Origin of the sequence: Deinococcus aquaedulcis, assembly GCF_019693445.1 — a bacterium.
GTDB classification, from domain to species: domain Bacteria; phylum Deinococcota; class Deinococci; order Deinococcales; family Deinococcaceae; genus Deinococcus; species Deinococcus aquaedulcis.
The window spans coordinates 55,087-111,707 of sequence record NZ_JAHRBL010000003.1; the positions used below are offsets into that span (position 1 = coordinate 55,087).

Genomic DNA, 56,621 nt, shown 5'->3' on the forward strand with positions numbered 1-56,621 from the left:
AGCACGCACGCCGGGCCCCGCAGCGTGAGGCCCGGCGCAGACAGGCGCGGCGGCGGGTGGCTACCCTGATTGTGTCTGGTTCGACAGTGTGCTGGTCCTGCCCCTCCCCTTTTGCCTTTTTTCCTCGGAGGTTCCTGCCATGATCCGCCCCATGCTGGCCACAGATGTGCCCGATGTCCTCGCGCTGCTCAACTGGATGGACGACGCCCCCGAGCGCGAGGTCTTCTCGCCCGAAGCGCGCAGCGAAGGCGAACTGAAAGTGGAGTGCGAGGACTGTACCTGTCTGGTGGACGCGGGCGAGGAAGGCGTGCTGGCCTACTGCGCCCTGTCGCCCTTCCGGGACGGGCTGGTGATGGAAGGGCCCATCAGCGACGGCGCGCAGCTGGGCCCGCTGCTGCGCCACGCCCTGGAGCGGGCCGATGGCCTGCCGGTCTACGCCTTTGCCGCGCGCGACAACCTCCCGGTGCGGGAGGCCCTGGAGGCCGCCGGCTTTGCCCCCATGCACACCACCGACTTTTACAGCGCGCCGCTGTCGCGCCTGACCCCGCACGCCTGCGCGCCGGCCGGGCACCGCATTGTGCACCACCTGCCGCTGGCCACTTACCGCGAGCTGTTCCGCGCCAGCGAGGACACCTGGGCCGAGCGCCTGAACTGGACCCCGGAACAGGTGGATGAGCATTTCGCGCGCCCCGATGTGCGGCTGGTGGCCCTGCTGCGCGGCGAGCAGGCCGTGGGCTTTGCCGAACTGGAATTCAACGCCGAGGACGCCCGCGCCGACGTGACCTACGTGGCCGTTCACCCCGCCGAGCGCGGCCAGGGCTACGGCCTGACCCTGTTGGCCCTGGCCGCCGCCGAGGCCGACACGCGCCCGGAACTGCGCACCCTGCGCGTGCGCGCCCACGACCACATGAAGCCTGCCCGCGCCCTGTACGCCCGCGCGGGCCTGACCCATTGCCGCAGCGTGGTGACCTACATGAAAGAGGGCGACGAGGACGTGTAAGAGGGGCTGGGCGGGAACTGGGAAGCGCGTTGGGTGCGCCCCCGCCCAAACCCGGGCTTGCCCACAGATGCGCGCCCGGCGGGGCCGTAAGCTGCCCCCGTGGCCAAGAAGGATCGGCGTTCCCCACAGCCCGCGTTCGTGACCCTGCGCGACATGCCGGGCACCCGGGTGATGTTCTGGGTGGTGGACAGCTGCCCCTACTGCGGCGAGCGGCACCTGCATGTGGCGGGCAATCTCCGCACCGCCGACCCCGGCGAGACGCTGGGCGAGGTTCCGGCCCCCTGCCAGCCTGAGCGGCCTTATGTGCTCTCCCTGCCCCCCCGCCCCAAGCGCAAGGGCGGCAAGGAGGAGCGTCGCCGCGAACGGCGGGAGAATAAGCGCGACGACTGGGACGAGGACAACTGGTAGGACCACCCACGCGACAGGCCCCTGGCCACGCCCCGCGCTGCACTCATAGCGGGAACCACATGACCTGAAGGGTTCACCTTCAGGTCATGTGGAGCGAGTACCCGCGACAGACAGCGGTTGAAGTGGCGTTGAGGGGGGTGCGTTCCTCCCCTAGACGGAACGGAAGACCGCTGTCAGTGCTCGTGCCCGCCGGCACCTGGTGCATCTGGAGCCGGCAGCGGCTGGGCGCCCCGTTCTTTCAGCAGCGTGGTCATCAGGCGGATCTCGGCGGCCTGGGCATTTTGAATCTGGGTGGCCAGGGCCCGCACTTCCGGGCGCACGCGGGCCCCCAGCACCGGCGTGACCATCGCCAGCGCCCCCTGGTGGTGCCGGGTCATCAATTGCAGAAACTGCACCTCGCTCTGCCGGGGCGGCAGGGTGCTGATGCGCGCCACCTCGGCGGGGGTGGCCATGCCCATCATGCGCGCGTGTTCGGCGCTCATGCCCTCGCCGCCCCAGGGCCGGCCCCAGAGGGTCAGCCAGCCGCGCATCTGCCCAATCTGCTCCTGCTGCGAAAGCAGCATGTCCAGGGCAATGGTGCGCAGGTCCTCGTCGCGGCTGCGCTCACGGATGCGAATGGCCATGTCCACCGCCTGGGTGTGGTGCTGGGTCATCTCGCGCACAAAGCGGACATCTGGGCTCTGCTCGCCCGGGGGCAAGAGGCGCGGGGCCAGGAGCAGGGCAGCGGCCAGCACACCAGCCAGCAGCAGCACAGGCAGCAGAATTCGGCGCAGCATCAGGGGCGAGTATAGGCGCCGCCCCCCGGTAGACTTGCCCCCAGATGAGGTTCCGGTGGCAGGACATGGCAGGTGGCGGCGCGCTGGGGGCAGCGCTGGGAATTCTGGCGGCCTTTTTTGGCGACGTGCGCGCGCCCGTTGGCCTGCTCCTGGCCCTGGTGCTGGCCGGGGCCCTGGCCGGGGCGTGGCCCCCTGCGTGGCGGGCGCTGCGCCTGGGTGCGGGCGCGCTGGCCCTGGGCCTGTGGCTGTGCCTGCTGACCCCGGTGCTGCGCGCGCCGCTGGCCACCCTGACCCTGGCCCAGCCGCCCCAGCCAGCCGACGCCATCGTGGTGCTGGGGGGCGGGGTGCAGTGCGGCACCCGTACCCTGGAGCCCAGCAGCCTCAGCCGCCTGGTGCGGGGACTGGAACTGTGGCGGGCAGGCTACGCCCCATTGGTCACGGTGTCCGAACAGTCCGCGCTGCTCGGGCCCCGGGGGTGTCCGAAAATCAGCACGCTGGCCCAGGCGCACCTCCGCGCGCTGGTGCCTTCGCCGGGCCCGGAGGTGCTCACCCTGACCAACGTGACCACCACCCGCGACGAGGCAGCCCGCGTGCGCGACCTCGCCCGGGCGCGCGGCTGGACCCGGGTGCTGCTGGTGACCAGCCCCAGCCACTCGCGCCGCGCCGCCGCGCTGTTCCGGGCCCAGGGCGTGAACGTGCTCAGCGTGCCCGCCCCCGAGGTCCGCTTTGACGAAACGCTGCCCATGCCGGCTGACCGCCTGTGGGCCGCGCGCATCCTGGCCTACGAGGGCCTGTCGCGCGTAAAGGCGGCCCTGGGCGGCACGCCGGAGCGGTAATCAGAGGATTCGGCGCCGGCCCGGGTCAAACGTCCACTGCACAACTTCAAACTCGCGCCATGAGTGATCACTCCCGAAGAAGCTGATCTGCTGTCCGTCCTGAAACTGCAGTGAGAGGCTGGGTGTGGTCTGCCTGACGCCATACAACCAGCCCGCCAGTGTTTGCCCCCGGAGCCCCGTTTCTTCTCCCAGATCGCGCAGGGGCGCAAACAGACCCTCTTCAGGCACTTGCCAGGCCAGGGACGCTGTCTCTGATGACGGCCAGTCCAGCATGGGCCATCAGCGAAGATGCGCCACCACTGGCCTTCCAGGCGCAGCCACACGATATGGGGCGAACAGACCGAATCTGTAGAGCGGAACTCTTCGGCCATCAACGCCTGAACCACCGCCCCGTTGAGCGGCGGCGGCTCTCCGACCAAATCGAAGGTGTGCCGCATGGCCCTCCCATCTTCCCTCTTCTTCCCCACCCCACAAATCCCCGCCCTCCTTTCCCCTACACTCGCTGCTTGATGAGTGAGCGGATGATCACGGTGGTGGGCGCAGGCCTGGCGGGCTCGGAGGCGGCGCTGGCCGCCGCGCGGCTGGGCGTGCGGGTGCGCCTGTATGAAATGCGCCCGGTCAAGATGACCCCCGCGCACCGCAGCGGCAATTTCGCCGAACTGGTGTGCAGCAACTCGCTGGGTGGCGAGGGCGAACTGCAGAGCAAGGGCCTGCTGCAGGCCGAACTGCGCAGCGTGGGCGGCGCGATTGTGGGGGCCGCCGACGCCTCCAAGTTGCCGGCTGGCAACGCGCTGGCCGTGGAGCGCGATGAATTCAGCGCCCGCGTGACCCAGGCGGTGCGCGAACACCCGCTGATTGAGGTGCTGGGCGAGGAAGTCACCGCTGTACCCCAGGGCATCGCCGTGATCGCCTCCGGGCCCCTGACCTCGGACGCGCTGGCCGCCGACCTCGCCCAGCTGACCGGCAGCGAGCGCCTCAGCTTCTATGACGCCGCTGCCCCGGTGATCGCCTTCGAGAGCATCAACATGGACGTGGCGTGGCGCGCGGGCCGCTACGACCAGAGCGCCGATTACATCAACTGCCCCTTTACCAAGGAGGAGTATCTGGCGTTTTTCGGGGCGCTGGAGCAGGCCCGCGCCCACACGCCCCACGACTGGGAGAAGCTGGAATTTTTCGAGGGCTGCATGCCCATTGAAGAAATTGCGCGCCGGGGCGTGGACACGCCGCGCTTTGGCCCCATGAGCCCCAAGGGCCTGGACAACCCCCGCACTGGACGCTGGCCCTACGCCGTGGCCCAGCTGCGCCAGGAAGACCGCGAGGGCCGCATGTGGTCCCTGGTGGGCTTTCAGACGGGCCTGAAGTGGGGCGACCAGAAGGCGGTGGTGCAGCTCATTCCGGGCCTGGAAAATGCCGAGATCGTGCGCTATGGCGTGATGCACCGCAACACGTACCTGAACGCGCCGACCGTCCTGGAATCCAGCCTGGCGCTGCGGGCCGACAGACAGAAGTTCGTGGCGGGCGTGCTGGCGGGCACCGAGGGCTATCTGGAAAGTGCGGCCACCGGCTGGCTGGCGGGCACGAACGCGGCCCGGTTGGCCCTGGGCCTGCCGCCCCTGACCCCCCCGGCCGAATCCATGCTGGGCGGCCTGACCCGCTACCTCGCCAGCGCGAACCCCAAGGGCTTCCAGCCCATGAACGTGAACTGGGCCCTGGTGCCCGAATTGCCCGCCGAGGTGAACCCCAAGACCGGCAAACCCCGCAAGCTGGGCAAGCGCGAAAAGCGCCCGGTGATGTTCCGCCGTGGCCTGAACGCGTTTATGGCCTGGGCGCAGGAGGAAGCGGGGTTGAGCGTGACGGTGCCTGCCGTCCTGGCTGAGCCACCAGCAGAACCTGAAGTCGCTAACGTCTGAGCGAGAGGCCCCTCACCCCTTGCTGCGCAAGGCCCTCTCCCGTTGGGAGAGGGTCAAAACATCGCCCCATCTTTTGTCTTTTGAAAAGTAGAACCTTCTGGGGCACACCAAGCCTTCCTGCCCCCATACCGCCCGGGTCCAGACGAAGCCGTCGTGCCCGAAGGGCGCGGGCGTGGGGCGATGGGCGGAGAAAGGCGACGGCGTACACAGCGGGGCGAAGTCGGGCCGCCCTGCACCGTCAGTCAACGTTTGCCAGCGCAGCGCTGCTCCCCCTGCCCCTCTGGGGTAGGGGGCTGGGGGGTGGGGCCAGCCACAGCAAAGAAAACCCGCCCCCCCTACCGCAACCGCTGCACCTGCACCGTATACCGCCCCCCCACATCCTCCCGCCAGGCCACCGTCACCCGCCCCTGCCGGTCCACCGCCACCGCTGGCGACCGCGCGTCCCGCTTCAGGCTCCGGTTCAGCACCGGCCACGCCACCCACGCCTGCCCATTCCAGCGCGCCGCGTGAATCTGCCCCAGCCCGTCGCTGATGCGCTCTTCCACCCAGGCCAGCACCGCGTGCCCCGCCGGATCGGTGGCCAGTGCGGGCGCCGAAGCGTACAGGCGACTGAGCGCCCCGCCCATGGGTACCCAGCGCGCGCCGTCCCAGCGCGTGGCCAGCAGGGTGTCCTGGCCCTGCACCTGCTGCAGCCACGCCACCGTGGGCCGGTCCTGGCCGTCCAGCACCATGCGGGTAGAGGCCACGTAGGCGGGCTGGGCGTTCAGGGCGCCGCCCAGGGGCTGCCAGCGTGCGCCATCCCAGCGCGCGGCCAGCACGCGGCTTTCGGTGACCTCGCCCTGCAGCCACGCCACGACCGGCTGCCCGCCGCGCGTCAGGGCCAGGGCCGGGGTCCGGGAAAACGCGCGGATGTCGTTGAACGCTGGCCCCCGCACCCAGCTTTTCTGGACCGGGTCCCAGCGCCGTACCGTCAACTGGCTGCCGTCGGGCTTGCGCAGGTATTCACCCCAGGCCAGCACAATTTCACCCTGCCACGCCGCCACGGCGCGGGTGCGCGCCGCGTAAGGCAGGTCGTCGCCCAGGTAGCGCCCGGCCCAGTCGGTCCAGCCCTGACCTTCACGCCACGCCCGCAGCTCCACGATGTCGTTGTCGCCGTAGTTTTCATTCCATACGGCGGCGGGGCGGCCCTGCTCGTCCAGCACGAGGTTCAGGTTGGAAGCCGGGCGGGGCTGGCGGTAGTTCAGCACGTCGCCCAGGGGCTGCCACGCGCCGCCCTGGCTGCGCCACACCCGCACCACGCGCCCAGTAAAGGTGCCGCGCCCGGAAGAAAAACGGCCGCTGTCCACCACCGCGCCCAGGTGCAGGGTGCCGTCGGGGGCGGCAGCCAGCGCCACCTCGCGCACCGGGGCGCTCAGGGGCGGCGGGGTCAGGACCGGGCCCACGCGCAGGGGGTCGGCACCCCCGGCTAGGGCGGCGGTGGTCAGGGGCAGGGCCAGGGTCAGCAGGGCGGCGCGGCGCAGCATCGAAACCTCCGGTGAGTGGGGGGGCGGCTGAGGGGTGTCCTGCCGATTCTTGCCCATGTGGGCGCGCTTCTCAAGCGCCGCGCCCCGCCCCTGCTCTATGGTGGGGGCGTGAACGACGGGGTGCTGGTATACGGACTGGGGCGCAGTGGCCGGGGGGCGGCGCGCTTTCTGGCCCGCGAGGGCAGAAAGGCCGAGTGGATCGACGCGCGCCCAGCGGCCGAGGATCTGGCGCTGATGGCGGAACTGGACTGGGCACCGGGGGACGCGTCGCGCCCCTACCGCACGGTGGTGGCCGCGCCCGGCGTGCCCATTGACCACCCGGACCTGACCCGGCTGCGTGCGGCCGGCGCCGAGGTGATTGGCGAGGTGGTGCTGGCGGCCCGCGCCCGCCCAGAGCTGCCGATGGTGGGCATTACCGGCACCGCCGGCAAGGGCAGCACCACGGTGCTGGTGGCACAGTTGCTGCGCGCCTCGGGGCTGCGGGCGCTGGAGGGCGGCAACATTGACCCCCCGCTGCTGGACGTGGTGGATAGCGCCGAGGTGGCGGTGGTGGAACTCTCCAGCTTTCAGCTGGAGCGCGTGCCGGGCCTGCGCCTGCCGGTGGCAGTGATCACCAACCTGGGCGTGGACCACTTGGACCGCCACGGCACCCTGGAGGCCTACCACGGCGCCAAGCGCAACATCACGGCCGGGCAGGAAGCGGGCGACGTGCTGGTGCTGCCTGCCGGGCTGACCGTGCCCACCCGGGCGCAGGTGCGCGCCTTTGAGCCTGCGCGGCTGGTGCTGGCGGGTGGCCAGCCCGTGCTGGACCCGGCCGACCTGCCTGCCGGGGTTCACCCCGCCAATGCCGCCGCCGCCCTGCTGGCCACCGAGGCGCTGCTGGCGCGCCTGGGGCGCGCCGCCGATCCAGCGGTCCTGGGGGACGCCCTGCGCCATGCCCAGCCGGTGGCGGGCCGCTTTGAAACGGTGGCGCAGGTGGGAGACGTGACCTTTATCGAAGATTCCATTGCCACCCGCACGCTGGCGGTGCAGGCGGCCCTGGACCGCGCCCGGCCCCCGGTGGCGTGGCTGGTGGGCGGCCGGGATAAGGGCGCCGAACTGGCCCCCCTGCGCGAGGCCGCCCAGGGCCGGGTGACCCAGGTGATCGCCTTTGGCGAGGACGGCGAGACCATGGCGCGCGCCCTGGGACTGCCCTACCGTGTGGTGGGCGGCGAGGACGGCGAGGCCATCATGCGCGCCGCCGTGCAGGCCGGCCTGGACGCCCTGCCGGGGGGCGGCACCGTGCTGCTGGCCCCGGTGGGCACCAGTTTTGACCAGTTCCGCGACTACAAGGCCCGGGGCGAGAGTTTCCGCCGGGCTGCCCAGGCGCTGGCCCAGGCCCGTGCGGAGGCCCAGGCGTGAGCGTGCAGCTGCTGATTGCCCAGGTGCTGCTGATCAGCATGGGCCTGATCGGCGTGGCGGCGGTGGACCCGGCCAAGATCTTTGACCACGGCCCCAAGGCACTGCTGGCGCTGGGGCTGACGCTGCTGGCCGCGCGCCTGCGGCCCCGGGCGTTTTTGCAACTGGGCCCCTGGGTGTGGGGCGCGACCCTGGTGCTGCTGGTGTTGGTGCACTTTATCGGGGTGGGCACCGCCGAGAGTTCCGGCACCCGGCGCTGGCTGGACTTCGGCGTGATCCGCTTTCAGCCTTCCGAGATGGCCAAGCTGGGGCTGGTGATGATGCTGGCGTCCTTTTTCGCGCGCCGGGGCGTGCAGAACAAGCTGATCAGCGCCACGGGCATGATCGTGCTGACCACGGGGCTGGTGTTCTGGGAGCCGGACCTGGGCAGCAGCGTGCTGATGTTCTCGCTGGGCATCATCCTGATGTACGCGGCGGGCGTGCGGATCAGCAACATCAGCGGCTTCATGCTGGCTCTGGGGCTGCTGGCCATTCCGGTGGCGGGCATCTACGTGGAGCGCAACCCCTACATCATGGAGCGCCTGACCGGTTTCCAGAGCCGAGAGGACGTGGCCAAGCAGGGCCTGGACCAGATTGGGCTGGCCCACCGCGACCTGCGTATGGGCGGCGTCATCGGCCAGGGCCCGGATGGCCCCCGCTACGAGTACTTCGGCGAGCACACCGACATGATCGTGGCCTCGATAGGTTTCAGTTCGGGGCTGCTGGGCGTGGCCATGCTGCTGTTTGCCTACTGGCTGATCGTGGCCACCGCGCTGGACGTGGCGCACCTTGCCAGCCGGGTACGGCCCATGACCCCGGAAATCCACGGCGCCAGCGTGCTGGCCATTGGCGCCATGTTCATGATCGTGGGGCAGGCCTTCGTGAACCTGTGTGTGGCGGCCGGCATCTTCCCTGTAACTGGCGTGCCGCTGCCCCTCGTGAGTTACGGCTTTTCCAGCATGCTCACCATGAGCATCGCGCTGGGGGTCATTCACTCTGCCATGCGCGAGGTGCGCCGCGCCCTGCCCGAACCCAGCGAAACCGACCCCCCGGTGGCCCTGAGTGCCGACTGACCCGGCACCGCCCGGCGCGGCCGCCACGGTGCCGGGGCGCTTCAGCCTGCCGCCCATTCCGGCCCTGCTGCTCGCCATGCTGAGCATTCAGGGCGGCGCCGCCTTTGCCAAGACCTTGTTTCCCACCCTGGGCGCGGCCGGCACCACCACCCTGCGCGTGACCCTGGCGGCAGCCCTGCTGCTGGCTGTGTTCCGCCCCAACCTGCGCCGCCTGACCCGGGCCGACTGGGCCGCCATTGCCCCCTACGGCGCCGCCCTGGGCCTGATGAACCTGGCCTTTTACGAGTCGCTGCGCTTTTTGCCGCTGGGACTGGCGGTCACGCTGGAATTCCTGGGGCCGCTGCTGCTGGCCCTGGCCCTGTCGCGCCGCGCCGCCGATGTGGGCTGGGTGGCCCTGGCAGGTGTGGGCATTGCCCTGATTGCCCCCATTGGCGGTCAGGGCGCGCACCAGGTTTCACCCCTGGGCATCGTGCTGGCGCTGACGGCCGGGGCGCTGTGGGCCGCCTACATCCTGGCGGGCGGGGCGGTGGGGCGCCGGGTGCCGGGCAGCACGGGCGTGGTGGCGGGCATGGTGGTGGCCGCCCTGGTCACCCTGCCTTTTGGCGCGGTGCAGGCGGGCCCGGCCCTGCTGTCGCCCGCCGTGTTGCTCTCGGGGCTTGCGGTGGCGGCGCTGTCGAGCGCGCTGCCGTACACGCTGGAAATGCGCGCGCTGCGGGCGATTCCGGCGCGGGTGTTCGGGGTGATGATGAGCCTGGAGCCGGCGCTGGCGGCGCTGAGTGGGCTGCTGTTTTTGCATGAGCGGTTGACGGGGGTGCAGTGGGTGGCGATGGGGTGTGTGATTGCGGCGAGTGCGGGGATTCAGTTGAAGGGGAAGAAGGGGGAGTAGGGCGAGGTCGTTTTCTAGCTTTGCCCCACCCCCCCAGCCCCCCTACCCCGGAGGGGCAGGGGGGAGCGGCGCTGCGCTGGCAAACGTTGACGAACGATTTGGGGTGGCTCGGCTTCGCCCCGCGTTGTACGCCGTCGCCATCCTCTTCTCATCGCCTCACGCCCGCGCGCTGCGCGCACGACGGCTTCCGTTGCTCACCCCGCAGGGGTGAAGGGCAGGAACGCTTAAGACACGAGGTTCTACTTTGAAAACCAGCTTCGGCAATTGGCCGTTATGTTTTTCAAAAGTAGAACTCTCTGGGCCCCACCAAGCCTTTTTGCCCCTCTACCGCCCAGGTCCAGACGAGGCCGTCGTGCCCGAAGGGCGCGGGCCATTGCGGTGGGACAGAGGATGGCGTCGAAGCCGGACACGTCAACGAACGGAGCGAAGCCGCCAACTTCAGTAAAAACTCTCGCCTAGCGCAGCGCCGCTCCCCCCTGCCCCTCCGGGGTAGGGGGGCTGGGGGGGTGGGGCAAAGCTAGAAAACGTCATCGCCCTCCCTCCCCAAACACCCACAACCAAAAGCGCCCCCACCACCCGGCAGGAGCGCCCCAACCCAGTGCGGCCTTACCAGCCCGCTTTGGTCGTCGTCGTATCCTCTCCACTCCCCGTCATCAGCAACCCCAGCTGCGTCTCCGTGGCATTGGCCGCGTCCACCTCACCCACAATCTTGCCCTCAAACATCACCAGAATGCGGTCGGCAAGGTTCATCACCTCGCCCAGGTCAGCGCTGACCAGCAGCACGGCCAGCCCCTGGTCACGGGCTTCCACGATGCGGGCGTGAATGAACTCAATAGCGCCAATGTCCACGCCGCGCGTGGGCTGGCTGGCCACCAGAATCTTGGGGCCCTTGCGCATCTCGCGCGCCACGATGATCTTCTGCGCGTTGCCCCCGGAGTACCGACCGGCGGGCAGTGAGGCGCTGCGCGGGCGCACGTCGTACTGCTCGCTCAGCTTCTTGGCGTTCTCCTCGATTACGTCGCGGCGCAGGAACCCGAAGCGGCCCGCAAAGGGCGGGCGGTCATGCTCGCCCAGGATGAAGTTCTCGGCGGTGGTCATCTCCAGCACCAGCCCGCGCTCGTTGCGGTCTTCGGGGACGTGCGACAGGCCCGAGGCCTCCACTTCACGCACACCCCGGGCCGACCGACCCAGATAAGAGATCTGGCCCTCGTAGGGCTTCAGGCCAGTGATCGCCTCAATCAGTTCGCTCTGGCCGTTGCCTTCCACGCCGGCAATGCCCACGACCTCGCCCGCGCGCACCTGGAAGCTCACGCCGTCCACCGCGTTGTGGTGCTCGCCCTTCACGACCACGTTCTGCACGTCCAGCGCCACAGCGCCGGGCTGGGCGGCCTGCTTCTGCACCTTCAGCGACACGTCGCGGCCCACCATCATGCGGGCCAGCAGTTCGGTGGTGGCGCCCTGGGCCGGAATGGTGCCGATCATCTTGCCGTCGCGGATCACGCTGATGGTGTCGCTGATGTGCAGCACCTCGTGCAGCTTGTGGCTGATGAAAATCACCGCGTTGCCGCTGGCGGCGTACTGGTTTTTCAGAAAGGCGAACAGTTCGTCGGTTTCGCTGGGGGTCAGCACGGCGGTGGGCTCGTCCAGAATCAGGATGCGCGCGCCCCGGTACAGGGTTTTAAGGATCTCGACCTTCTGCTGCTGGCCCACGGGCAGCTCGCCCACGATGGCGTCGGGGTTCAGGTCAAAGCCAAACTGCTTGATCAGCTCGGCCACGCGCCGCCGGGCGGCCGGGTAGTCAATGGCGCCGCCGCTGGTGGGCTCGGCGCCCAGGATCACGTTCTCGGTGACCGAGAGCGTCTCGACCAGCATGAAGTGCTGAAACACCATGCCGATGCCGCGCTTGATGGCCTCGCTGGGGTTTTTCAGGTCCACGGCCTCGCCGTCCACCACAATCTGGCCGCTGGTGGGGGGCTGAATACCGTACACGATCTTCATCAGGGTGGATTTGCCGGCGCCGTTCTCGCCGCACAGGGCGTGCACGCTGCCCCACTGCACGGTCATGGAGATGTTGTCGTTGGCCAGCACCAGCGGAAAGCGCTTGGTGATGCCGCGCAGTTCCAGCGCGTTGGGAGAATTGTGCTGAACGGCCCGGAGCACGTCAGGCTGGGAAAGGGTCATACCCCGCAGTTTACCGCGCCCTGCCCTGAAGCGGCGCCGCCCACGGCCCGGCGGCACTGGGGGGGCCGGGTGGGCTCCCGGCCCGCCGCCGTCCAGCCCAGCCCCCTTGCCCCGCCGCTGGAATCAGGCACAATGTAAGTTCATGGACAGTTTTTGGTTGATGGTCACGAACCTGGGTCGTGACGAGGTCTTTATCGTGGCGCTGGCCCTGTACACCTGGCTGGTGCGGCCGTCCGGGGGGCGGGACCTGGGTATCGCCTTTGCCCTGAGCTACCTGACCAACACGGCGCTGAAGTACGGCCTGGACCTGCCGCGCCCCTTTGCCAGTGATCCCACGGTGGCCTCCGAAGCCGCCAAGGCCACGGCGGGAGGACCGGGCCTGCCCAGCGGGCACGCGCAGATGAGCGCCACGCTGTACCTGGGGATGGCGGCGCAGATCGGGCGTCCCTGGTTCTGGTACGTGGCCGCCGCGCTGGTGGCCCTGATCAGCTTCTCGCGCCTGGCCCTGAACGTGCACTACCCCAGCGACACCATCGTGGGGCTGCTGCTGGGCGCCTGTTTTGCGGCGCTGGGGGCACGCGGCCACTTTCCAGACCTCGCGCTGGGCCGCTGGCTGCCCCCGGCGCTGGTGCTGCTGGCCGCTGCCCTGCTGCCAGCCGGTACCCCCCGCGAGGTGGGCGCCGGGCTGGGCCTGCTGGCGGGCTTCTGGGCGGTGCGCCCCACCTTCACCCCCCCGCGCGACGTGGCCGGGCGCCTGATCGTGGCGGTGGTGGGCCTGGTGCTGGTGTTCGCCGTGTACTTCGGCCTGGGCGCCCTGCCCGAGAGCATCAAGGACCTGCCGCTGGGGCGCGCGCTGCGCTACGCCCTGCTGGTGGCCACTGCCGCCTGGGTGGTGCCCACGTTGCTGCGCCGCTGGCTGCCCACCGGGGCGGCGCCGGCCCTGGCCGGGGCGCAGGCCGTACACTAGGACCCTCTCCCCGTACGCGCCCCCCCCTCGCCGGCAACACCCCTCATCTGCAGCGCCTTTTTCGGAGGTTGGTTATGGGCATGGTTTCCCCGTCGGTTCGCCTGTTCGCCGCTGGTCTTCCCGCCCTTTTGCTGGCCTCGGCCGTGCTGACCCAGCCTGTGCGGGCCCAGACGGCGACCCCAGCCAGTCCGCTGCAGGCGGGGCCCGCCAGTGCTGCCCGGGGCGCCACCCTGGCCGGCTCGTGCACCGGGTGCCACCGCGCGGGTGGCCGCGCCCCGGACCTGACCGGCCGCCCCGCCGCGCAGACCCAGGCGGCGCTGGTGGCCTACCGCAGCGGGGCCCGGCAGCACCCCGTGATGCAGGGGGTGGCCGCGCGCCTGTCCGACCAGGACATCGTGGATCTGGCGGCGCACTTTGCGCAGGCGGGGGGCCAGCCGGCCGCGCCCACGCCCAGCACACCCGCCCCGAGCACACCCACGCCTCCGCCCACCACAACCACGCCGGCTGCCCCAGCGACCCCGCTGGCGCTGGGCAAGGCGCTGTACCTGGAGGGCGCCCCGGCCCGCAACATCCTGGCCTGCGCGGTGTGCCACGGCGAGGACGGCCAGGGCGCCGAGGCCTTGGGCATTCCCAGCATCGTGGGGCTCGGCGAAGCGGCCACCCTGGCGGCCCTGAAGACCTACCGCGCCATGCCCCCGGTGGGCATCGCCTATCCCGACGCCATGCGCATTGCCCTGAAGCCCATGACGGACGCCGATCTGGCGGCGGTATCGGCATATGTGGGCACGCTGAAATAAGGCTATGAGCTATGGGCCATGAGCTTTGGGGGGTTGTCCCCATGGCTCATGGCCCATAGCTCTTGGCCTCTTACCTCACCCGCACCGCTTTGGTGGCGGGCTGCTTGCGAATCCAGGCCACGAAGCGGGCCACATCCTCGTGGGCGCGCAGGGCGTCCAGATCGGCGTAGTCGCGGGCCAGTTCGGCGTTGGTGAAGGTGCGGTGCAGGAACTTGTGGCAGGGCGCACACAGCAGGGCGGTGGGCAGTTCCGTCGCCTTCAGGCCCTGTCGGCGACCCTGCGAGCGGGGCAACAGGTGGTGCTCGGTCAGCTGCGGGACCTCGCGTTCGCACAGGGCGCAGCGCTGCGGCGCGCGGGGCGGCGGGGGCCAGGCGGAATCGGCGCGGCGGCGGGCCATCAGGGGCCAGGATAGGCAGCCATAGCCTGGGCAACCGTGCGGGGCCTCGCAGAGCCGGGGTGGGCGGCTGGGGCCAGAGAAGTCCAGACCAAAAAAGCCCCGCCCGCAGGCCAGGAGGCATCTGCGGGCGGGGCTTCTTCGGCACGCCTTGTCTTCAGTACGGCTGGGCGGGCTCGCTCTGCTGCTCGGCGTCCTGCACGGCCTGCGCCTGCTTGTCCTGGGGCTGCGCCTGGGCCAGTCCCTCGGCCACGCGGCGGCCATAGTCGGCGTCGCATTGGGTGAACAATTCAACCATGCGCCGCTGAATACGCGCGTCCACCGGCGCCAGGGTATCCACGAGGTTACGGATCAGCTCGTCGCGCTCCCAGGGCTCGAAAGCGCGGTAGCGCTCGCCTGCCTGCCCAAAATCGTTGGTGCGGTCCAGTGGCTGTCCGGTCACATGGCCTTCCACATACGGCGCGTGCGGCTGCCCGGCACGCGGGGCCTCACGCAGGCCGTTCAGCATGGAGGGCTCGTAGTTCACATGCGGGTTCTGGCCGGGCGCGGTGTCCACGCGGTAGGCCATCTGGCCGTCGCGCTGGTTGGTTGCCACATGCTTCTTGGGCGCGTTGATGGGCAGTTGCAGGTAGTTGGTGCCCACGCGGTAGCGCTGGGTGTCCGAATAGGCAAAGGTGCGGCCCTGCAGCATCTTGTCATCGCTGAAATCCAGGCCGTCCACCAGCACGCCCGTGCCGAAGGCGGCCTGCTCCACCTCGGCAAAGTAGTTTTCGGGGTTGCGGTTCAGGGTCATCTTGCCCACGGGCAGGAAGGGGAACTGGTCCTCGGGCCAGAGCTTGGTGTCGTCCAGGGGGTCAAAATCCAGTTCGGGGTGCTCGCCGTCACTCATGATCTGCACGCACAGTTCCCACTGGGGAAATTGCCCGGCGGCAATGTGGTCGTACAGGTCCTGGGTGGCGTGGTTGAAGTTCTTGCCCTGCACCGCCTCGGCCTCAGCCTGGGTGAGGTTGCGAATGCCCTGCAGCGGCTCCCAGTGGTACTTGACCAGCACGCCCTCGCCGGCCGCGTTCACCCACTTGTAGGTGTTCACCCCTGAGCCCTGCATCTGGCGGTAGTTCGCCGGAATGCCCCAGGGCGAGAACAGGAAGGTGATCATGTGCATCGCTTCGGGCGTCTGGCTGATGAAGTCGAAGATGCGCTGCCCGTCTTGCCGGTTCGTCACCGGGTCGGGCTTGAAGGCGTGCACCAGATCGGGGAACTTCATGGCGTCGCGGATAAAGAACACCTTGAGGTTGTTGCCCACCAGGTCCCAGTTGCCGTCCTCGGTGTAGAACTTCACCGCAAAGCCCCGGGGGTCGCGCAGGGTCTCGGGCGAGTGGCCGCCGTGGATCACGCTGGAAAAGCGTACAAAGACCGGGGTCTGTTTACCCTTTTCCTGAAACAGCTTGGCGCGGGTGTACTTGCTGATGGGCTCGCCCCCCACGGTACCGTAGGCCTCGAACACGCCGTGGGCACCGGCCCCCCGGGCATGCACCACGCGCTCGGGCACCCGCTCGCGGTCAAAGTGGCTGATCTTCTCCAGAAAGTGGTAATTCTCCAGCGTGACCGGCCCGCGCGGCCCCACGGTGCGCAGGTTCCGGTTGTCGGTGACCGGGTGGCCCTGGCGCGTGGTGAGCGTCTGGGCCGTCTCGCCGTCGCTGTGACGGGGGTCGGCGGGGTGGCCGGCGCCCTGGGCCCCCGTGCCTGAGAGGTCGCGCGTGGCTTCGGAGCTGGGCCCAGTCTGGCTGGGCTGGTTCTGGGGGGTCTGGTCGTCCATACGCCGGTTATACCCAAGTTGGCCGGGCAAACATTGGCCTGCAGTTCAGTGTGTGGGGACAGCGGGGCGCTTTGTAGGACGGCGTACAGCGGTGGGAGGTTGGGGGCCTAGAGTGGACTGTTTGGCAAGAGAAAGGGGTCTGGGTCTTGTGCGCTACCGGGCCAAGGGGCATCGCTGAAAAGCCTCTCTCCTGTTCCAGCACAGCAAAAGGCTGGGCGACCGGTCCTCCCGCTCGCCCAGCCTCTGTCTCCCCTCCTTACAACCGCGTCAGATCAGGGTATTTCTGAATGGCCTCGTCCTCGCTGAGGAATTCGCCGGGAGCGTCGGGGCTCCAGATCACCTCGGCGCGGATCAGGTCGCCAGGGGTCACGCTGCTGATCGCGCTCAGGGCGGCGCGGGCCTCCTGGGCGGTGGTCACACCCGCCGGGGGCAGGGCCGCCAGGGCGTGGGCCGCTACGGCAATGGTCACGGCGAGGTACTGGTCGCCTGCCTCGTGCTGAAAGGTGTAGTCGCTGCGCCCCTGGTACCCGCTGCGGGGGTCGTTGTTCTGATAATTACTGGTGGTCTGCTCGGTAAAGGCAGCGCGGGCCTGGGTGGCCCAGGCGCCCACCTGACTGTCGGCCGTGGCCGCCGAGCCCTGGGCGCGCTGCACGTGGCCGTACACCCAGCGTTCGGGGTGGCGCAGCAGCACCAGCGCGGCCTCCTGCAGCATGCGGGTCAGGCCCTCGTTGGTGTCGGGGTCGCCGGTCTGGGCCACGCGGCCCAGGGCACGCTTGACCTCGTCGCCCTCGGCCAGCAGCAACTGCACGCTCACGGCCTGCGCGGTGCCGCTCACCGCGCCCAGGCCGCGTGCGCCGCCGCCCCCCAGCCCCCGGCGCATGGCGCCCACCACCATGAACACCACGCCGCCCAGAATCAGCAGGCCGATCAAGCCAAAGCCGCCGCCCCCGCCATACCCAAAGCCGCCGCCGTAGCCGCCGCCGCCAATGATGATGGGCCCGCTGTAGCCGCCCCCGTAACCGCCGCCATACCCGCCACCGTAGCCACCGCTGTACCCGCCCCCATACCCCCCACCGCGCGAGGGACTGCTGTAGCCGCCGCCACCGCCGTACCCGCCGCCCGAACTGCCGGAGCTGCGCCCCCCGAACCCGCCGCCAGACTGTGCGTGGGCCAACCCCAGCAGTGGGGGCAACAACAGGATCAGCAGCAGAAAGCGCCGCAGCGTGGCAAGAAGGGCAAGCTGTGCGGTCATACCGCAGTCTACCGGCCGCCTGTGGGGGCGCCTGCACCGTTTCTTATGGGGTTTTTGGCGGTTTTGTTCACAAAGGGCCGCGCCGGCGCGCCCTGGGCCGCCCCCGGCAAAGGCGGCGTACACTGACCAGCGTGAGTGCCCGCGCCCCCATTACCCTGAGCCCCGACGCCTGGGACGCCTTTCTGGCGGGCCTATACGAGCGAGGCGACCGCCTGGACCTGCGCCAGCCGGGCCAGCCCTACGCCCCGGATGAGGTGGTGGACGCCTGGGTGCTCAGCGGCCACGCCGAAGCCCTGCGCAGCGCCGAGGTGGACGGCGACCTGTGGGGCACCCTGGAGGACATTGAAGAAGAAGCGGGGTCTGAGGACGAGGCCTGGGCCAAGATCGTGGCCTTTTACCTGGAACGCGGCTGTGTGCTGGTGCAGGTGCAGGGTCTGGATGAACCCGAGGACTGGATTCTGAGCGAGGACCTGGCCCGCCGCCTGGGCCTGCCGGTGGGCTGAGCCCGGCCCCAGGTCCCTACAGCGGCTCCGGCGTGAACCGCCTGTAAATCGCGGCTCATCTCGCACAGATGAGGGGGGCGTAGGCTCTTTCTCATGAAAGAGCATCACTTTCCTCTGAAACGTCTGCTGCTGCTGGGTGCCCTGGTGGGCGCCGGTGCCTACTACTTCAGCCGCGAGCAAAACCGCCGCGCCCTGGACGCCAAGCTGGCCGAACTGGGCCTCAAAGACGCCGCGCACGACGTGGGCCAGAGCGTAACCAAGGGCTGGGAAAAGACCAAGGAAGCCGCCAAGGACGCGGGCGCCGTGCTGGCCGAGAAAGCCGGCGAGGTCAAGGATGCCGCCGCCTCGGGCGGGGTACAGGCCGCCGCCGAAAAGGCCAAGGACGTGGCCAGCGACGTGAAGACGGCCGTGGGGGGCGCCGCCACGCAGGCCGGGGCCGCCGCCCAGGGCGTGGCCCAGACCGCCAGCGACAAGGCCCAGGACCTGAAAGCCGACGCCAAGGCGGGCGCCGCGCAGGCGGCCAGCGATCTGAAAGCGGGCGCGCAGCAGGCCGCCGAGGGGGCCAAGACCGCCGCGCAGACCGCAGCCCAGACAGCCGCGCAGGGTGCGGGCCAGAGCACCCAGGGTCAGAACGCCCAGAAACCCGCTGGCCAGCCGGCCAGCACCCCGGCCCAGGGCAGCACCCCCGGCGCGGCAGGCACCCAGGGCGCCCAGCCCCAGGCGAACCAGGGCCAGCAGGGCACTACGGGCACGGGGCCCAAGCCCGGCAGCAACGGCAAAGCCTGATTCTTCACGCCTCTCTCCCCGCCCCTCCTGCAACGGAGGGGCGCTTTGCTTGCCCTGGCGCGCCCACACCGTAAGGCGTGTTCCTGCCTGCCCCGGGCACGGGCCGCTACACTCGCCCCATGACGCGCCGGGAGGAGCAGGGCCAGACCCAGACACTGGAGCGCACGCACACCGAGAAGCCCCGGCTGTTTCGGGTGCTGCTGCTGAACGACGACTACACGCCCATGGACTTCGTGGTGATGGTGCTGCGGCGCTACTTTCGCAAGGGCGAGCAGGACGCCGAACTGATCATGCTGGCGGTGCACCGCAAGGGTCAGGGGGTGGCCGGCGTGTACCCGCGCGATGTGGCCGAGACCAAGGTGGCGCAGGTCATGGCCCACGCCCGGCAGGAAGGCCACCCGCTGCGGGTGGTGGCGGAGCCGGAATGAAGCACCCAGAGCACGCCCGGAGGCGCACATGATTGGAGACCACCTGCAAGTCACGATTGCCCGCGCCGCCGACTACGCGCGTGAAGCGGGGCACGAATACGTCACCCAGGAACACCTGCTGCTGGCCCTGACCCACGACCCCGAAGCCAGAGACGCCCTGCTGGCCCTGGGCGTGGATGTGCCGCGCCTGCGCGACGCCCTGCACGGCGCCCTGGCCGAGCTGGAGACACTGCCAGACGCCGAGCCCGATTTCACCCTGGGCGTGCACCGGGTGGTGGAAGGCGCGGTGCTGCAGCTGCATGCCAGCGGCAAGGGCCGCGAGCAGGCCGACGGCGCCCGGGTGCTGGCCGAACTGCTGGAAGAGGACGACAGCGCCGCGCGCGCCGCCCTGGAAGCGCAGGGGATCACGCGGCTGGACGTGCTGAACTACCTGTCGCACGGGGTGGCCAAGGTGCCCGGCCGCGAGCGCGAACGCCGCGTGGCGGGCGTGGATGGCCCCGGGGACGCGGCCCCCGCCCCGGACGCCGAGCCCGACCCGCTGGCTGCCTACGCCAGCGACCTGACTGCCCAGGCGCGCGCGGGCGCCTTTGACCCGGTGATTGGCCGCGCGGCCGAACTGGAGCGCATGGTGCACATCCTGGCGCGGCGCACCAAGAACAACCCCGTACTGGTGGGCGAACCCGGCGTGGGCAAAACTGCCCTGGCCGAGGGGCTGGCGCAGCGGGTGGCGGGCGGACAGGCCCCAGGCTTTCTGCGCGGCGCGGCCGTGTACGCCCTGGACCTGGGCGCGCTGCTGGCGGGCACGCGCTACCGGGGCGATTTCGAGCAGCGGCTCAAGGGGGTGCTGGCCGCGCTGGACGGCCAGAACGCCGTGCTGTTCATTGACGAACTGCACACCCTGGTGGGCGCCGGCGCCACCGAGGGCGGCAGCGTGGACGCCGCCAACCTCCTCAAACCGGCGCTGGCCCGGGGGCGGCTGCGGGTGCTGGGGGCCACCACCCCCGCCGAGGTGCGCCACCTGGAAAAAGACCGCGCGCTGTGGCGCCGCTTTCAGACCGTAGAGGTGCCCGAACCCACCGAGGAGGACGCCCTGGCCATCGTGCAGGGCCTGTCTGGCCGCTACGCGGCGCACCACGGCGTGACCTACACCCCGGCGGCGCTGGAGGCGGCCGTGCGCCTGTCGGTGCGGCACCTGCGCGACCGCTTCCTGCCCGACAAGGCCATTGACGTGCTGGATGAGGCGGGCGCGGCCCGGTCCAGCAGCGGCCAGGGGGGGCGCCTGGACGTGCCCGACATCGAGGCGACGGTGGCCCGCATGGCCCGGGTGCCGCTGGGCGCGGTCAAGGCCGAGGAAGTCACCTCACTGGCCACCCTGGAAGCGGACCTGAAGGCGCGGGTGTACGGCCAGGACGCGGCGGTGGCGGCGGTGGCGAGTGCCGTGAAGCTGGCGCGCGCCGGGCTGCGCGCCTCTGACAAACCCCAGGGCATGTTCCTGTTTGCCGGGCCCACGGGGGTGGGCAAGACCGAACTGGCCCGCGCGCTGGCCGAGCGCCTCGGCATTCATCTGGCGCGCTTTGACATGAGCGAGTACCAGGAAGCGCACACGGTGGCCCGCCTGATCGGCGCCCCGCCCGGCTACGTGGGCTTTGACCAGGGCGGACTGCTCACCGACGCCGTGGCCAAGCACCCGCACGCGGTGGTGCTGCTTGACGAGATCGAGAAGGCACACCCCGACGTTTACAACCTCTTCCTGCAGCTGATGGACCACGGCACCCTGACGGACCACACCGGCAAGAAGGTGGATGGCCGGGGCTTGATCCTGATTTTTACCACCAACGCAGGCGCCGCCGACGCCGCGCGCCCGGCCCTGGGCTTTTCCCGCGCAGGCCGCAGCGGCGAGGAAGCCGAGGCCGTGAAGCGCACCTTTACCCCCGAATTCCGCAACCGGCTGGACGCCACGCTGCACTTTGCGCCGCTGTCTCCGGCCGTCATGGATCACGTGGTGGACAAGTTCCTGCGCGAACTGCAGGCGCAACTGCAGGAACGGGGCGTTACGCTGACGGTCACCCCAGCGGCCCGCGCCCGGTTGGCCGCCCTGGGCTACGACCCGGCACTGGGGGCCCGGCCCCTGGCCCGTGTGATTGACACCCACCTGAAGCAGCCCCTGGCCGACGCCTTGCTGTTCGGCCACCTGAAGGGTGGCGGCGCCGCCACAGCCGATGTGCAAGGCGGGCAATTGGTTGTGTCCTAAGAAAAGGTCTGAGAAGTGCTGTGCAAACCAGAAGGGAGCCTGAGGTGGGCCAGGTCTTGACCTGTACCCGCTGCTTCAGAGTGCGCGCCGAAGGAATGCCTGTCGTTTCTGGGCGATAAAACGCTGGCTGGCCTCATTAGGAGGCCGGCCGCTTTTACCAGCTCGCCCTGGTCTTTACCGGGCGAATCCGCAAATGACTGTGGGGATCGCTATGAAGTGGGCGGGAAGGAGGTAAAGGTTTACTGCGTTTTTCCTCATGCCGTCCCCCAAATGAGCCGGGAAGATGTCTGGCATGAAACCCACCTTGCTGGTTCTGATCACCGCTGCTCTGCTCGCGTCCTGCGCGCCCAAGGAAGAAGGCACGACCACGACCACCGAAACGACCACCACAGAAACCACCACTGATACCAGCACGGACACCGCCACCACGGATACGGCGACCACCGACGCCGCTGACGATGCGGCCGACCCCGGCGCCGACAGCACCATGACCAACAACGACGACGCCAACACCAGCGAAGAGGTGGATATGGCGGTGGGCGACGGCCTGGAAGGCACCGTGACCGACTTTGATGGCACCGCCCAGAGCTTTACCCTGAACGAGAACGACGCCAACTACGCCGTGAAGGTTTCGCCCGAAACCGTTTACGAAGGTGGCGCCACCACCGCCGAGGAATTCTTCGGCAGCGACCGCGCCGACGCCAATGTGGCTGTTGAAGGCGAGATTGACGAGAGCACCAACACCCTGAACGCCACCAAGATCACCCTGAACTGATCCTGTGTTCCTGCAACCGGCCTCCTGATCTGGGGGCCGGTGTTCCGTTGTGGTTAGGGCCGTGGGGGAAACTTGCGCGGCCTCATTGGGTGGAAGACCTTTCGCATCAGGGAATGGGTTGGCAGCCAACCTGTAAGCCACCCGCTCTGCTCAGCGCCCTGTCTTGATCTGGCCGCTCCGCTCATGCTTCGAGACGTTGTCCTGCTCGGCCAGAACCTGCTGACGGGGCTTGCTCCTGAAGTTGGCCGCACGGGTAAAAGCCGACTCTGCGAGGCCAAGCCATATCCAACAGCACAGGACCGGGGCACCACACGCCCCGGTCTCTGTCAGCACTTGGTTTAAGCGGGCGCTGTTTCTCCCTGCAGCGCCTCCACGAAGGTCGCGCCGGTGCCGGCCCGCACCTCGTCCAGGGTGGCGCCGGGCATCAGTTCGGTGAGGGTCAGGACACCACCCCGGAATTCAAAGACCGCCTTGTCGGTGATCACCATGTCCACCGCGCCGCGTGCAGTCAGGGGCAGGGTGCACTCGGGGACGATCTTGGGCGTGCCGTCGGGGTCCGTGTGGCTCATGGTGATGATCAGGCGCTGGGCGCCGCTGGCGAGGTCCATCGCCCCGCCCACGCCCAGCAGCGGCTTACCGGGCACCGCCCAGTTCGCCAGGTTGCCGTGAGCGTCCACCTGCAGGCCGCCCATCACGGCCACGTCCACATGCTTGCCCCGGATCATGGCAAAGGAGTCGGCGCTGTCAAAGTAGCTGGCGCCGGGCAGGGCGGTCACCGGAATCTTGCCCGCATTCACCGGGTAGTTCAGCGCGCCGCCGTCCTCGGGGGCGGGGCCCACGCCCAGCATGCCGTTTTCGGTGTGCAGGTTCACGCCGTGTTCCGGGGTGATCAGGTCCGCCACCAGCGTGGGGATGCCGATGCCCAGGTTCACCACGTCGCCGCGCTTCAGTTCCTGCAGGGCGCGGCGGGCCATGTTCATGCGGGCCTCGTCCACCTTCTTGGCGCTGCCCTTCACACTGGCGCTGGAGCCCAGGTGTTCGGGCAGCAGCGGCGCCTGCACCAGATAGTCCACGTACAGCCCCGGCGTGTGCACCTGCTCGGGCGCAATGGTCCCCACGGGCACGATTTCCTCGACCTCGGCAATCACGAGGTCGGCGGCGGTGGCCATCGCCTTGTTAAAGTTCTGCTCGGTCAGGCGGTACTGCAGGTTGCCTGCCGTATCAGCCCGCCACGCGCGCACAAAAGCCACGTCGCCGCGCAGGGCGGGCACAAAGATCATCTCTTGGCCGTTCAGGGTCCGCACGTCGGCGTCCCCGGCGATCAGGGTGCCGGCGGCCGTGGGGGTGTAAAAGCCGCCCAGCCCGGCGCCCCCGGCCCGCAGCGCCTCGGCCAGCGTGCCCTGGGGCAGCAATTGCACCTCCAGCCAGCCTTCCTGATTGGCCTTGACTGCTTCGGGGTTGGAGGTGAAGTAGGAGCCCACCGCCCTGGCAATCTGGCGGTTGCGCAGCAGGCGCCCACCGCTCAGGCCCGGTTCAGAGACGTTGTTCGCCACGTAGGTCAGGCCCTGCACGTCAGTATCGGCCAGCGCGTGCACCAGGTGGACCGGGTTGCCGGTCATGCCGAAGCCGCCCACCAGCAGGGTCTGGCCACTGCGCACCTTAGCGGCGGCTTCCTGCGGGGTAATCACAGGGACCGTCTTCATGCCTCCACCCGTTCAATGATCGCGGCCTCGCCCTGGCCCACGCCCACGCACAAGGTGGCTAGGCCGTAACGCCCCTCACGCCGGGCCAGTTCGTGGGTCAGGGCCACGATCAGGCGGGCGCCGCTCATGCCCAGCGGGTGCCCCAGGGCGATGGCGCCGCCGTTCACGTTCACCTTCTCTTCGGGCAGGTCCAGTTCGCGGATACAGGCCAGCGCCTGCACGGCAAAGGCCTCGTTCAGCTCGATCAGGTCCAGGTCGGCCACGCTCAGGCCGGTGCGCGCCAGCACCTTGCGGGTGGCGGGAATGGGGCCCAGACCCATCACGCGCGCTTCCACACCGGCCGAGGCGCCGCCCACCCAGCGGGCCAGCGGGGTCAGGCCCAGTTCGCGCGCCTTGGCGGCCGACATCAGCACCAGGGCCGCCGCGCCGTCGTTCAGGCCGCTGGCGTTGCCGGCCGTCACACTGCCCCCCTTGCGAAAGGCCGGTTTCAGGCCCTGCAGGGTGGCTTCATCGGTGGCCAGGGCGAACGCGTCGCCCTCTTTCTTCATGCGCGGGTGCTCGTCGGTGTCCACGACGGTGACGCCCTTGCGGCCCTTGACCTCCACGGGCACGATCTGGCTTTTAAAGTGGCCCGCGTTGATGGCGTCCACCACCTTGCGCTGGCTGTTCAGGGCGAAAGCGTCCTGCGCCTCGCGGGTGATCTCGCCGCCCGCGTAGGCGCCGTCACGGCTGCGCTCGGCGATGTTTTCCGCCGTCTCCCCCATAGCCTCTAGCGGAAACAGGGCTTCCAGAGCGGGGTTCGGGAAGCGCCAGCCCAGCGTGGTGTCGTAGGCGGTCACGTTGCCGTTGGCAAAGGCCTGCGGGCCCTTGGGCATCACCAGCGGGGCGCGGGTCATGCTCTCCACGCCGCCCACCACGTACACGTCGCCCTCGCCAGCCCGGATGGCGCGCGCCGCCGTGTTCACGGCCGAGAGGCCGCTGGCGCACAGGCGGTTGACCGTCAGGCCCGCCACGGTGTCCGGCAGGCCCGCCAGCAGGGCGGCCATGCGGGCCACGTTGCGGTTGTCCTCGCCGGCCTGGTTGGCGCAGCCGAAAATCACCTCTTCAATCTGGTCAGCGGGCACGCCCGCGCGGGCCACAGCCTCGCGGATCACCAGGGCGGCCAGGTCATCGGGGCGCACGGACGACAGGGCGCCGCGAATGGCGCCGATGGGGGTGCGAACAGCCGACACGATCACCACGTCGCGCTCGTGCAGGGCCTGAAGGGACTGGGGGGCAGCTTGGGGGGCAGTCATGGGTACACTCCGGTCTGGATAAGGCAGCGAAAGGGGCCTCTGCGCGGCGCCAGGGCGGCAGGCAAAGGCAAACTGGGGATGCAACAGACGCATTCAAGCGCGCCTGCGCGCACTTTGGAAGGGGCAGCGGCCTGTCAAACGGAACGCTGCCCCGAGCATTCGTGAAGTGCCGGGGCGGCGAAGACTGCTGGAAGAAAGGTGAAGGTGAGGAGCTGTGGCCGGGGGCCCTGCTACAGCGCAGCAACATGCGCGGCCCCCGCATTGAGCAAGGGGCCGCAGGGCAAAGATGAGTTGAGGGGCGGCGGCGATGGGGTGGCCCTCCCCGGCCGGTCAGGACGCCCGGCTGCGGCGCAGGCGACCCAGCAGGGCGAACACCTGCCGCTGCTCTTCGGCCTGAATGGCGCGGCGCAGGGCCTCGGGGGACAGGGGCCGCGCGGCGGCTTCGGGGGACCCAGCGAGGGTCGAGCGGGCGCTGGCTGGGCCCGCGTGGTGCGCGGCTGGGGGCTGGGCAGCTGGGGTCTGCGGCGCCGGCTGGGGCGTATGAGGCCGTGCGTCGCCGTTCAGGTAAGGCGTGCCCCACGCCCCCCACGTCGACTGATCCGCGTCCCTGGCCTTCCTGGTCATACCTACAGGGTAGGGAGCGACTTCGCACAATTCTCTGACGAATTGAGCGTTTGGTGAAGCGCGCATGTGGACAGCCCCTGGGCGGGCGCCCGTGCGCAGCCGGTATGCTCGCGGGCGCCAGAGGCACGGCTGTATTCGCCTGCCTGAAGGGAGAGCCGCACGATGAGCATCACAACCACCCCCGCCTGGAAGGCCCTGCAGGAACACCACGACGAACTGAAAACCGCCCACCTGCGCGAGCTGTTTGAAGCCGACCCTGCGCGCGGCGAGACCTTCTGCGCCGAGGGCGCGGGCCTTTATCTGGATTACAGCAAGAACCGCGTCACCGCTGAGACCCTGGAACTGCTGTGCGACCTCGCGCGGGCGGCGGGAGTGGAAGAGCGGCGAGACGCCATGCTGGCCGGCCAGAAGATCAACGTGACGGAGGACCGCGCCGTGCTGCACACCGCGCTGCGCCAGCCCCAGGGCGCGGCGGTGACGGTGGACGGCCACAACGTGGTGCCCGAGGTCCACGAGGTGCTGGGCCGCATGAGCGCCTTTGCCGAAGAGGTGCGCGCGGGCCGCTGGCTGGGCCACACGGGCAAGCCGCTGAAGAACATCGTCAACATTGGCATTGGGGGCAGCGACCTGGGCCCGGTAATGGCCTACGAGGCGCTGAAGTTCTACGCCCAGCGCGACCTGACGGTGCGCTTCGTGTCGAACGTGGACGGCACCGATTTGGTGGAAAAGACGCGCGACCTGGCGGCCGAGGAAACGCTGTTCATCGTGAGTTCCAAGACCTTTACCACCCAGGAAACGATGGCCAACGCCCGCTCGGCCCGCGCGTGGCTGCTCGCAGCGCTGGGGGATGAGGCGGCGGTGGCGCGGCATTTCGTTGCGGTCAGCACCAATGCCAGGGAGGTGGCGGCCTTTGGCATTGACACCGCCAACATGTTCGGCTTCTGGGACTGGGTGGGCGGGCGCTACTCGCTGGACAGCGCCATTGGCCTGAGCCTGATGATCGCGGTGGGCCCCGCGCCCTTCCGTGAACTGCTGGCAGGCTTTCATGACATGGACGAACACTTCCGCACGGCGCCGCTGGAGCAAAACCTGCCCACGCTGCTGGCGCTGTTGGGGGTCTGGTACAACAACTTCTTCGGCGCCCAGACGCACGCGGTGCTGCCCTATGACCAGTACCTCGCCTACTTTCCGGCGTACCTGCAGCAGCTGGACATGGAAAGCAACGGCAAATCGGTCACCTTAGGCGGTCAGGTCGTGGACTACCAGACGGGGCCGGTGGTCTGGGGCCAGCCGGGCACGAACGGCCAGCACGCCTTTTATCAGCTGATTCACCAGGGTACGAAGCTGATTCCCTGCGATTTCATCGCCTTCTGCCAGACCCTGAACCCGCTGCCCCAGCCCGGCGGAGCGCCGCACCACGACCTCCTGATGGCGAACGTGTTTGCCCAGACCGAGGCCCTGGCCTTTGGCAAGACGCACGCCCAGGTGCTGGCCGAGGGGGTAACGCCGGACCTGGCGCCCCACCGCGTGTTCGAGGGCAACCGCCCCACGAACACCCTCCTGGCCGACCGCCTGACCCCGCACACGCTCGGCGCGCTGATCGCGCTGTACGAACACAAGGTCTTTGTGCAGGGCGCGGTCTGGGGCATCAATTCCTTTGACCAGTGGGGCGTGGAACTGGGCAAGGTGCTGGCCAGCCGCATCGTGCCCGAACTGGGCGAGGCCGAGCCGGAACTGGGGCACGACAGTTCCACCAACGCCCTGATCCGCCGATACCGCGCCCGCCGGTAAAGGGGGCGGGGCGAGGGCTGCCCCCTGTTGGGGGGTTAACAGAATGCGGGCCCTGGCTGGCCCCTGTTCAGGGTGGCCTGTCCGGGAACGGCCTGAGGCTGGTTTCACCCTCCTGTCCCGGCGGTTCTTCCTCTTCCCGCTGCCCCCAGCCCAGTCTGCCTGGGCTGGGGCGGCACATTGTGGCGGGCCGTCATCTGCTAAAGAGGGAATGCAGGCCCGCCCAACCCCCCCTTTGAATCTGGCCTCCTTTTCCCCACTGCCCCCATGCGCCTGACCCTGATCACTGACCCCGCTGCCGACGAAGCCCTGGAAGCCACCCGGGTGCTGACGCGGCAGTATGCCAACGCGCTGCTGGTGCTGGCCCGGAGCCGCCCCGGCGAGCGGGCGACGGTGCTGGGGCGCAGCCTGGACCAGGGCGCGGCGCTGCCGCAGTGCACCCGGCGCGCGGTGGCCGCCGAGGTGGAACGCGCCCGGCACTGGGCGCGCGGCGGCCTGAAAACCGACGGCTTCTGGCTGGACGCCCGCAGCATGCGGGTGCACGCTGCCGGCGCGCAGGTGAGCGTATGGACGCTGCGGGGCCGCCTGACCCTGGGCGCGCGGCTGGGGAACTACCAGCGGCACCTGCTGAATACTGGGGTGGTGCGCGGCGGGCGGATCACGCGGGCCCGCTCCGGGGCGTGGTACGTGCAGGTGCAGCTGGCCGCACGTTCTGGCGCCGCAGAGGGCGCCCCCACCTCTGTGGACGCGCTGGAACGCCAGGGCCTGTTCAGCGAGGTGGCCCGGCGCCTGCGCGGCGGGCGCCTGAGTGCCCGGCAGCAGGGGCAACTGGCCCTGGCCCTGCTGGACACCGGCCAGACCGACGAAGCCGAGCTGCTGCTGCTCACCGCCCTGGGGGGCGAGCGCCCCGACGCCCGCATTCACCTGGGCCTGAGCCTGCTGGCGGGCAGCCGCCGCGACCCGCAGGCGCGGCTCTCGCACGCCGGGCGCGGCCTGCACGAGGGGCCTGACGATTTCACGTCGTGGTGGCTGCGCTGCTCGCAGGCGCGGGCGCTGGTGGAACTGGGGCGCGCGCCCGATGCCCGGCCCATCATGGAGGGCGTGCTGCGCGAGCTGCCCGCCTCGGAGCTGCGCTCGCGCGCGCGGGCGCTGTACTTTGCCCAGGGCGTCTGCGCGGCCCTGGACGACTTTGCGGGCCAGGACCGCTACGGGCGCGAGGCCCTGCGCCTCTTTGACCTGCTGGGCCTGGGCGGCGAGGGGCTGTCGCTGCGGCTGGACCTCGCCTACCGCCTGTATTTCCAGGGCCGCGCCGACGAGAGCTTTGCCATGATTGGCGAGGTGCTGGACATGACGGCCCGCCTGGAAGACCCGCGTGCGGGCGTGGCCCACCTGATCTGCGCCGAGCTGCACCTGCTGAGCGAGGAGTTTGCCCCCGCCCTGACCCACCTGGAACAGGTCCACGCGGCGCAGGGGCGCCACGCTGGGGACCGGCTGGACGTGCCGGCGCGGGCCTTTGCCGCTGAATGCCTGTGGCGGCTGGGACGGCTGAATCTCCCGGATTTCGAGCGGCGCATTGAGGGCCTGCACGCCACCCAGGACTTTGACCATGTGGTCAAGGCCTTTTACACCGGCCTGCTGGCCTTCGAGGCCGGGCAGCGCGGCGCGGCGCGCGCAGCTTTTGAACAGGTCACGGGCGGTGTGGCCCTGCTGGACGGCTTCCGGCTGAGGTCCTACGCCTTTCTGGCCTTTGAACGCTGGGCGGCGGGCGAGCCCCTGGAGGCCGCCAGCGCCGAGCTGCTGCGTGCCCTGAACCATGTGGGGGGCGAACTGGCCCTGGCGGTAGACGCCGGTCGGCTGGCCGCCCTGTACGCCGCCTGCGCCGAACGCGGGATTGGCGGGCGACCGGTGCAGCGGCTGGCGCAGCGGCTGCGGCCCCTGCTGAGCGTGCGCACCCTGGGGGGCTTTGCCGCCAGCGTGAACGGCCAGCCGGTGCACATCCGCCTGAGCAAGGCACGCGAACTGCTGGCTTACCTGGTGCTGCACGGCCCGGCCAGCCGCGAAACCCTGATCACCGCGCTGTGGAACGGCGAGGCGCGCCCCGAACTGGGTTCGTACTTCAAGCAGGCGCTGCACGCGCTGCGGCAAGCCTTGCGGCCCTTTCTGCCCGCCGCCGCCGCCGATCCGGTACCGCACCTGGGGGGGCTGTACCACCTGTCCGAACGCTTTGCGGTGCAGGGCGACGCCCTGGCCCTGCGCGCCGCGCCTGTGCACGACCCCGAACAGCTGCAAGAAGCCCTGCACCGCTACGGCGGCCCGTTTCTGCCCGAGGTGGACACTGAGTGGGCCGACGAGATGCGCAGCGAGCTTGAAGCCCAGGCACAGGCACTGGCGATGGCCCTGGGCCGCAGCCTGGAGGCAGATCAGCCGCTGGCTGCGGCGCGTGCCTATCTACAGGCAGCCGCGCTCAACCCCCTGTTTGAATCAGCCTGGGAAGCGGCGGCCCAGGCCTACGAACGGGGCGGCGCGCCACACCTCGCCCAGCACGCCCGCACCCAGCAAACGCTGGCCGTGCAGCAGGAAATGGGCCTGTGGGCCGCCGAAGCCGACTAAGAACAGGGGGGATATGGGCGGGAACGCGGCAGAGGGCTTCTGTGGGGGCGGGTTGTCCCCGGGTTAACCACCCCTGCGGCAGACTGCGTGCAGTTCACCCGCTCTTTCGGAGGTTGCTGACATGAAGACTCTGCTGACTCGAACACTGATGGTCGTGTCGCTGCTGCTCGTTTCGGCAGCGCCCGCCAGCGCCACGTTGAACGCCCCGTGTTGCATCACGGGGGGCAGTCCAGCCTCTACCACTTCGCCACGCTAGCGCCTGCCAACTTTCCGCCCCGACCCCTCCTCTCACGCGGCGCGAGCCACCCTCCCCAGCATCCTTCCCCTGCGTCTTCTTACGTTGACCCTGCTCCGTCGCCTGGCCAGAAGCGTCTCACCGCGCTTCTGGCTTTTGCTGTGGCCAAAACTGGCGGCCTGGGTGGCTTTGAGAAGTGAAAGGCCTGCCCCTGCCTAGGCCCCCTTAGCCCTGACGCACACTCTGCAGAATTCCGGCGGCAATTTCTTCCACGCTGGCGCTGGTGGTGTCGCGCACGGGAAGGCCCACACGCTGAAACAGGCGCTCGGCGCGGCGGACCTCGTGCTCGCACTGTTCCAGGCTGGCGTAGCGGCTGCCCGGCTTGCGCTGGGTGCGAATAGCGTGCAGGCGCCGGGGGTCAATGGTCAGGCCGTGCAGTTTGTGGCGCCAGGGCTCCAGCGGCAGCGGCAGGCCGGTGCGTTCAAAGTCGTCCTCGGCCAGCGGATAATTACTGGCGCGAATGCCGTGCTGCAGCGCCAGAAACAGGCTGGTGGGGGTTTTGCCTGCGCGGGACACCCCCACCAGAATCACGTCGGACAGGCCGTACTGCTTGTCGCCCACACCGTCGTCGGTGGCCAGGGCGAAATCCAGGGCGTCCATGCGCGACAGGTAGGCCTCGGTGTCGTGCATATCGTGGTGGCGGCCCACCTCGCGCACGGCCGGCACGGCGAACTCACGTTCCAGCACGCCCAGCCCCGGGCCCAGCAGGTCAAAGACCTCGGCGGGGCAACCCTGCAACTCGGCCAGCACGTCGGCGCGGGTAATGGTGGTGAAAATCAGCGGGCGCTCGCCGCGCTCGGCCAGCACACAGACCTCGCGGGTGATGGCCTGCGCGGCGGGCACGTCCGCCGTAAACGGGCGGCGGCGGTACACCAGCGGCTGGCCCGGAAAGTGCGCCAGCAGGGCGCGGGCAATGTTCTCGGCGGTCAGGCCGGTATGGTCACTCACGATCAGCACAGTGCGCGGCTCGGGCATGGGCCCCAGCCTGACATGGGGAGCGCTTCCAGACCTGCGCCGTCTGGCGGGCAGGGACATTGTCACCCCCCGGGTGGCAGGAGGACGGCGCGGGCTCGGGTAAGCTGGCAGCCAAGGCACACTAAAGCGCCCGGTTCCACTTAGGAAAACCTTCATCTCAACGGAGAAAACCCATGGATATGATTCGCCCGTTCCAGACACTAAGGATGACCGACGTGGAGCTTGTCGGCGGCAAGAACGCCTCGCTTGGCGAACTGATTCAGGGCCTCTCGGGGGCTGGGGTGCGCGTGCCCGGCGGCTTTGCCACCACCGCCGACGCCTTCCGGCTGTTTCTGCAGGAAAACCAGATCGAGGAGAGCATCAACGCCCGCCTGCACAGCCTGGACGTGAACGACGTGGTGGCGCTGGCCCAGGCGGGCCGCGAGATTCGCGCGCAGGTGGAAGCTGCGCGCCTGCCCTCGGCGCTGGAGGAGGCCATCCGGGCTGCCTACGCCGGGATGACCGCCGAATCCGGCGGCACCGAGCCCGACGTGGCCGTGCGTTCCAGCGCCACCGCCGAGGACCTGCCCGAAGCCAGCTTTGCCGGGCAGCAGGAAACCTTCCTGAACGTGCGCGGCGTGGAGAGCGTGCTGCACCACGTTCGGCTGGTGTTCGCCAGCCTGTACAACGACCGCGCCATCTCGTACCGGGTGCACCACGGCTTTGCCCACAGTGACGTGGCGCTCTCGGCCGGCGTGCAGCGCATGGTGCGCACCGACCTGGGCGCCAGCGGCGTGGCCTTTACCCTGGACACCGAGAGCGGCTACAGAGACGCCGTGCTGGTCACCAGCGCCTACGGCCTGGGCGAGATGGTGGTACAGGGCGCCGTAAACCCCGACGAATTCTTCGTGTACAAGCCGGCGCTGAAGGCCGGGAAAAAAGCCATCCTGCGCCGCACCCTGGGCAGCAAGGCCAAGAAGATGGTGTATGCCGAGGCCGGCGGCGTGCAGACCGTGGACGTACCCCAGGCCGAGCAGCGCGCCTTCAGCCTTTCGGACGCGGACCTGACCGAACTGGCCCGGCAGTGCGTGAGCATTGAGGACCACTACGGCCGCCCGATGGACATTGAATGGGGCAAAGACGGGCGCGACGGGCAGATTTACATTCTGCAGGCCCGCCCCGAAACCGTGCAGAGCCGCGCCGGGGGCGTGCTGGAGCGCTTTGAACTCACCGGCAAGGGGCCGGTGCTGGTGGAGGGCCGCGCTGTGGGCAGCCGCATTGGGGCCGGCACCGTGCGCGTGGTCCGCGACGTCTCGCAGATGGAGCAGGTCAGAGACGGCGACGTGCTGGTGGCCGACATGACCGACCCCGACTGGGAACCCGTGATGAAGCGCGCCAGCGCCATCGTGACCAACCGGGGCGGGCGCACCTGCCACGCGGCGATCATTGCGCGCGAACTGGGCATTCCCGCTGTGGTGGGCACCGGAACCGCCACCCGCGAACTGCGCAGCGGTCAGGCGGTGACGGTCTCCTGCGCCGAGGGCGACACCGGCTTCGTGTACGAGGGCCAGCTGGACTACCGCATCAACCGCGTGGAGCTGGGCAACATGCCGCCCGTGGGCATGAAGATCATGATGAATGTGGCCTCGCCAGACCGCGCCTTCTCGTTTGCCGCGCTGCCGCACGAGGGCGTGGGGCTGGCGCGCGTGGAATTCATCTGCTCGAACGTGATTGGCATTCACCCCCGCGCGCTGCTGGATTACCCGGACGTGCCAGGGGACGTGAAGGCCCAGATCGAGGAGAAAACCGCCGGCTACGCCACGCCGCGCGACTTCTTCCGTGAGAAGCTGGCCGAGGGGGTGTCCTCGATTGCCGCCGCTTTTGCGCCCAAGCCGGTGATCGTGCGCCTGTCGGACTTCAAGAGCAACGAATACGCGCACCTGATCGGCGGCCCCGCGTACGAGCCCACCGAGGAAAACCCCATGATCGGCTTCCGGGGCGCCAGCCGTTACCGCAGCGCCGACTTCGCGGCGGCCTTTGCGCTGGAATGCGAGGCGATCAAGTCCGTGCGCGACGAGATGGGCCTGACCAACGTGCAGGTGATGATTCCCTTCGTGCGCACGGTGGGCGAGGCGCGGCAGATCATCGAGATTCTGGCCGCCAACGGACTGAAGCGCGGCGAGAACGGGCTGAAGCTCATCATGATGTGCGAGATTCCCAGCAACGCCATTCTGGCCGATCAGTTTCTGGAGCACTTCGACGGCTTTTCCATCGGGTCCAACGACCTGACGCAGCTGACCCTGGCCCTGGACCGCGACTCGGGGCTGGTGGCCGAGCTGTTTGACGAGCAGAACGAGGCGGTGCTGGCCCTGATGAGTCAGGCCATCTCAGCCGCCAAACGCGCGGGCAAGTACGTGGGCATCTGCGGCCAGGGCCCCAGCGACCACCCCGCGCTGGCCCAGTGGCTGATGGACCAGGGCATTGATTCGGTCAGCCTGAACCCCGACTCCGTGCTGGGCACCTGGCTGCATCTGGCGGGCGAGGGCGCCGAGGCCCGCGCGACCGTGGCCCACTAAACCCGGGGCCGTCTCAACCCAGCGGGCCAGGGGGACGTGAATGTTCCTTTGGCCTGCCCGCCTGTCGTTGCCCCGGGCCCGGTCCCTAGAGCCGTTGACATCAAGACGATGTTGGGTCTCGACCCTCTCCCCTCGTGGGACTCGAAGAGCGGCGCTGCAGAGAGGGCCTCGCGCAGCGAGGGGTGAGGGGGTGCTTTGGTCAACCGCTCTAGACTGCCCCGGTGAGCGCCGACCCCCATCTGGACCACGCGGCCCTGCGGGCCCTGGTGGGGTCGGCCTTTGGGCTGGCGGTGGAGGAATTGACGTTTCTGCCAGAGGGCACCTCGCACGCCTACCGGGCCCAGGGGCCAGAGGGGCGCTTTTTCCTGAAGGTGCAACCCGATTCCCCCTACGGCGCGCGGGCCACCGCACGGGCCCGGCGGGAAGCGCCGCTGCTGCAGGCGCTGCGGGAAGAGGGTCTGACGCACGTGCCCAGGCCGCTGCCCACCCGGGCCGGCGGCTGGTCAGCAGCCCTGGGCGGCTTTCAGGTGTTCGCTTACGACTGGATAGACGCGGTGAATCTGGGCCAGGACTGGACAGCGGCCCTGCCAGAACTCGCCCCGCTGCTGGGGCGGGTGCACGGCTGCGCGGCGCGGATTGGGGCGCAGGGGCTGGCCCTCCCCGTGCCCCCCGAGGACTTCGCCCTGCCCTTCGACGCGCTGCTGACCGGGGCCCTGCACACCCTGGCCCACCTGCCAGCGGACGCGCGCCCGGCCCTGGTCCGGCTGGCCGGGCTGCTGGGGCCCCATCTGCCCCTGATTCAGGCCCTGCTGACCCAGGCGCGCGAGGCAGCGCGGCAGGCCCGGCAAGACCCGCCGCCCTTCGTGCCCTGCCACACCGACGCCCACGGCGGCAACGTGATGCGCGCCCGGGACAGCGCCCTGTGGCTGATTGACTGGGAAACCGCCCGGCTGGCCCCACCGGAACATGACCTGTGGATGCTGGGCCGCCACCTCCCGGCGCTGCTGCCTGCCTATGCCGGGGGCCGGGGCCAGCCGTACGAGCCCCGATCGCACCTGCTGCGGTTCTACGTGCTGCGCCGTTCCCTGGAAGATCTGGCCGAGGACCTGCGCTGGCTGCTGCACGAGCGCCCCACCCCCCAGACCGAGGCTCATTCACTGGACCTCATCGAGCGCTTTATGCTGCCCGCCCTGCTGAGCGCCGAGGCAGACGTGGCCGCGCTGGAGGGGTAAGGCAGACAGAAGCCCGCACCAACAGCAGGGCTCTGGGCAGCAAGGCAACGCCTAGGGGGTCAAACCCCAGCCCCCCTGAGCCCCGATAGTGGTCCGCTACGCCCTGCCCGTCAAACTGGCCGCCTGCGCCTCATGCCTCTCTCGGTCAGTCTGGTGACGAGCACGACTCTTCGCCGCATTGCTACAGGCAAAGGGCCCGACGTGCTGCAAGGTGGACACGTTCAATTGACGGTGATCACCGTGGGGGTCCGGTCCACCACCGTGATGGCTGGGCCGAGCGCCTGTTCGCGGCTGCCGTACCAGGATTTTCCAAAGCCCAACACGGTATAGGTACCAGGCCTAGCAAACACCAGATTGGTGCTGAAGGAGAAGGACTTGCTTTCGCCCCTGTTGTTCTTGTCTGACCAGAATGTTGACCGGGCTGCACCGGGCGACAGAGCGACGGTGGTGGGCAGGGCCTGTTGGGCCAGACACGCTCTGGCCACAGCGTCGCTGTATGCCACCGCCCCCTCAAAGACGCAGACGCCCAACTCCAGGTCGTACGAAAGAGACGTGAAGTTGGCACCGGAATCCATCAGAACATCGGCGCCGACGGCGGCGTTCACGGGTATTCCGACAGAAGCCGGAGCGCCCACCGCCGTGGTCATCTTCACGATATAGGGCAGGATGTCGGAGTGGGAATTCGTCAGCTGGCACGAAGTCAGCAGAAGGGCGCAGAGGATCAGGCGAGGCGTCATGCTGCCCCTACAGTAGCCCCTGGCGCAGCGCCTGCACGGCTGCCTGGGTGCGGTCGGCGGCGCGCAGTTTCAGCAGCACCTCCTGCACATGGAGCTTGACGGTGCTCACGCTGATGCCCAGGGCCTGGGCAATGTCCTTGTTGCCCAGGCCGTCGGCGATCAGGCGCAGCACCTCGGTTTCGCGGGTGGTCAGGGGCGAGGCGGCGTTCGGAGCGCGGATACCGCCCAGGACATGGTGGGCCACCTGCGGGTCCAGGTAGGCGCTGCCCGCCGCCGCCGCGCGGATGGCCAGCAGCAGCAGGTCGGGGTCGGCACTTTTCAGGCAGTAGGCCTGCGCCCCGGAGGCCAGGGCCGCCAGCACCTCGCCGCGCAGATCGTGGGCGGTGAGCATCACGAGGCGCACGCTGGGCCAGCGCGCGGCCATCTCGGCGGCGGTCTGAATGCCGTCCATGCCCGGCAGGCCAATATCCAGCACCGCCACGTCCACCGGCTGGGCACTGCCCTGGGTGCGCGCCAGCACCTCCAGGCCCTCCTCGCCGCTGCGCGCTTCGGCCACCACGCGCAGGTCGTGTTCCAGGTTGATGGCCGCGCGCAGGCCGTCGCGGGTAAAGGCGTGGTCCTCGACAAGGAGAATCCGGGTGGGGTCGGCGCTCATAGGGCCGCCGGGACCAGCGTTGGCCTGCACGGTGCCAGTTGGGCGAGGCGGTCAGAAGAGGGGCGCCGCCAAGGGGCCGGCACGCCAGACAGCAGGCGGGTCATACAGATTCCGTTCATTTCCGTAACATCCAGAAAAGAGCTGGATGTTCCCCGCCTTCGGCGCTGTTCCAGCCCAATTCCCGGAAATCCGTATTGTTTCCTTCTCTGCTGCGCAGCTCTGCGAGTCCCTCCGGTCGGAAAAATTCCATAACACGTTACGGAATTTTTCGGAATCCGTATCACAGGTCCTCCAGGGGCAGGGTCAGGGTAAAAACGCTCTGGGCGCGGGCGGTGCGGGTGTAGGTGACGTGGCCGCCGTGGGCCTCGGCAATGCGGCGGGTGAGGTACAGGCCCAGCCCGGTGCCGCCCCCCGCGCCGCCCGCCCGGAAGCGCTGAAACAGCGTGGCTTCGCGCCCGGCGGGGACCCCGGGGCCGTCGTCCATCACGCTCAGGGCCGCTTCCTCGCCGTCGCGGCGCAGCTTGACCTGCACGGTGCTGCCCGGCGGGGCAAAGCGCACGGCGTTGTCCAGCAGGTTCTGCACCGCCCGGCGCAGGTCATGGGGCTGGCCGCGCACCCGCACGCCTTCTAAGGTGGTTTCCAGGGTCACGCCGCGCGCCTGCGCCCGGGGCTGCACCTGCTCGGCCACCCCCAGCACCACGTCGCGCAGGGCCACGCTGCGCGGCTCGTCGGCGTTGCCGCTTTCGTACTTAGCCACCAGCAGCAGCTGATCGGCCAGGGCCAGCAGCGCCGCGTTGGCTTCCAGGCCGTTGTGCAGGGTCGCGCGGTAGTCTTCCGGCAGCGGGCCGTAGGCGCCTTTCAGGGCCGCGCGCATGTTCACGGCGTTGGCCATCAGGGGCGTGCGCAGGTCGTGGGAAAAAGCGTAGATCAGGTCCTGCAGCACCTCGCCGCGCGCCTGCAGCTGCGCCTGGCGGTCCTGCAGGTCGTCCAGCAGGGCGGTGCGGTCCAGCAGCGGCTGCAGGGTCTGCACCGCCTCGGCCAGCACGTCCGGGGGGGCACTAGCGCCCGTCACGATCAGCAGCAGGTCCTGCTCATGGGGGCGGGTCAGGCGCGAGAGCAGCGTATGGGCGCCGTCCACCCCCCAGACCAGGGCGCTGCCGGGAGGCCGGGCCAGAAACTCCAGCGGCAGTCGGCTGCCCAGCCGCCCTGACCCCGGGCCCGGCACCAGGGCGTGGGGCGGGCGCAGCACGGCGCGGTCCACCCGGCCCAGTTCCACGCTCTGGGCGCCGGTTAACTCGCGCAGGGCCTGGGCGGCGCGGGCCACGAACGCCTCCTGGCCGTAGGGCCCACTGACCGCCTCGACCAGCCGCCGCAGGGCGCGCTCGCGCTCCAGGCGCCGCCCCTCTTCTTCCAGGCGTGCGGCGCGCAGCGAGGCTTCGCGGGCGCGCAGGGTCAGGCCGCCCACCAGCAGCGCCGCCAGAATGCTCACCACGCGGTTGCCCAGGTCCTCGGGGCTCAGGCCGTCGCGCAGGGCGTTCACCGCAGCGGCCAGCAGGTTGCCGCCCACCGCCACTGCCAGCAGGTGCAGCGTGGCCGCCCGCGACCCCCCCAGCGCCGAGAGGGCCACAGGCGCGCACAGCAGCGTGCCCACCACCAGCGATGACGGCGTGAGGGTATCGGCCAGGGTAATCAGCGCGATCAGGACAAGGCTCAGCCAGGAGCGTTTGCTCCAGGCAGGCGGCGGGGCGCCCAGGGCGGAATCGGGCAGGCTGGGCTTGGACAGGGCGGGGTCGGTCATGGCGGTGGTGGGCGTGCAGGTGCGGGCCCCGCGTGGGCGCGCAGGCCAGCCTCCACCCTACCGCCGTTCCCACCCCCCAGTGACTGGCCATCTGGCCAGTGGGGGCGCCATCTGGCGGCTGGGCGCCCGCCGGGTGGGGGGCGCACCCTGCAGGGCATGGACGCTTTCCTTCTGTTGCTGGTGCTGCTGCTGGGCGCCTACCTGCTGTACGCCCTGGTGCGGGCCGAGAGGTTCTGACACCGTGGACATTCTGCTGACCTACGGCCTGGCCGTTGCGCTGGCACTGCCCCTGGGCCTGCTGATCGCCCGGGTGTACGACAGCCCGGCCTCGCCCCTCAGCCGGGGCCTGCTGCGGCTGTGCGGCGTGAACGCGGCGCGCGGCATGACGTGGCGGGGCTACGCGGCGGCGCTGCTGGGCACCAACCTGCTGGTGGGGCTGGCCGCGCTGGCGGTTTACCTGGGGCAGGGCGGCCTGCCGCTGAACCCCGACGCCATTGCCAGCATGCGCTGGGACACGGCCGTGCACACCATGGCCTCGTTTATCACCAACACCAACCAGCAGCACTACAGCGGGCAAAGTAGCCTGTCGTACCTGTCGCAGCTGCTGGGCATCACGGCGCTGCAGCTGTTCACGCCGGCCGTGGGCATGGCCGCCCTGTTTGCCGTTCTGCGCGGCCTGCGCGGTGAGACGAACGTGGGCAACTATTACCTGGATGTGACCCGCGCCGCCGGGCTGCTGGCCGCCCCCGCCTTCGTGCTGGCGCTGCTGCTGACATGGCAGGGCGTGCCCAGCACCTTTGCGGGCGCCAGAACCGCCACGCTGCTGGAGCCGCACACCGTTCAGGGTCAGACCGTGACCACCCAGACCATTCCGGTGGGGCCGGTGGCGGGCATGGTGGCCATCAAGCAGCTGGGCACCAACGGCGGGGGCTGGTACGGCCCCAACAGCGCCGTGCCGCTGGAAAACCCCACCCCGCTGTCGAACCTGCTGCAACTGGTGAGCATCATTCTCTTTCCGGTGGCGCTGGTGGTGGCGACCGGGCGCTTTCTGCGCCGCCCCCGCTTTGGCCTGATGGTCATAGCGGTCATGAGCGTGCTCTCGGCGGCGCTGACCCTGGGCGCGGTGCTGGCTGAACGCGCGCCGAACGCGGCGCTCGCTGGCCTGGCTGCCGCTGGGCCCAACCTGGAAGGCAAGGAGGTGCGCTTTGGCGCCGACGCCTCGGCCCTGTGGGGCGCGCTGACCACCCAGACGAGCAACGGCTCGGTGAACAGCATGCTGGATTCCTTTACGCCGCTGGGCGGACTGGTGCCGCAGCTGGGCATGTTCCTGAACGATGTCTACGGCGGCATTGGCGTGGGCATGATCAACATGCTGGTGTTCGTGCTGCTCACCGTGTTCGTGGCCGGGCTGATGGTGGGCCGCACCCCGGAACTGTTTGGCCGCAAGATTGAGGCGCGCGAAATCAAGATCGCCTCCCTGATTCTGCTGCTGCAGCCGCTGCTGGTGCTGGGCCTCACGGCCGCCGCGCTGGCCAACCCGGCCGTGACCGCCAACTCCAACCCCGGCTTTCACGGGCTATCGCAGGTGCTCTACGAGTACAACTCGGCGTTTGCCAACAACGGCAGCGGCTTTGAGGGGCTGGGCGACAACACCCCGTGGTGGAACCTGACCTGCGCCGCCGCGCTGCTGCTGGCCCGCTTTCTGCCCATCGTGGGGCCGCTGGCGATTGCCGGACTGCTGGCCGCCAAAAAGGCCGCCCCCGAAAGCAGCGGCACCCTGCGGGTGGACACCCCGGTCTTCGCCGGCATGCTGCTGAGCGTGATGGTGCTGCTGCAACTGCTGAACTTTGCCCCGGCCCTGGTGCTGGGCCCGGTGGCCGAACACCTCAGCCAGGGCCAGAGCACCCAGAGCGCCGCCAAGGACGTGACGAAATGACCGCCGCTCCCCAACCCCAGCCCGGCACCCCCCCCACCGCCAGGACGTCCATCTTCGCTCCTGACCTCGTGCGCGCCGCGCTGGTGGCGGCCGTGACCAAGCTCAGCCCGCGCCCCATGGCGAAAAACCCGGTGATGTTCGTGGTGTTCGTGGGCGCCGCCGTGACCCTGGTGCTCACGGTGCAGAGCATGGTCGCCGGGCGTCCCTGGGGCTACGAAGCCGCCGTGACGCTGCTGCTGCTGTTCACCGTGATCTTTGCCAATTTTGCCGAGGGACTGGCCGAGGCGCGCGGCAAGGCCCAGGCCAATGGCCTGCGCTCGGCGCGAGAGGACACCCCGGCGCGGCGCGTGGTGGACGGGCGCGAGGAAGTGGTGCCCAGCACCCGCCTGAGCCGGGGCGACGTGGTGGTGGTGAGCGCAGGCGAGATGATTCCCGCCGACGGCGAGGTGATTGAGGGCCTGGCCAGCGTGGACGAGAGCGCCATTACCGGCGAAAGCGCCCCCGTGATCCGCGAGGCGGGCACCGACCACAGCGGCGTGACCGGGGGCACCCGGGTGCTCTCGGACCGCATCGTGGTGCAGGTGACCAGCCAGCCCGGCGAGAGCTTTCTGGACCGCATGATCGCGCTGGTGGAAGGCGCCAGCCGCCAGAAGACCCCCAACGAACTGGCCCTGAGCATTCTGCTGGCCGCCCTGACCCTGGTGTTCCTGATCGTGGTGGCGACCCTGCTGCCCATGTCGCGCTTTGCGGGCGCCGAGGTGAACGTGGTGACGCTGGTGGCGCTGCTGGTGTGCCTGATTCCCACCACCATCGGCGGCCTGCTGCCGGCCATCGGGATTGCGGGCATGGACCGCGCCCTGCAGGCCAACGTGATTGCCAAGAGCGGCAAGGCCGTGGAGGTGGCGGGCGATGTGGACATCCTGCTGCTGGACAAGACCGGCACCATCACCATTGGGGACCGGCAGGCCACCCGCTTTGCCCCGCTGCCCGGCATCAGCGCCGAGCAGCTGGCGCGCGCCGCCGCCGTGGCCTCGCTGGCCGACCCCACCCCCGAAGGCAAGAGCATCGTGGCCCTGGCCCGGCAGCAGGGCGTGTACGCCGAAGAACCCACGAACGCCCAGTGGATTGAGTTCACCGCCCAGACCCGCATGAGCGGCGTGGACTATGCCAGCAGCGCGGGGCCGGTGAGCATTCGCAAGGGGGCCTCGGACCGCATGGCGCGGCTGGCAGCCGAGCGCGGCGCCCGCGTGCCCGCCGAACTCTCGCCGCTGGTGGACGAGGTGGCGCGCGGCGGCAGCACCCCGCTGGTGGTGATTGAAAACGAGCGCCTGCTGGGCGTGGTGGCGCTCTCCGACATCGTGAAGCCCGGCATGCGCGAGCGCTTTGAGCAGTTGCGGCGCATGGGCCTGAAAACGGTGATGATCACGGGCGACAACCCCCTGACCGCCGAGGCCATTGCCCGCGAGGCCGGCGTGGACAGCTTTCTGGCCGAAGCCACCCCCGAAGACAAGCTGGCGATGATCCGTGAGGAGCAGGGCCAGGGCAAGCTGGTGGCCATGATGGGCGACGGCACCAACGACGCCCCGGCGCTGGCCCAGGCCGATGTGGGGCTGGCGATGCAAAGCGGCACCCAGGCGGCCAAGGAAGCGGCCAACATGATTGACCTGGACTCGAACCCCACCAAGCTGATTGAGGTGGTGGAAATCGGGAAAGGTCTGCTGATGACCCGGGGCGCCCTGACCACCTTTTCCATTGCCAACGATGTGGCCAAGTACTTTGCCATTCTTCCCGCGCTGTTTGCCGCGCAACTGCCCGCCCTGGCCCCGCTGAACGTGATGGGCCTGCGCAGCCCCGAAAGCGCCATTCTGTCGGCCGTCATCTTCAACGCCCTGGTGATTCCGGCCCTGATTCCGGTGGCCCTGAAAGGGGTGCGCTACACCCCCGGCAGCGCCGACGCCCTGCTGGCCCGCAACCTGCTGGTGTACGGTCTGGGCGGCGTCCTGGTGCCGTTCGTGGGCATCAAGCTGATTGACCTGCTACTGGGGGCGCTGGGGGTGTGAGTGGGCGCTGAACCACGACGTGCGGCCCCGCCCTGCCGCTCCCCCTCGCCTGCCTCCTCTTCCCTGCCGCCTCTCGCTGACCTGTTCGGAGTTTGCCATGACCACACTGCCGCCAGCCGCTGCCTCTGCCCCCGACCACTCACCCCAACCCGGCTTTTTCTCGTGGCTGCGGTTCTCGCTGCTGTGGCTGGTGCTGGGGGGCGCCGCGTACCCCCTGCTGACCACCGTGACGGCCGGCGCGCTCTTTCCCTGGCAGGCGCAGGGCTCGCTGCTGCAGCAGGATGGGCGCGTGATGGGCTCGGCGCGGGTGGGGCAGCCGTTCAGCGGCGAGCAGTACTTTGTGGGCCGCCCCAGTGCGGCGGGGCGCGGCTACGACCCGGTGAACGCCTCGGGCAGCAATCTGGCGGTCAGCAACCCGGCGCTGCGCGGGCGGGTGCAGGCCGATGCCCAGGCCATCGCCGCGCGTGAGGGCGTCTCTGTCAGTCAGATTCCTGCCGATCTGGTCACGGCCAGCGGCAGCGGCCTGGACCCGCATATCTCGCCCGCCGGGGCCGAGCTGCAGGTGGCCCGGGTGGCGCGCGTGCGCGGCCTGGACGAAGCCCAGGTGCGCGCCCTGGTGGCCCGGTTCACCGAGCGCGGCCCGCTGGGACTGGGCCAGAGCGGGGTCAACGTGCTGCAGCTGAATCTCGCCCTGGACCAGCTGGCCCTTCAGCGCGCCCAGCCTGGGCAGGCCCCCTGACCCCCACCCGGCCGCGCCCGTGACCGACGCTCCCGACCCCATCCGGCTGCCCCCGCGCCGCCCCGCCCCGGAGACGGCGCGGGGGCGGCATAAGGTGTACGTGGGCATGGCCGCCGGGGTGGGCAAGACCACCCGCGCCCTGCACGAACTGCGCGAGCGCCTGCAGGGCGGCGAGGACGCCCTGATCGGCGTGCTGGAAACCCACGGCCGGGCCGACACCATCCGCGCGGCGCAGGGCCTGCCGCTGTTTGGGCGCCTGGAGCTGCGCCGGGGCGAGGTGACCCTGGGCGAACTGGACGTGGACGGCCTGCTGCGCCGCCGCCCCGAAACGGTGCTGGTAGACGAGCTGGCCCACACCAACGCCCCCGGCAGCGCGCGTGAAAAACGCTGGCAGGATGTCGAGGCGCTGCTGGCGGCAGGGATTAACGTGCTGTCCACGGTGAATGTGCAGCACCTGGAATCGCTGAACGACACCGTGGCCCGCCTGACCGGCGTGCGGGTGCGCGAGCGCCTGCCCGATCAGGTGCTGCGCGACGCCAACGAGCTGGTGCTCATTGACCTGCCCCCCGACGACCTGCGCGCCCGCCTGCGCGCGGGCAAGGTGTATGGCCCGGAGAAAATCGAGCAGGCGCTGAGCCACTTCTTTACCGTGCCCAACCTCACGGCCCTGCGCGAGATCGCGCTGCGGCAGGTGGCCAACGCGGTGGAAATGGAAGCCCCGGCCGGCGAACCCGGCGTGCAGGAGCGGGTGGTGGTGGCGGTCTCGGCGGCCCCCACCGCCGCGCGCCTGATTCGCCGGGGCGGGCAGCTGGCCGAGCGTCTGCGCGGCGAACTGCATGTGGTCACGGTGCGCCCGGCGCGTCTCAGCCCCGAACAGGGGCGGCTACTGGACACCTTCCGGGCCGTCACGGCGGCGCTGGGCGGCCACTTTGAGGTGCTTGACCCTCAGGGCAGCGTGGCGCAGACACTGGTGCGCTACGTGCAGGGCTGCCACGCCACGCAGGTGGTGCTGGGCGAAAGCCGCCGCTCGCGCTGGGAAGAGTGGTGGCGCGGCGACATCATCAAGACCGTGCTGCGCGACACCCGCAAGGTGGACGTGTACGTGATCACGCGGGAGTAGCCAGGGGGGTCGGACCTCGGCGTGCCTGCGCCGACTGGCGGATGCCGGATGCCCTGCGCGCTGCCTACACTCGGCAGATGAGCCTGCTGAATCCCTGGGGGCTGCCCGACGACGCCGGGTACGACACTTTCAGCGCCCTGCACGCCCAGGCGCTGGCGCCGTGGCAGCTGGCCCTGGAAGACATCCGGGCGCGGCACGGCCTGCCCGGCGGCCCCTTCACCCGCTTTGTCCTGGGCAAGAACGCGGTCTTCGGGTGCGGCGAGGTGGTGGTCAAGCTGGTGCCGCCCATCTGGGCCGGGGACGCGGCGCGCGAGGCAGCGGCGCTGCGGGCTGTGCAGGGCCGCCTGCCCCTGCCCACGCCCGAGCTGCTGGCGACGGGGCGGCTGGGGCGCTGGGCCTATCTGGTCACGGCCCGGCTGCCTGGGCGCCCACTGGCCGAGGTCTGGCGCGACCTGGACGTGCCTGGCCAGACGCGGCTGGCCGGGCAACAGGCCGAGCTGCTCCTCGCCGTGCAGGCGCTGCCCCCCCCGCCGAAACTGCACTTCGACTGGCCGGGGTTGCTGTTGCGGCAGGGCCTGGAGCTCCACGCCGCCCTGCAGGCCCCCCCGGCGCTGGCCCAGGCCGCCGAGGCCTTTCTGCAGGACGTGAGCTGGAATGGCCCCGGGTTTGGCCGCGCGCCCGTCTTTCAGCACGGTGACCTGAACTTTCTGAACCTGCTGGTCGAGGAACGCGGGGGCCAGATCACGCTGAGCGCCCTGATGGACTGGAGTGACGCCCGAAGTGGCCCCGCCGCGCACGACCTGATCTCACCAGCCGTCAACCAGTTCCGGCGCTGGCCGCAGGCCCGCCGCGCGTGGGCCGGGGTGCTGGCCCCCACGCCCGAGGACCGGCGGGAAGCCACCGCACGGGCCCTGCTCTACTACCCCGACGACTGGAACGCCATTCTGGCCGATCTGGGGGCGGCGCAGGCCACCTCCTGGGAGGACGTGGGGGACATGCTGTTCGGCACAACTTAAGCCAAAGCCGTGTTCAGGCCCAGCAGGGCGGGCAATCCGGCCAGGGTCTGCACCTGCGGCACCGCCGGGTTGGGCGCCGGGTGCCCCGGGCGGTTCACCCACACCGCGCGCAGCCCGGCGGCCAGGGCCCCGGCCACATCGTTCGCCCAGGAATCCCCCACCATCACCGCCTGCGCCGGGGCCACCCCCAGCGCGGCGCAGGCGGCGTGGTAGGCGCGCGGGTCTGGTTTGGGGGCTGGCATATCCTCCACACACAGCAGGGCGTCCACCAGCCGGTGCAGGTCAACATGGGCCAGTTTCTCGGCCTGCACGTCTCGCACGTAGTTGGTCAGGACAGCCACCTTCAGCCCGGCCGCCCGCAACGCGCGCAGCAGGTCGGCAGCGCCCTCCAGCGGAGCCCACGCCTGCCGGTAGGCGGCGCGGTAGAGCCGGGTGGCCGCCTCACCGTCTGGCGCCGGCACGCCTAAGTCGCCCAGCAGCCGGGAAAAGCGCAGCACGCGGGCGCCGTGGGCATCTACCTCGCCCCGGAACAGCAGCGGATCAATGGCGCGGATGTGGGCGGCGTGGCGGGTAAACAGCTCCTGGGGCGTACAGGTCAGCCCGTGGGCGGCGGCCAGCGCCTGCAAACCCGCCCGGGTACACGCGGTGTCGTCGAACAGGGTGTCGTCCAGATCCAGAATCACGGCCTGGGGGGCGGGAGGGCGCAGGGCAGACACGCACGCAGTCTAGGCGGGGCAATGGGTGACCTGAAGGGCAGGGCGCTGCCAGCAGAACCCAGAGCAACCCTGGAGATCTACCTTCAGAGGCTCCAGGACGAACGAAGGACGTGTCTGTCCACAACAGCCGCGTGGGCGGCATGAAGGAGTGAGCCCCGGGGTGGAGCGGGCAGCCGCACCGCCGGCGATCCTTCCCAGCCCCGGTCACCCGCCCTCCTGCCGGCCTTTTTCTCGCCCCTATACTTCAGCGCGTGACGCCGCCTGTCCTCATTCGCCCGGCCACCCCGGACGACGCCGCCTTTGCCGCGCCGCTCATTCAGGCGACCATTGGCCGCATTAGCTGGGCGCTGACGGGCACACAGAGCGATGAGGCGGCGGCCCAGGTCATCCAGGCCCACTGGGCGCAGCCTGGGCACCGCCTGAGCTTTGCGCAAACGCGGGTGCTGGAAGGCCGTGGGCAGCCGCTGGGGCTGGCCGTGGCCTACCCCGGGGCCGACGCCTGGGCGCTGGACGAACCCTGGCGCGCCCGCCTGCGGGCTCTGGGCCAGCCGGACGACATAGAGAGTGAGGGCACACCCGGCGAACTGTACCTGGACACGCTGGCCGTGGTGCCCAATGCGCGCGGGCAGGGCCTGGGGGCCCGGCTGCTGGCGGACACCGCCCACTGGGCTGCCGGGCTGGGCCTGCCCCGGGTGGGGCTGCTGGTGGAGGCCGACAATCCGGCCGCGCGCCTGTACGCCCGCGCGGGCTTTCGCCCGGTGGGCACGCGGCGGCTGGCGGGGGGCACCTACACGCACCTCGTGCGCCCTGTCTCTCCTCCTTCGGAGTGACCCCGCCCCTGCGCGTGGGCGTTATCCTCGGCAGCGTGCGCGCCGCTGTCGTTGTTCTGGTTGCCCTGGCGGGTGTGGGCGCCCTGCTGGCCCCTGCCGTTCCCTTTCTGAGCCGCTACGGCACCCTGCCCAAAAAAGCGGATGGCCCCGTTAATGTCCTACTGGCCGGCGTGGACGTGAACTACGACGACACGGCCCCAGTCTGGCCCTACCCCGCCAAGCCCGAAAATTACAATGGCCGCACCGATACCATCATGCTGGCGCAGGCGTGGCCGGACGGCCGCGTGAACCTGCTGAGCATCCCACGCGACTCCTGGGTGAATATCCCTGGTTACGGCTGGGGCAAGATCAACGGCGCCAACGCGCATGGCGGCCCCGGGATGCTGGTGCGCGCCGTCGAGAGCCTGACTGGCTTGCGGGTGGATGCCCACGCCCTCCTGAGCCTGAACGCCCTGCCCGCCCTGACCGACGCGGCCGGCGGCGTGACCGTGGACGTGCAGCAGGCCATGAAGTACGACGACAAGGCCGGCAACCTCCACATTGATCTGAAACCGGGCCGCCAGCGCCTGAACGGCGAACAGGCGGTGGGCTTTCTGCGCTTTCGCAAGGACAACCTGGGCGATATTGGCCGCATTGCCCGCCAGCAGCAGTTTCTGGGGGCCCTGGCCGCGCAGTCGAAAAACCCGCTGCACTGGTGGCGCCTGCCCGCCATGGTGGGTGCGGCGGACCGCAACATGAAAACCAACCTCAGCCGGGCGCAGGTGGCGGCCCTGCTGGGCGCGGCCCTGGGGGGGGTGAAGCTGCAAACCTTCAGCGTGCCCGGCGATTTCGGTGCCGGCGGCACCTGGGCGGTGGACCGCGCCGCGCTGCAGGCCACTGTTGCCAAGCACTTCCGCGACCCCAACGACCCGCGCACCCTGGGCGTGGCCGTGGTGAACACCGACGCCCCAGACGGCAGCGCCCGGCGCCTGAAAGCCCGCCTGGAAGCCCTGGGCTACACCAACGTCTGGATCGTGAACGAGGCGCGCGCCCCCGCCACCACCACCGCCACAGGCGAGGCCGCCGCGCGGGTGCTGCAGGACGTGGGCCACGGCGCCGTCTCACAGGCCGCCGGAGCCCCCGGCGCCGACGTGACCGTGCGTCTGGGCAACGACACCCCGGGCGAGTAAAGGGAGCCGCGAGGACCCATCCATTCTGTCTAGACACCCGTTTCTGAAACGATTTAGCCAGCTGGCCCCACCTGTTACCCTGCCCGCATGACCCCCTCTCTGAGCGGCGAACTGAAGTGGTGGCAGAGCGGCATCATTTACCAGATCTACCCGCGCTCCTTTCAGGACGACAGCGGCGACGGCGTGGGCGACCTGCGCGGCATCACGCGGCGCCTGCCCTATGTGGCCAGCCTGGGGGTGCAGGCGGTGTGGCTCTCCCCCATCTTCCGCAGCCCCATGCGCGACTTCGGCTACGACGTGGCCGACTACTGCGACATTGATCCCCTGTTCGGCACCCTGGCCGACTTTGACGCGCTGGTGGCCGAGGCCCACCGCCTGGGCCTGAAGGTGATGCTGGACTATGTGCCCAACCACACGTCCTCAGACCACGCGTGGTTTCAGGCGGCGCTGAGCGGCCAGGGCAGCGACAAGCGCGACTGGTACGTGTGGCGCGATCCGGCCCCGGACGGCGGCGTGCCCAACAACTGGAAGTCCTTTTTCGGCGGCCCGGCCTGGACGCTGGATGAGGCGAGCGGCCAGTACTACCTGCACCAGTTTCTGCCCACCCAGCCGGACCTGAACTGGCGCAACCCCCTGGTGCGGGAGGCCATGTTCGAGGTGCTGCGCTTCTGGATGCGCCGGGGCGTGGACGGCTTCCGGGTGGACGTGATCTGGCTGCTGGCCGAGGACGAGCGCTTTCTGGACGAGCCGGAAAACCCCGAGTGGAAAGAAGGCCAGCCCGAGCACTGGCGCCTGCTGCACCCCTACACGCAGGACCAGCCGGAAACCCACGAGTACATCCGCCAGATGCGCGCGGTGCTCGATGAATTCGAGGACCGCATGATGGTGGGCGAGATTTACCTGCCGGTGGAACAGCTGCTGCCCTACGCGGGAACCGCAGACGCCCAGATGGTGCACCTGCCTTTCAACTTCCACCTGATCCTGATGCCCTGGCGCCCGGAAGCTGTGCGCGCCTTTGCCGACAGCTACGACGCCGCGTGCCGGGCAGCGGGCACGTGGCCCAACTGGGTGCTGGGCAATCACGACCAGCACCGCTTCAAGACCCGCCTGGGGCCGGGGCAGTACCGGGTGGCCCAGACCCTGCTGCTGACCCTGCGCGGCACACCCACCGTGTACTACGGCGACGAGATTGGCATGGAGAACGTGCCGGTGCCCCCCGAGCGCATGGTGGACCCGGCCGGTTTGCAGCAGCCAGACGTGCCCGGCGCCAGCCGCGACCCCGAACGCACGCCGATGCCCTGGGACGCGGGCGAGAACGCCGGCTTCAGCGCGCCTGGCACCACCCCGTGGCTGCCCCTGGGCGACGACGCCGCGCAGCGTCATGTGGCCGCCCAGGAAGCGGACCCCCACAGCGACCTGCACTACTTCCGCGCCCTGACCCGCCTGCGCGCCGCCCACCCGGCGCTGGTGGGCGGCAGCTACCGCAGCGTGGACGCGGGCGAGGATGTCTTCGCCTTTGTGCGCGAGGGTGGCGGCGAGCGCCTGACGGTCCTGCTGAACTTCAGCGGCCAGAGCCAGGACCTGGGCGAGCTGACCGGGGGCCAGACCCTGCTGAGCAGCCAAGGTGACGCGCCCGCCAGCGGCGCGCCCCTGCGCCCCCACGAGGCCCGCATCCTGCGCTGAAGAAAGCAGGACGGGGACGGGCGGCTTCTGCGGAGGCCGCCCGTTTCTGGTGGAAGGAGGGGGAGAGGGGGTTGGCCGTTAAATTTGACGGCCGCCGGCCTCAACCAGCGTCCAGAGACCGCGCTGGTGGCTGTTTCTTCCTTCTTGATCTCATCAAGGGTTCGGACAGGTTCAGCAACTCGCCTGGTGCGGTCTGGCAGTTTTTGCTCCTCCCCCCTTGAGGTGGCCTCGTGGCTCTGTGCCGCAGGGGTTGGGGTCAGCGTTCCACACAGTCTTTCCGCTGCTGCGCCTTCCCCCACCTTGAACCCTGGCCGAAGCCTTGCGCATAGCGACAGCCTGGGTGTTGGAAACGCCCCTCCAAGCTACCCACGCCCTACTCTTTCTCAGGGCCAAACTCGGTACGTCCCGGGGCAACTCTAAATTTTTCCCTGCTCTCCGCTCTCAGTACGGCAGGCCCGCCAGGCGCAGCAGTTCCTGGCGCACCTCGGCGGCGTCGGCGGGGCGTTCGCGGCGCTCGGGGTGGGTCAGGGTCAGGTGCAGGGCGCCCAGGGGATCGGGGGTCAGGGGGTAGGGCTCTTCGGGGTCGGGGAGCGACCCGTGCAGCCCCCAGCCCAGCAGCACGCCCACACCGTACAGATCGCTTTCCGGGCCCAGGGGCTCGCCACGCGCCGCCTCGGGGCTCTGGAAGGCGGCGGTGCCCATGCGCGTGGGGGTGCTGAACGATTCGAAGGCGGGGCCCGACAGATCGTAGTCCACCAGCTTGGCGCGGCCGTCGTCTTCCACAATCACGTTTTCGGGCTTGATATCGCGGTGCACCAGTCCCAGGCTGTGCAGATAGCCCAGGGCGTCCAGCAGGTGCACCAGGGTCAGCAAGAAAGGGCGGCGCTCGGTAGAAGCGGCGGGGCGCTGACTGTAGCGCCCAAACAGCACCTCGCCGCGCGCCAGGGTGCTGATCAGGGCGGGCTGATCATCCACAGTGGTGCGGGCGATCACGCGGACCAGCCGGGGGTGGTCAAGGTGGTGGCCATGCTGGTACTCGCGGTCGGCGTAGCCTGCGAGGTGCGCCGGAAAGATCTTCACGGCGCAGGGCTGCCCCGTGCGGTCCACCGCGAAATACACCAGACTGTGCGAACCCCGGCCCACCGGCCGGACCAGTCGCACACCGTCTCCCACCACCTGACCCGCCAAAGGCATCGGCTTTCAAACTACACCACATCGGGGGGGGTGCGCTTCTCCCCTCCGGGGGCAGGGGGCGGGGGGCCGGTGTCTAGAATTCGGCCATGACCACAGAGCACTGCACCACCCAGGCGTGGACACGGGGCCCCCAGGAATGCGCGTGAGCTGGGCCCACCTTGCTTTCAGAAGCGGCAGGGAAGGGCCTTCATCGGCTGCTCCATCGCCACAGTGCCGTCTTTTCACGTCTGGCTTGCCGGCTCAGCGGGGGTCCGTATGAAGGGCTACGGCCTGGTGCTGGGCGGCGGCGGCGCGCGTGGGCTGGCGCACATTGGCGTGTGGGAGGTGCTGGAAGCCCACAGCCTGAAACCGGCGGTGGTGGCGGGCACCAGCATGGGCGGGCTGGTGGGGGCCTTTATTGCGGCTGGCTACAGCGCCGCCGAGCTGGAGCGGCTGGCCCGGGGCGTGTCGTGGCGGCGCCTGCTGGACCTGCGGCCCACCCCGGGGCTGATCCGGCAGTCGGCCTTCAGCGCGTGGCTGGCGCAGCACCTGCCCGCTACCTTCGAGGAGCTGCCCACGCCGCTGGCGATCACCGCCACCGACCTGCTGTCGGGGCGCGCGGTGTACCTCACGCGCGGCAACCTGCACGACGCCCTGCGCGCCACCACGGCCTATCCCGGCGCCCTGGAACCCGTGCCCTACGAGGACCTGCTGCTGTCCGACGGCGGGATTCTGAACCAGCTGCCAGTGGACGCCGCGCTGTTTCTGGGCGCGCGGCGGGTGCTGGCGGTGAATGTCACGGCCCCCGATCCTCTGGAATTAGAGGGGCGGCGCGTGCTGCCGCTGCCCTGGCGCCGGGGGGCCTCGCTGGGGCCGGTGCGCGCCCTGCGCCGCGCCGTGGAAATCATGCAGGCGCAGCTGACGGACGCCCGCGTGAACCTCTACCGCCCGGACGTGCAGCTGCGCCCGCAGCTGGGCGACATCGACCTGATGACCTTTCACCGCGCCGAACAGGCCATTGCCGCCGGGCGGACCTCGGCGCTGGGCCAGCTGCCGCGCCTGCTGACGCTGCACAGCGCGCCCGCGCTGCCGGACGCCTGAAGCCTCCGGGGCCCTCCCGCCGCGCGCCTGCCCCGTCCGCTATGCTGCGCGGTGCATGACCAGACCTGAGAAGCCCGCCCTGAGCCCCCTTCAGAAGTTGTGGAAGGAAGTGCTGGAACCCATCGTGTTTGCGGTGGTGATCACGCAGTTTGTCGCCACGCTGGTGGGGGTGGACGGCGTGAGCATGATGCCCAACCTGCGTGACCGCGAGCGCGTGTTCGTGCCCAAGTACGAAACGTGGCTGCACAAGGCGGGCATTGGCGACTTCAAGCGTGGCGACATCCTGATTTTCAAGCCGCCCCGCGAGGCCAGCGCCAAGATTGGCAACCTGAACAAGGCCGCGCCCCTGAACCTGTGGACCTACCGGCCCTTTCTGATCAAGCGCCTGATTGGCCTGCCCGGCGACACCATCCGCATTCAGGGCGGCGAGGTCACGGTCAACGGCGTGCCGCTGGACTCGGGCTGGACCACCGACTTCTGGAAGGCCCAGGGCTGCTGGGACACGGAGAGCCCAGTGGCGAATCTGGCGCAGTCTTCGGGCATTGGGGGGTACACCACGGGCGTGGTGGAAGACCAGGAGACCTTCACCGTGCCGGCCGGCCACTACTACGTGATTGGCGACAACCGCACCGCCACCGGTTCGGAGGACTCGCGCATCATCGGGCCGGTGCCCCGGCGCGACGTGGCGGGGCGCGCGGCAGCCGTGGTGTGGCCCATCATGCGCAAGGTGAACGTCAAGTACGACTGCGAGGGCGGCAACAAGCCCGAATACAGCGGCGACAGCGTGCTGAACTGGCGGGTGCTGGGCCGCCCGGCTGCCTTCAGCGAGTTGCAGAACGCCCTGAACCGCTAAGCCCCAGCCCCCCGCAGCCCCGCACCGCTGCAACCACGCCGCCCCAGGCCACCCCGGGGCGGCGTTTTCTGGGCCCCAGCTGCCCACCAACGGTTCAGCCCCTTTGAGCGCTCTGCGGAGAACAGGCGGACGGGTACACGTTTTCCCCTTATACCGGACTCCTCTGATTTCAGAAGCGCAGGGGTGCTTTTCCGCCGCCCGAGTCCCGCATGTGCGTGTTCGCGCGGCGCGCCCGCTCACCCCTCTCCGGCGACTCACCTGGGTTCCGTATGACAAGAGATTCGGGGATCCCCGCCGGAGAAGGTGGGGCCTGGAAAGCGGCGCTACGACAGTCAGGTGAGTGTGTCTAGCGTCCCAGACGACATTTCTTTCATGGCCTTCTTGCCCAGCTCAACTTTTCTCCGCCCCATCGCCCCACCCCCCGCTGGTTTTATTCACCCTCATGGCCTGCAAGCCCCCTGTGAGAACGGCGTTCCTATCCTGAACCGCATGAGCCGCGCCACCGATCACAGCCCCCTGGGCCCGGCGACCCTGGCGGCCCTGGACGCGCAGATTGCCCAGGCCGACGACCTTGTGGTGGTGGACCCAGCCCGGGCCGAGGCGCTGGCCCGCGCGGCAGCGGCCCAGGCCCAGGGGCTGAATCTGCCGCTCCAGGCAGGCCGCGCCGTGGTGCTGCTGGGCGCCACGCTGTTTTTTCAGGCCCGGTATGACGAAGCCCTGCAGGCCTTTGGGCAGGCGCTGGTGACTGCGCGGCAGTGCGGCGACGCCCCGCTGGAAGCGCGGGCCCTGAACGGCCTGGGCAATGTGGTCAGCCACCAGGGGGACTACGCCGGGGCGCTGGAATACTTCCTGAACAGTTCGCAGGTGGCGCAGGCCAGCGGCGACGAACAGGGCCGGGTGCGGGTGCTGAACAACATTGCCGCCGTGTGGGCCGAACTGGGCGAGCACGCCAGCGCCCTGGAAGCCCACCAGGAGGTGGTGGCCGTGGCCGCGCGCCTGGAGGACCGCAGCCTGCACAGCAGCGCCAGCGTGAACGTGATGGTGGACCACAACGCCCTGGGCGAGCACGAGCACGCCCTGGCGATGGCCGACACCCTGCTGCCCCGGCTGCTGGAGAGCGAGATGCGCCAGCACATGGTGGTCACCCAGGCCTACCGGGCCCACAGCCTGCTGCACACCGGCCAGTTGGAAGCCGCCCAGGCCGTGATCCAGGACACCCTGCCGCTGGCCCAGGCCATTGCCGAGCAGGCGCACGCGTGCCTGCTGCTGCTGATGCAGGGCCTGATTCTCCAGCGCCAGGGGCGACCCGCGCAAGCCCTGGCGCCCCTGGAACGCGCCCTGGCCCTGGCGCGCGAGCACGGCATTGGGCGCCAGGAGCAGGACGCCCTGGAAGCCCTGAGCGAGGTGCGTGAGGCCCTGGGCGACCTGGGCGGCGCCCTGGCCGATCTGCGCGCCCACCACGCCCTGGAACGCCGCATTCACGCTGAAGCGGTGGACCGCAAGACCAAGTTTCTGACCGCACAGTTTCAGCTCGAAGCCCTGCGCCGCGAAGCCGAGCAGGAGCGCCAGCGTGCCCAGCAGCTGCAGCAGGACCACGCCGCGCTACAGGAAGACCACGCCCTGCTGGCCCACCGCGCCGCCCACGACCCGCTGACCGGGCTGGCCAACCGCGCCCACTTCCAGGCGGCGGCTGAACAGGCGCTGCGCCGCGCGTCCAGTGCTCCCGTAGGCCTGCTGTTTCTGGACCTGGACGGCTTCAAGGCCGTGAACGACACCCTGGGCCACGACGCGGGCGACGACCTGTTGCGGCAGGTGGGCGCGCGCCTGCGCGCCGGGGTGCGCCGCGAGGATCTGGTGGCCCGCCCCGGCGGCGACGAATTCACGGTGCTGCTGCCCGGCCTGCGCCGCCCCGACGACGCCCACCGGGTGGCCCGCCAGCTGCTGCAGCGGCTCGCAGAGCCCTTCACGGTGCAGGGGGAAGTCGTGCGCATCAGCGCGTCGGTGGGGGTGGCGGTGGCGCCGCACGACGGCCAGGATTTCGCCGCCCTGCACCGCCGCGCCGATGAAGCCATGTACCGCGTGAAGCGCAGCGGCAAGAACGCCGTGCAGGGGGCGGACATAGGCACCCAGCCCGACCAAGACGGTCCCTCCTGAAGGGCTGTGGGGTGGAGGCGGCCAAAACAGCGGTGTGAACCGTCCTATGACCCCAGGTTGGACTGGGCCACCGCTGCGAACCCAGACTCGCGGGCCGGGAAGTCCTTAAGGCTGCCAGGAGCGCAGCCGGGTCCGCCCTGACGAATGGGGCCACTCACCACCCCACCACCACGCGCGGGAAGGTCGCCGGTTTCCCCTCTTCCAGCCGTGGCGACCCTTCCCAAACCACGCAGCCCTTCACCGGCACCGCCGCAGCGCCATACTGCCGGCATGATCTCTGAGGCTTTACCTTCTCGGCTGCGGGTGGCGGTCGTGGGTGTGGGGGGCGTTGGCGGGTACTTTGGGGGCCGCTTGGCCCAGGCAGGCCACGAGGTCACCTTTGTGGCGCGCGGCGCGACCCTGGCGGCCCTGCAGACACAGGGGCTGCGGGTGTTCAGTGCCCTGGGCGACTTCACCGTGCAGCCGGCGCGCGCCACCGACGACCCCGGCCATGTGGGCGAGGTGGACGCCGTCCTGGTGGCTGTCAAAGCGGGGCAGATCCCACACGTGGCCCACACCCTGAACCCTCTGCTGGGCCCGGGCACCGCTGTGCTCCCCATGCAAAACGGCGTGGAAGCGGCAGATCAGCTGGCTGCGGCCCTGGGCGAAGCGTTCGTGCTGGGCGGGCTGTGCCGCATCATCAGCGCCATTGAGGCGCCCGGGGTGATCCGGCATTCGGGCGGGCACCCCAGCGTGACGTTTGGAGAATTCAGTGGCCAGCGCAGCGACCGGGTGCAGCGCCTGCAGCAGGCCTTTGAAGCGGCGGGCGTCACCGTGGACCTCCCCACAGACATCCGCGTGGCGATCTGGGAAAAGGCGCTGTTCGTGTCCTCACTGGGCGCCGTGGCGGCCGTGGCCCGCGCCACGATTGGCGAACTGCGCGCCCTTCCCGAAACCCGGGCACTGATCGAACGGGCCATGCAGGAGGTGGCGACCGTGGCCCACGCGCGTGGCGTGCCGCTCCCCGGGAACGCCGTGGCGGCGGCGCTGGCCTTTGTTGATGCCTTGCCCGCCGCTGGCACCACGTCCCTGCAGCGGGATATAGAGGCCGGGCGGCCCTCCGAACTGGACGCCCAACTGGGCGCCATCGTGCGCCTGGGCCGCGAAGCCGGGGTGCCCACGCCGGTGTACGACTTCGCGTGGCGCTGCCTGCTGCCCCAGGAACGCCGCGCCCAGCCACTCAGTGGCTAGGGGCGCCTTGCGTCAACCCTCACCGCCTTCCAGCAGCTCCACCTGCCGCCCATCTGGGTCCTGCACGAAGGCCATGTCGCGCCCACTTGGGCTGGGCTGCAGGTCGCGGGTTACGGTCACGCCGGCCGCCCGCAGGTCCGGCAACAGGGCGCGCAGGCCCTGAACATGCAGGGCAATGTGCTCGGCCCAGTGGGGATGGGGCGCGGGCACTTCCCCACTCACCTCGAAGAATTGCAGGCGGCCCTCGCCCAGGCGCACCACCGCGCGGCCATAGCCTTCAGGGGTGGTGAGCTGCTTTTCGACCACGCCGCCCAGGCGGGTGTAAAAGGCCAGGGTGGCGGCCAGATCGCGGGTCAGGAAGGAGACGTGTTTCAGCATGGGCCCCAGGGTATACGCCCGGGAGGGTACGCTCGGGGCATGGCTCCCCCACCCTGGCACCTGCGTGGCCGCGCCTGGATGGCCGTCTATGCCCGGCCCCAGCCCGGCGCAGTGCTGCTGGTGCGCTACAGCCACTCGCCCGTGGGCCCCTACGACGAGGTGATGTGGGTGGCCCTGGGCGCCCCCAGCCCGGCCGG

At 69.9% G+C, this 56,621-nt stretch carries 49 protein-coding genes (1 of these 49 running past the window's edge); 32 read left to right on the plus strand and 17 right to left on the minus strand.

From position 1 onward, the window contains the following. Positions 1-139 precede the first annotated feature (139 nt). On the plus strand, positions 140-1,000 hold the full coding sequence (locus KMW22_RS05175; RefSeq protein ID WP_221088977.1) for a GNAT family N-acetyltransferase: 861 nt from the start codon (positions 140-142) through the stop codon (positions 998-1,000). 99 nt (positions 1,001-1,099) lie between these two features. Continuing rightward, the gene (locus tag KMW22_RS05180) at positions 1,100-1,408 is read left to right on the plus strand and encodes a hypothetical protein (protein WP_221088978.1); all 309 of its coding nucleotides are present in this window, start codon (positions 1,100-1,102) and stop codon (positions 1,406-1,408) included. Positions 1,409-1,581: 173 nt separating this feature from the next. Here the strand turns inward: KMW22_RS05180 and KMW22_RS05185 are convergent, their stop codons facing one another. Continuing rightward, positions 1,582-2,184: a DUF305 domain-containing protein gene (locus KMW22_RS05185; RefSeq protein WP_221088979.1), complete on the minus strand. Its 603-nt coding sequence runs from the start codon at positions 2,182-2,184 to the stop codon at positions 1,582-1,584. A 44-nt stretch (positions 2,185-2,228) separates the two neighbouring features. On the opposite strand from KMW22_RS05185, the gene KMW22_RS05190 reads away from it, so the two are divergent. After that, positions 2,229-3,020, plus strand: a complete 792-nt coding sequence (locus KMW22_RS05190) for a YdcF family protein (protein WP_235692642.1) — start codon at positions 2,229-2,231, stop codon at positions 3,018-3,020. Here KMW22_RS05190 and KMW22_RS05195 read toward each other — a convergent pair whose 3' ends face one another. Next, positions 3,021-3,293 carry a hypothetical protein gene (locus tag KMW22_RS05195; RefSeq protein ID WP_221088980.1) on the minus strand — a complete coding sequence of 91 codons (273 nt, stop codon included), beginning with the start codon at positions 3,291-3,293 and terminating at the stop codon, positions 3,021-3,023. It abuts the gene before it with no gap. Positions 3,294-3,529: 236 nt separating this feature from the next. Here KMW22_RS05195 and trmFO point away from each other — a divergent pair, with 236 nt between their 5' ends. Beyond that, the gene (gene trmFO / locus KMW22_RS05200; RefSeq protein ID WP_221088981.1) at positions 3,530-4,930 is read left to right on the plus strand and encodes a methylenetetrahydrofolate--tRNA-(uracil(54)-C(5))-methyltransferase (FADH(2)-oxidizing) TrmFO; all 1,401 of its coding nucleotides are present in this window, start codon (positions 3,530-3,532) and stop codon (positions 4,928-4,930) included. A gap of 335 nt (positions 4,931-5,265) precedes the next feature. On the opposite strand, the gene KMW22_RS05205 is transcribed toward trmFO, so the two are convergent. Then, complete coding sequence (locus tag KMW22_RS05205) at positions 5,266-6,453, minus strand: hypothetical protein (RefSeq protein ID WP_235692644.1); 1,188 nt, start codon at positions 6,451-6,453, stop codon at positions 5,266-5,268. 120 nt (positions 6,454-6,573) lie between these two features. On the opposite strand from KMW22_RS05205, the gene murD reads away from it, so the two are divergent. The 3 genes from murD (at position 6,574) to KMW22_RS05220 (ending at position 9,849) form a co-directional block, all read left to right on the plus strand. Further along, positions 6,574-7,854 carry a UDP-N-acetylmuramoyl-L-alanine--D-glutamate ligase gene (gene murD, locus KMW22_RS05210; RefSeq protein ID WP_221089237.1) on the plus strand — a complete coding sequence of 427 codons (1,281 nt, stop codon included), beginning with the start codon at positions 6,574-6,576 and terminating at the stop codon, positions 7,852-7,854. Continuing rightward, entirely contained in the window at positions 7,851-8,963 is a 1,113-nt protein-coding gene (locus KMW22_RS05215; RefSeq protein ID WP_221088983.1) for an FtsW/RodA/SpoVE family cell cycle protein, read from the plus strand. The genes murD and KMW22_RS05215 overlap by 4 nt, the downstream gene beginning before the upstream one ends. Positions 8,964-9,039: 76 nt before the next feature. After that, positions 9,040-9,849, plus strand: coding sequence for an EamA family transporter (locus KMW22_RS05220; protein ID WP_221089238.1), 810 nt, complete (start codon positions 9,040-9,042; stop codon positions 9,847-9,849). Between the two features lie 606 nt (positions 9,850-10,455). On the opposite strand, the gene KMW22_RS05225 is transcribed toward KMW22_RS05220, so the two are convergent. Continuing rightward, on the minus strand, positions 10,456-12,030 hold the full coding sequence (locus tag KMW22_RS05225; RefSeq protein WP_221088984.1) for an ABC transporter ATP-binding protein: 1,575 nt from the start codon (positions 12,028-12,030) through the stop codon (positions 10,456-10,458). Between the two features lie 142 nt (positions 12,031-12,172). On the opposite strand from KMW22_RS05225, the gene KMW22_RS05230 reads away from it, so the two are divergent. Together KMW22_RS05230 and KMW22_RS05235 are read left to right on the plus strand one after the other, a co-directional pair. After that, on the plus strand, positions 12,173-12,997 hold the full coding sequence (locus KMW22_RS05230; protein WP_221088985.1) for a phosphatase PAP2 family protein: 825 nt from the start codon (positions 12,173-12,175) through the stop codon (positions 12,995-12,997). Between the two features lie 74 nt (positions 12,998-13,071). Continuing rightward, on the plus strand, positions 13,072-13,794 hold the full coding sequence (locus KMW22_RS05235; RefSeq protein WP_221088986.1) for a c-type cytochrome: 723 nt from the start codon (positions 13,072-13,074) through the stop codon (positions 13,792-13,794). Positions 13,795-13,864: 70 nt separating this feature from the next. On the opposite strand, the gene KMW22_RS05240 is transcribed toward KMW22_RS05235, so the two are convergent. The 3 genes from KMW22_RS05240 to KMW22_RS05250 form a co-directional block, all read right to left on the minus strand. Then, on the minus strand, positions 13,865-14,191 hold the full coding sequence (locus KMW22_RS05240; RefSeq protein WP_235692646.1) for an HNH endonuclease: 327 nt from the start codon (positions 14,189-14,191) through the stop codon (positions 13,865-13,867). Positions 14,192-14,345: 154 nt separating this feature from the next. Beyond that, complete coding sequence (locus tag KMW22_RS05245; RefSeq protein ID WP_221088987.1) at positions 14,346-16,004, minus strand: catalase; 1,659 nt, start codon at positions 16,002-16,004, stop codon at positions 14,346-14,348. Positions 16,005-16,260: 256 nt separating this feature from the next. After that, positions 16,261-17,256 (minus strand): DUF1517 domain-containing protein, encoded by a 996-nt coding sequence (locus KMW22_RS05250; RefSeq protein ID WP_221088988.1) that lies wholly within the window; start codon positions 17,254-17,256, stop codon positions 16,261-16,263. A gap of 131 nt (positions 17,257-17,387) precedes the next feature. Between KMW22_RS05250 and KMW22_RS05255 the strand changes: the two genes are divergently transcribed. The 5 genes from KMW22_RS05255 to KMW22_RS05275 all read left to right on the plus strand — a co-directional run bounded on the left by KMW22_RS05255 (position 17,388) and on the right by KMW22_RS05275 (position 21,999). Further along, positions 17,388-17,759 carry a hypothetical protein gene (locus tag KMW22_RS05255; protein ID WP_221088989.1) on the plus strand — a complete coding sequence of 124 codons (372 nt, stop codon included), beginning with the start codon at positions 17,388-17,390 and terminating at the stop codon, positions 17,757-17,759. Between the two features lie 93 nt (positions 17,760-17,852). After that, complete coding sequence (locus KMW22_RS05260; RefSeq protein ID WP_221088990.1) at positions 17,853-18,545, plus strand: desiccation-associated late embryogenesis abundant protein; 693 nt, start codon at positions 17,853-17,855, stop codon at positions 18,543-18,545. Positions 18,546-18,664: 119 nt separating this feature from the next. Then, positions 18,665-18,973 carry an ATP-dependent Clp protease adapter ClpS gene (gene clpS / locus KMW22_RS05265; protein WP_221088991.1) on the plus strand — a complete coding sequence of 103 codons (309 nt, stop codon included), beginning with the start codon at positions 18,665-18,667 and terminating at the stop codon, positions 18,971-18,973. Between the two features lie 28 nt (positions 18,974-19,001). Beyond that, positions 19,002-21,224, plus strand: a complete 2,223-nt coding sequence (locus KMW22_RS05270; protein WP_221088992.1) for an AAA family ATPase — start codon at positions 19,002-19,004, stop codon at positions 21,222-21,224. Positions 21,225-21,507: 283 nt separating this feature from the next. After that, on the plus strand, positions 21,508-21,999 hold the full coding sequence (locus KMW22_RS05275) for a hypothetical protein (RefSeq protein ID WP_221088993.1): 492 nt from the start codon (positions 21,508-21,510) through the stop codon (positions 21,997-21,999). Positions 22,000-22,337: 338 nt separating this feature from the next. On the opposite strand, the gene KMW22_RS05280 is transcribed toward KMW22_RS05275, so the two are convergent. The 3 genes from KMW22_RS05280 to KMW22_RS05290 form a co-directional block, all read right to left on the minus strand. Beyond that, positions 22,338-23,702: a 3-oxoacid CoA-transferase gene (locus KMW22_RS05280; protein WP_221088994.1), complete on the minus strand. Its 1,365-nt coding sequence runs from the start codon at positions 23,700-23,702 to the stop codon at positions 22,338-22,340. Then, on the minus strand, positions 23,699-24,997 hold the full coding sequence (locus KMW22_RS05285) for a thiolase family protein (protein WP_221088995.1): 1,299 nt from the start codon (positions 24,995-24,997) through the stop codon (positions 23,699-23,701). The genes KMW22_RS05280 and KMW22_RS05285 overlap by 4 nt, the downstream gene beginning before the upstream one ends. Before the next feature lie 330 nt (positions 24,998-25,327). Beyond that, positions 25,328-25,621, minus strand: coding sequence for a hypothetical protein (locus tag KMW22_RS05290; RefSeq protein WP_221088996.1), 294 nt, complete (start codon positions 25,619-25,621; stop codon positions 25,328-25,330). 162 nt (positions 25,622-25,783) lie between these two features. Here KMW22_RS05290 and pgi point away from each other — a divergent pair, with 162 nt between their 5' ends. Together pgi and KMW22_RS05300 are read left to right on the plus strand one after the other, a co-directional pair. After that, entirely contained in the window at positions 25,784-27,412 is a 1,629-nt protein-coding gene (gene pgi, locus KMW22_RS05295; protein ID WP_221088997.1) for a glucose-6-phosphate isomerase, read from the plus strand. Positions 27,413-27,676: 264 nt separating this feature from the next. Further along, the gene (locus tag KMW22_RS05300) at positions 27,677-30,019 is read left to right on the plus strand and encodes a hypothetical protein (RefSeq protein ID WP_221088998.1); all 2,343 of its coding nucleotides are present in this window, start codon (positions 27,677-27,679) and stop codon (positions 30,017-30,019) included. 460 nt (positions 30,020-30,479) lie between these two features. Here KMW22_RS05300 and KMW22_RS05305 read toward each other — a convergent pair whose 3' ends face one another. Further along, complete coding sequence (locus KMW22_RS05305; protein ID WP_221088999.1) at positions 30,480-31,289, minus strand: pyruvate, water dikinase regulatory protein; 810 nt, start codon at positions 31,287-31,289, stop codon at positions 30,480-30,482. 173 nt (positions 31,290-31,462) lie between these two features. Here KMW22_RS05305 and ppsA point away from each other — a divergent pair, with 173 nt between their 5' ends. Next, a complete protein-coding gene (gene ppsA / locus KMW22_RS05310) occupies positions 31,463-33,844 on the plus strand; it encodes a phosphoenolpyruvate synthase (protein ID WP_221089000.1) in 2,382 nt (793 codons plus the stop codon). Between the two features lie 221 nt (positions 33,845-34,065). Further along, positions 34,066-35,076 (plus strand): phosphotransferase, encoded by a 1,011-nt coding sequence (locus tag KMW22_RS05315; protein ID WP_221089001.1) that lies wholly within the window; start codon positions 34,066-34,068, stop codon positions 35,074-35,076. Between the two features lie 221 nt (positions 35,077-35,297). On the opposite strand, the gene KMW22_RS05320 is transcribed toward KMW22_RS05315, so the two are convergent. The 3 genes from KMW22_RS05320 to KMW22_RS05330 all read right to left on the minus strand — a co-directional run bounded on the left by KMW22_RS05320 (position 35,298) and on the right by KMW22_RS05330 (position 38,266). Continuing rightward, positions 35,298-35,813: a hypothetical protein gene (locus tag KMW22_RS05320; protein WP_221089002.1), complete on the minus strand. Its 516-nt coding sequence runs from the start codon at positions 35,811-35,813 to the stop codon at positions 35,298-35,300. Positions 35,814-35,820: 7 nt separating this feature from the next. Further along, on the minus strand, positions 35,821-36,468 hold the full coding sequence (locus tag KMW22_RS05325; RefSeq protein WP_221089003.1) for a response regulator: 648 nt from the start codon (positions 36,466-36,468) through the stop codon (positions 35,821-35,823). Between the two features lie 280 nt (positions 36,469-36,748). After that, the gene (locus KMW22_RS05330) at positions 36,749-38,266 is read right to left on the minus strand and encodes a sensor histidine kinase (protein ID WP_221089004.1); all 1,518 of its coding nucleotides are present in this window, start codon (positions 38,264-38,266) and stop codon (positions 36,749-36,751) included. Between the two features lie 156 nt (positions 38,267-38,422). On the opposite strand from KMW22_RS05330, the gene KMW22_RS19710 reads away from it, so the two are divergent. The 6 genes from KMW22_RS19710 to KMW22_RS05360 all read left to right on the plus strand — a co-directional run bounded on the left by KMW22_RS19710 (position 38,423) and on the right by KMW22_RS05360 (position 45,137). After that, positions 38,423-38,503, plus strand: a complete 81-nt coding sequence (locus tag KMW22_RS19710; RefSeq protein WP_221089240.1) for a potassium-transporting ATPase subunit F — start codon at positions 38,423-38,425, stop codon at positions 38,501-38,503. Between the two features lie 4 nt (positions 38,504-38,507). Then, positions 38,508-40,202 (plus strand): potassium-transporting ATPase subunit KdpA, encoded by a 1,695-nt coding sequence (gene kdpA / locus KMW22_RS05340; RefSeq protein ID WP_221089005.1) that lies wholly within the window; start codon positions 38,508-38,510, stop codon positions 40,200-40,202. After that, a complete protein-coding gene (kdpB, locus tag KMW22_RS05345; protein WP_221089006.1) occupies positions 40,199-42,262 on the plus strand; it encodes a potassium-transporting ATPase subunit KdpB in 2,064 nt (687 codons plus the stop codon). The genes kdpA and kdpB overlap by 4 nt, the downstream gene beginning before the upstream one ends. 97 nt (positions 42,263-42,359) lie before the next feature. Next, positions 42,360-43,001, plus strand: coding sequence for a potassium-transporting ATPase subunit KdpC (gene kdpC, locus KMW22_RS05350; RefSeq protein ID WP_221089007.1), 642 nt, complete (start codon positions 42,360-42,362; stop codon positions 42,999-43,001). 19 nt (positions 43,002-43,020) lie between these two features. Continuing rightward, a complete protein-coding gene (locus tag KMW22_RS05355; protein WP_328774603.1) occupies positions 43,021-44,121 on the plus strand; it encodes a universal stress protein in 1,101 nt (366 codons plus the stop codon). 77 nt (positions 44,122-44,198) lie between these two features. Further along, on the plus strand, positions 44,199-45,137 hold the full coding sequence (locus KMW22_RS05360; protein ID WP_221089008.1) for a phosphotransferase: 939 nt from the start codon (positions 44,199-44,201) through the stop codon (positions 45,135-45,137). On the opposite strand, the gene KMW22_RS05365 is transcribed toward KMW22_RS05360, so the two are convergent. Beyond that, on the minus strand, positions 45,134-45,853 hold the full coding sequence (locus KMW22_RS05365) for an HAD family hydrolase (RefSeq protein WP_221089009.1): 720 nt from the start codon (positions 45,851-45,853) through the stop codon (positions 45,134-45,136). The two genes, KMW22_RS05360 and KMW22_RS05365, sit on opposite strands and share 4 nt — an antisense overlap. Before the next feature lie 251 nt (positions 45,854-46,104). Here KMW22_RS05365 and KMW22_RS05370 point away from each other — a divergent pair, with 251 nt between their 5' ends. From KMW22_RS05370 to KMW22_RS05380, 3 genes are all read left to right on the plus strand, one after another. After that, positions 46,105-46,683, plus strand: a complete 579-nt coding sequence (locus KMW22_RS05370; RefSeq protein ID WP_328774604.1) for a GNAT family N-acetyltransferase — start codon at positions 46,105-46,107, stop codon at positions 46,681-46,683. A 35-nt stretch (positions 46,684-46,718) separates the two neighbouring features. Further along, a complete protein-coding gene (locus KMW22_RS05375; protein ID WP_328774605.1) occupies positions 46,719-47,852 on the plus strand; it encodes an LCP family protein in 1,134 nt (377 codons plus the stop codon). A gap of 87 nt (positions 47,853-47,939) precedes the next feature. Next, the gene (locus tag KMW22_RS05380; RefSeq protein ID WP_221089010.1) at positions 47,940-49,535 is read left to right on the plus strand and encodes an alpha-amylase family glycosyl hydrolase; all 1,596 of its coding nucleotides are present in this window, start codon (positions 47,940-47,942) and stop codon (positions 49,533-49,535) included. Between the two features lie 441 nt (positions 49,536-49,976). Here KMW22_RS05380 and KMW22_RS05385 read toward each other — a convergent pair whose 3' ends face one another. Beyond that, positions 49,977-50,729 (minus strand): serine/threonine-protein kinase, encoded by a 753-nt coding sequence (locus KMW22_RS05385; RefSeq protein ID WP_221089011.1) that lies wholly within the window; start codon positions 50,727-50,729, stop codon positions 49,977-49,979. 255 nt (positions 50,730-50,984) lie between these two features. On the opposite strand from KMW22_RS05385, the gene KMW22_RS05390 reads away from it, so the two are divergent. From KMW22_RS05390 to KMW22_RS05405, 4 genes are all read left to right on the plus strand, one after another. Then, a complete protein-coding gene (locus KMW22_RS05390; RefSeq protein WP_221089012.1) occupies positions 50,985-51,809 on the plus strand; it encodes a patatin-like phospholipase family protein in 825 nt (274 codons plus the stop codon). Between the two features lie 55 nt (positions 51,810-51,864). Further along, positions 51,865-52,662 carry a signal peptidase I gene (gene lepB, locus KMW22_RS05395; protein ID WP_221089013.1) on the plus strand — a complete coding sequence of 266 codons (798 nt, stop codon included), beginning with the start codon at positions 51,865-51,867 and terminating at the stop codon, positions 52,660-52,662. A 489-nt stretch (positions 52,663-53,151) separates the two neighbouring features. Continuing rightward, complete coding sequence (locus KMW22_RS05400; RefSeq protein WP_221089014.1) at positions 53,152-54,816, plus strand: tetratricopeptide repeat-containing diguanylate cyclase; 1,665 nt, start codon at positions 53,152-53,154, stop codon at positions 54,814-54,816. Between the two features lie 270 nt (positions 54,817-55,086). Beyond that, complete coding sequence (locus KMW22_RS05405; protein WP_221089015.1) at positions 55,087-56,046, plus strand: 2-dehydropantoate 2-reductase; 960 nt, start codon at positions 55,087-55,089, stop codon at positions 56,044-56,046. 12 nt (positions 56,047-56,058) lie between these two features. Here the strand turns inward: KMW22_RS05405 and KMW22_RS05410 are convergent, their stop codons facing one another. Next, entirely contained in the window at positions 56,059-56,424 is a 366-nt protein-coding gene (locus KMW22_RS05410; RefSeq protein ID WP_221089016.1) for a VOC family protein, read from the minus strand. Between the two features lie 39 nt (positions 56,425-56,463). Between KMW22_RS05410 and KMW22_RS05415 the strand changes: the two genes are divergently transcribed. Then, on the plus strand, positions 56,464-56,621 hold the 5' portion of the coding sequence (locus KMW22_RS05415; protein ID WP_235692648.1) for a hypothetical protein. Its footprint extends 427 nt past the window's final position; only the first 158 of its 585 coding nucleotides appear in the window; it begins with the start codon at positions 56,464-56,466; the stop codon falls past the right edge of the window.

Bases quoted from the DNA above. Each gene is read 5' to 3' on its own strand.
- KMW22_RS05175 (WP_221088977.1), top strand. From the start codon at position 140: ATGATCCGCCCCATGCTGGCCACAGATGTGCCCGATGTCCTCGCGCTG.
- KMW22_RS05185 (WP_221088979.1), bottom strand. From the start codon at position 2,184: ATGCTGCGCCGAATTCTGCTGCCTGTGCTGCTGCTGGCTGGTGTGCTG.
- KMW22_RS05190 (WP_235692642.1), top strand. From the start codon at position 2,229: ATGAGGTTCCGGTGGCAGGACATGGCAGGTGGCGGCGCGCTGGGGGCA.
- KMW22_RS05195 (WP_221088980.1), bottom strand. From the start codon at position 3,293: ATGCTGGACTGGCCGTCATCAGAGACAGCGTCCCTGGCCTGGCAAGTG.
- trmFO (WP_221088981.1), top strand. From the start codon at position 3,530: ATGAGTGAGCGGATGATCACGGTGGTGGGCGCAGGCCTGGCGGGCTCG.
- KMW22_RS05205 (WP_235692644.1), bottom strand. From the start codon at position 6,453: ATGCTGCGCCGCGCCGCCCTGCTGACCCTGGCCCTGCCCCTGACCACC.
- KMW22_RS05220 (WP_221089238.1), top strand. From the start codon at position 9,040: ATGCTGAGCATTCAGGGCGGCGCCGCCTTTGCCAAGACCTTGTTTCCC.
- KMW22_RS05225 (WP_221088984.1), bottom strand. From the start codon at position 12,030: ATGACCCTTTCCCAGCCTGACGTGCTCCGGGCCGTTCAGCACAATTCT.
- KMW22_RS05230 (WP_221088985.1), top strand. From the start codon at position 12,173: ATGGACAGTTTTTGGTTGATGGTCACGAACCTGGGTCGTGACGAGGTC.
- KMW22_RS05235 (WP_221088986.1), top strand. From the start codon at position 13,072: ATGGGCATGGTTTCCCCGTCGGTTCGCCTGTTCGCCGCTGGTCTTCCC.
- KMW22_RS05240 (WP_235692646.1), bottom strand. From the start codon at position 14,191: ATGGCCCGCCGCCGCGCCGATTCCGCCTGGCCCCCGCCGCCCCGCGCG.
- KMW22_RS05245 (WP_221088987.1), bottom strand. From the start codon at position 16,004: ATGGACGACCAGACCCCCCAGAACCAGCCCAGCCAGACTGGGCCCAGC.
- KMW22_RS05250 (WP_221088988.1), bottom strand. From the start codon at position 17,256: ATGACCGCACAGCTTGCCCTTCTTGCCACGCTGCGGCGCTTTCTGCTG.
- KMW22_RS05260 (WP_221088990.1), top strand. From the start codon at position 17,853: ATGAAAGAGCATCACTTTCCTCTGAAACGTCTGCTGCTGCTGGGTGCC.
- clpS (WP_221088991.1), top strand. From the start codon at position 18,665: ATGACGCGCCGGGAGGAGCAGGGCCAGACCCAGACACTGGAGCGCACG.
- KMW22_RS05270 (WP_221088992.1), top strand. From the start codon at position 19,002: ATGATTGGAGACCACCTGCAAGTCACGATTGCCCGCGCCGCCGACTAC.
- KMW22_RS05275 (WP_221088993.1), top strand. From the start codon at position 21,508: ATGTCTGGCATGAAACCCACCTTGCTGGTTCTGATCACCGCTGCTCTG.
- KMW22_RS05280 (WP_221088994.1), bottom strand. From the start codon at position 23,702: ATGAAGACGGTCCCTGTGATTACCCCGCAGGAAGCCGCCGCTAAGGTG.
- KMW22_RS05285 (WP_221088995.1), bottom strand. From the start codon at position 24,997: ATGACTGCCCCCCAAGCTGCCCCCCAGTCCCTTCAGGCCCTGCACGAG.
- KMW22_RS05290 (WP_221088996.1), bottom strand. From the start codon at position 25,621: ATGACCAGGAAGGCCAGGGACGCGGATCAGTCGACGTGGGGGGCGTGG.
- pgi (WP_221088997.1), top strand. From the start codon at position 25,784: ATGAGCATCACAACCACCCCCGCCTGGAAGGCCCTGCAGGAACACCAC.
- KMW22_RS05300 (WP_221088998.1), top strand. From the start codon at position 27,677: ATGCGCCTGACCCTGATCACTGACCCCGCTGCCGACGAAGCCCTGGAA.
- KMW22_RS05305 (WP_221088999.1), bottom strand. From the start codon at position 31,289: ATGCCCGAGCCGCGCACTGTGCTGATCGTGAGTGACCATACCGGCCTG.
- ppsA (WP_221089000.1), top strand. From the start codon at position 31,463: ATGGATATGATTCGCCCGTTCCAGACACTAAGGATGACCGACGTGGAG.
- KMW22_RS05320 (WP_221089002.1), bottom strand. From the start codon at position 35,813: ATGACGCCTCGCCTGATCCTCTGCGCCCTTCTGCTGACTTCGTGCCAG.
- KMW22_RS05325 (WP_221089003.1), bottom strand. From the start codon at position 36,468: ATGAGCGCCGACCCCACCCGGATTCTCCTTGTCGAGGACCACGCCTTT.
- KMW22_RS05330 (WP_221089004.1), bottom strand. From the start codon at position 38,266: ATGACCGACCCCGCCCTGTCCAAGCCCAGCCTGCCCGATTCCGCCCTG.
- KMW22_RS19710 (WP_221089240.1), top strand. From the start codon at position 38,423: ATGGACGCTTTCCTTCTGTTGCTGGTGCTGCTGCTGGGCGCCTACCTG.
- kdpB (WP_221089006.1), top strand. From the start codon at position 40,199: ATGACCGCCGCTCCCCAACCCCAGCCCGGCACCCCCCCCACCGCCAGG.
- kdpC (WP_221089007.1), top strand. From the start codon at position 42,360: ATGACCACACTGCCGCCAGCCGCTGCCTCTGCCCCCGACCACTCACCC.
- KMW22_RS05360 (WP_221089008.1), top strand. From the start codon at position 44,199: ATGAGCCTGCTGAATCCCTGGGGGCTGCCCGACGACGCCGGGTACGAC.
- KMW22_RS05380 (WP_221089010.1), top strand. From the start codon at position 47,940: ATGACCCCCTCTCTGAGCGGCGAACTGAAGTGGTGGCAGAGCGGCATC.
- KMW22_RS05385 (WP_221089011.1), bottom strand. From the start codon at position 50,729: ATGCCTTTGGCGGGTCAGGTGGTGGGAGACGGTGTGCGACTGGTCCGG.
- KMW22_RS05390 (WP_221089012.1), top strand. From the start codon at position 50,985: ATGAAGGGCTACGGCCTGGTGCTGGGCGGCGGCGGCGCGCGTGGGCTG.
- lepB (WP_221089013.1), top strand. From the start codon at position 51,865: ATGACCAGACCTGAGAAGCCCGCCCTGAGCCCCCTTCAGAAGTTGTGG.
- KMW22_RS05400 (WP_221089014.1), top strand. From the start codon at position 53,152: ATGAGCCGCGCCACCGATCACAGCCCCCTGGGCCCGGCGACCCTGGCG.
- KMW22_RS05405 (WP_221089015.1), top strand. From the start codon at position 55,087: ATGATCTCTGAGGCTTTACCTTCTCGGCTGCGGGTGGCGGTCGTGGGT.
- KMW22_RS05410 (WP_221089016.1), bottom strand. From the start codon at position 56,424: ATGCTGAAACACGTCTCCTTCCTGACCCGCGATCTGGCCGCCACCCTG.